The sequence below is a fragment of the Acinetobacter lwoffii genome (genome assembly GCF_024129735.1).
Lineage (GTDB): Bacteria > Pseudomonadota > Gammaproteobacteria > Pseudomonadales > Moraxellaceae > Acinetobacter > Acinetobacter lwoffii_H.
Genome location: NZ_JAMXXK010000028.1, coordinates 1 through 45,213 on the forward strand (window position 1 = coordinate 1; position 45,213 = coordinate 45,213).

Here is a 45,213-nt window from a genome sequence, read left to right on the forward strand (position 1 = left end):
AGGTTGGATGTGGAAGCATAGTGATATGTGAAGCTGACCAATACTAATTGCTCGTGAGGCTTGACTATACAACACCCAAACAGTTGTTGTACGAACTTCGAAAGAAGTGAGGATCGATTGATTCGATATTAAACAAAGTGACTTGATTTAGTTACGCTAAACGAACAAACTACTGCAACTCAGATAAATCTGTTAATGAATTCTATTTGGTAGAAAGCAAGGCATCTCAATAAGACCTAGCAAGTATCCATAAACAGTTGTGCTGGCGACCATAGCAAGAGTGAACCACCTGATCCCTTCCCGAACTCAGAAGTGAAACCTCTTAGCGCTGATGGTAGTGTGGGGTTACCCATGTGAGAGTAAGTCATCGCCAGCTCATTATTCGAAACACCCCCTCCGCTAAGGCAGGGGGTGTTTTTTTTATGCGTGGGATTTAGTGGAAAGCTTAGACACTAATTCTTTATTAAAATAAATTCTATTTATAATTTTTAAAATATATTTATTTACTTTTCTATGCTGAATTTAGACCAGAAACTCTGTATCTTGATGTTAATTTGGACAATAAATCAGTATGGAGAAGATAATGCTGTCGCAATTTAAAATAAAAATTCTACTCAGTTGTTGTGCTTTAGCATTTACTGGCTGTCATGCAGAGAATCCATCTTCTAGAAGTACTCAAGAGACATCTACATCAGCTGCCAAATCGAATGCAGTCTCTTCAAGTGTGCAAAAATATAAAGCTGAACAGGTTGCTCAATTTAATGAGCCGTGGGCGATTACTACTTTAAATGATGGCCGGCTATTGATTACTGAGCGCAAAGGAAAATTGCAGCTCTTTGATCCAAAAACCAAGAAAAAAATTGAAGTTAAAGGTATACCTCAAGTCGCATATGGAGGCCAGGGTGGTTTAGGTGAAGTGGCCTTACATCCAGATTTTGCAAAGAATCGGTGGGTATATCTGAGTTATGCCGAACAAGGCCAAGGCGGATATGGTGCAGTGGTGATCCGTGGCAAACTGGACTTAAATCAAGCCACCCCTCAACTGACACAAATTGAACGAATCTGGACGCAAGTTCCGAAATTTTCAGGCCAGGGACATTATGCCCATCGGATTATATTCGGGTCGGATGGTAAGTTATGGATCAGTTCAGGAGAGCGTCAGCAATTTGATCCTGCACAGGACATGCAATCTAATGCCGGTAAAATTATTCGCCTGAATGATGATGGCTCAATCCCTGCCGATAATCCTTTTAGGACTCAGGGTAAAATTGCCCAGCAGGTCTGGAGTCTCGGACATCGTAATCCTCTAGGCATGGCTTTTGATCCGAAAGGGCAGCTTTGGGTGATCGAAATGGGACCGAAAGGCGGCGATGAACTGAACAAGATTGTCAAAGCTAAAAATTATGGTTATCCGTTAGTGTCTAATGGCAATCATTATGATGGCAAGCCCATTCCTGATCACAGTACCCGACCTGAATTTGAAGCCCCGGCACTGGATTGGACTCCGGTAATTTCTCCTTCAGATTTAATATTTTATACGGCTAATGTCTTCCCGCAATGGAAAAATAAGGCGATTGCGACCGGTCTGTCTTCCAAGGCGATTGTGATTGTGGATACGAACCAGACCCCAGTGAAAGAAGTTCAGCGTCTGGATATGAAAGAGCGGGTTCGCGGGGTTGCTCAGGCACAGGATGGTTCACTGTGGGTGATTCAAGATGGTCCGCAAGCAGCTCTGTTAAAAATGACAGCACCTTAATCCTCTGCTTTTAGGATGCTTATCTAAATATGAAATATTGAATAAGCTGACCATCTGAATAAAAATCTTTTTAAGCTGATGCTGGCATGAAAGAAAAAGGCCTCTACATCCTGTGAAGGCCTTTTCATATTCTGTTAAAGGTATAATGTCTGTTATACCGATCAGCATCCTGCTAGGTGAATTTTTTTATTTTTCTTACAAGACTTCCTGTCTTGGTATGATCTGAATATAGCCTGAAGCGATACAACGCAATAGGGCAGTTTAACTGCATGGATTGTAGGTCAAAGCCGACAGCCGAATTTTAAAAGATAATTTTAAAAATACTGTTTCAAAATGATCATCTGACCAAATCATAAACTGCGGTGATGATTTTGCTGTATGTTAGCGAGAGAAAACTCTTTTGATATGCATCAACTGATTTAAATAAAACGTCGATAAAATAATAAAAAGGAAACTCCTATGCCTACGATTCAAATTGAAGTTCGGCAACAATATCCTCAAGCAGTTGAGGAACAATTGCTCAACAACGTATTTCATTGTGTACAAACCGCCTTTCAGCTGCCTGAATATGATCGTAATATTCGTCTGGTCGTGCATGAAGCGCATCGTTTTCAGTATATGAGCCATTTAGCTAAACCTGAATATTTCACCTTGATCAGTATTGACTGTTTTGCTGGCCGCAGTCTGGAGACCAAGTGCAATTTGTATAAGCAGATGGTCAAAAGTCTCGTGGAAATCGGTATTCCCGCAGATCATATTCTGATTCATCTGAGAGAAAGTGCATTGGAAAATTGGGGGATACGGGGAGGACAAGCAGCCTGTGATGTTGATCTCGGGTTTAAGGTTGATGTCTGATGTATCCCGATTAGTATTCACGTTACATCTAAAGTTTAAAAACAAAAAAGCCTCAACATCCTGTCGAGACTTTTCTGGATTTGCTTCTCAGATCTGACTCCTGTCTAATCTGTCAACGTCCTGTTGATTGGCGCTTTTTATTGTTGTCGTATCGCTTTGCAGACTTCCTGTCTGTCTATGTACTCACTATAGCCTCGCATAAAACGACCGCATAGCGGCTAAACTCTGCGCTGCATGTAGGCTAAAACGTACAGGACTGTCGTCCACATTAAGCACTGACATATTGAATCAGTCTATCTACCACAGCTTTTAAGTTTTTATTATCAAATTCATTGCCTTGGAAGGAATAATCTTTGTTGCGCGCAAAGATGTCCCGGATTTCAATCACGGCATTGGTATCCACCAGTCCAAGTTGAGTGCCGACTTGACGAATCTGGTCAATTGAACGTGAGCCGTTGGTCGCACCATAACCAATATAAGCTGCCGGTTTGCCTTGCCATTCCTTGCCGAGATAATCCAAGGCATTTTTCAGGGCAGGGCTATAGCCATGATTGTATTCAGGCGTGACAAAAATAAAGGCATCGCCAAGCGCAATCTTGTCGGCCCAGTCTTGCTGTTTGGGTTGATCATAAATTCCGGTCAATGGCGGATGAGCCCCAGAAAATAGCGGAAGATCCCATTCTTTTAGATCGACAATTTCAGTTTCTAAAGTGCTAAAGGCATAACTTTTAATTTCCTGCAGTACCCAGTGTGCCACTTTAATCGCGGTACGTCCCTCACGCACACTCCCAACCACAATATAAATTTTCATGTTTCATCCTTTCTTCGGGTCTGGTCATCAAATTAAATTAATCAGATTTCAGGAAGGTGACTAGAGATGATTTGTATCCGGAATATAAAAAAGCTCCCGAAGGAGCTTTTTTAAAATCAGTTAATTAGCTGATGTCTTACATCAGTTTAATGCCTTGCTGACCCGCAGGTGTCACTTTAAAGATTTCCACTTCAAAAGTGATGTTTTTGCCTGCCAATGGATGGTTAAAGTCTACTTCAGTGATGTCATCATTCACCGATCTCACCACACCATACAAGGTGGCTTTGGCCTTGTCTTCAAACTCGATCATGTGACCTTCGATCGGACGTTCTCCGAACTTCACCGTATCAAATTTCTGGATGTTTTCTGGATTCCATGGACCAAAAGCATCTTCTGGCGGCAGGCTCACCGTACGACGGTCACCGGCACGTAAACCAAACAGTGCTTTTTCAAAACCAGGCAGTAAATTGCCATCACCAATCACCAGGCTGACCGGTTCTTCACGGCTACGGGTATTGTCAATTTCCACGCCATTTTCGATTGCGACAGAAAAGTGCAGCTCGACTTTAGAACCGTCTGCAACCCGGGTTTCTTCGTTAGGATGAATAAAATCAGTCATGTTGTGCTTGCGCCCGTTGAATTCGATGTTTTTCTAAGAAAAAGGTATCAATCAGCATCAGAATAGTGCCTACAGTAATGGCACTGTCTGCGATATTGAAAGCAGGAAAGTGGCTGTTCTGGTAATACACATGAATAAAATCGACTACATAGCCGAGGCTGACCCGGTCGATTAAATTACCGATGGCACCACCCAGAATCAGGGCAATCGCCAATGGTAAAATTTTCATGTCTTTTGGCATGCGCATCAGCCAAAACACAAAGATTACAGACACTAAACCTGCCAGTGAAGTAAAGAAATAGCGTTGCCAACCACCGGCATCGGACAGGAAACTAAAGGCAGCGCCATAGTTATGTAGCAGTGTCCAATTTAAAAAGGGCAGCACAGGAACAGGATCTGCATAGTTCAGATTTGTCACTGCAATCCATTTGGTCCATTGATCCAGAATGATCGCCAGAATGGCCAGTCCAACCCACCATAAATTATGTGGATAGAACTGGAATAAGCCCTTTTTGGTGTGGGTATTAGGCATATTTTCTCTCTTCGCCTTGGCCTGTAGGAAGGTTGATGATACAACGACCGCATAGACCAGGATGTGCAGAATGTGTATTTACATCTGGTAATACATGCCAGCAACGTACGCATTTTTCGCCATCAGCTGCTGAAACTTTCACATTCAAGCCTTCAAGATCAGACGCTTCACCTTGTGCAGCATCAAACGCATTGACGATCACTTGCGATGTGATCAGTACGAAACGAAGCTCATCACTTAACTTATCTAGCACTGCTTTTAATTCAGCATTTGCCCAAAGTTCAACTTTGGCAGACAAGTTCGAACCGACAGTTTTTGCTGTACGTGCAGTTTCAATGAATTTGTTTACTGCAGATTTCACAGCAATGAGCGTTTGCCATTCAGCTTCAGATATTACATTTGCAGTTGAAGCCACAGGAATGTCATACCATTCAGCCGTGAACACGTATTTCTCTGATTGTTCAGGGATTAACGGCCAAGCTTCTTGTGCAGTGAAGCTTAAGATTGGTGACATCCAACGCACGAATGCCTGTACCAGGTGATACAATGCAGTTTGTGCAGAATGACGTGCTTGCGAATCCGCTTTCGTGGTGTATTGACGGTCTTTGATGATATCTAAGTAGAAACCACCCAAGTCATTGATACAGAAATTAGTCAGGGCAGTCGTTACGATATGGAAGTTCATATCTTCGTATGCTTTCTTAATAGTTTCTTGCACTTCAGAAGCACGTTGCAAGATGTATTGATCCAGCGCGATCAATTGATCAACAGGAAGCGCATCTGTTGATGGTTTGAAACCATTGAGGTTCGCCAATAAGAAACGAAGCGTGTTACGGATACGACGATAACCATCAGAGGCACGGCTAAAGATTTCTTTACCAGCCGTCATTTCATAACGGTAATCTGCAGATGCGATCCAGAAACGTAGGCCATCCGCGCCCATATCTTTAATGATGTCTTGCGGCGTGATCACATTACCGATCGACTTGGACATCTTGCGGCCTTTTTCATCGACCACGAAGCCATGCGTCAACAAGCCTTTGTATGGCGCACGTTCATTGATGGCAATTGAGGTCAATAACGACGACTGGAACCAGCCACGGTGCTGGTCTGAACCTTCAAGGTACAAATCAGCAGGATCAGTCAATTCTTCACGTTCACGCAGTACTGCATAATGCGTTGTACCTGAGTCGAACCAAACGTCTAGCGTGTCACGCACAGCATTGTATTGTTCAGCATCATCACCAATGAACTCACGGGCATCACGGTTGTACCAACCATCAATACCTTCTTGTTCGATCAGCTTAGCCACTTCTTCGATCAGTTCAGGCGTACGTGGGTGCAATTCATTGGTGTCTTTGTGTACGAAGAACGGAATTGGCACGCCCCAAGTACGTTGACGTGAGATACACCAATCCGGACGACCTTCAATCATCGCTTGGATACGGTTTTTACCCCAGTCCGGTACAAAGCTGATCTCGTTTTCAATCGCATTCAAGGCATTTTGACGTAGACCTTTAGCATCCATGCTGATAAACCATTGTGGTGTCGCACGGAAGATAATCGGGGTTTTATGGCGCCAGCAATGCGGGTAGCTATGCTTGATCACTACATGTGCCCAAAGCTTGGTTGCTTCAGTTAATGCTGCAATAATTTTTGGATTGGCTTTGTAGATATGCTCGCCTGGGAAGATAGGCGAAGTTGGTAAATACACACCATTACCACCGACTGGGTTTTCAACTTTGAGGTTGTACTGTAAGCCAACTTTATAGTCGTCCACACCGTGACCCGGTGCAGTATGTACAGCACCTGTACCGCTCGCATCGGTGACATGTTCACCCAAAATCACTGGCACTTGGCGTTCAGCAATTAAAGGATGTCGAAGAACTAAATTCTCAAGTTTTGCACCTGTGAATTCAGCAAGCACTTCAAACGCAGTAAAGCCATAACGCTGAGTCGCAGACTCAACCAATGATTTCGCCAAAATGAAGTTTTGTGATGCTTTGTCTTCACCAATTGCTTTCACCAGTTGGTATTCAAGTTCAGCGTGTAATGCAACCGCTTGGTTGGCAGGCATGGTCCAAGGCGTTGTTGTCCAAATCACGATATCCGTGCGATCAGCAACGTCTACGCCTAAACGTGCAGATAAATCCGCTAAATCAACAACGGTGAAACCGACGTCAATTGCATCTGATTTTTTATCCTCGTATTCAACTTCAGCTTCAGCCAATGATGAACCACAGTCCAGACACCAGTTGACTGGTTTAAGACCTGGCTCGATATGACCTGCTTTTGCGATTGCACCCAGTGAACGTACGATGTCGGCTTCTTGTTTGAAGTTCATCGTGAGGTAAGGATTGTCCCAATCACCGAATACGCCCATACGTACGAAGTCTTTCTTTTGAAGTTCAACTTGGGTGTAGGCATATTCACGGCAGGCTTTACGGAAGGTAGACGCATCTACCTTCACGCCGACTTTGCCGACTTTTTCTTCGACTTTGAGTTCGATTGGTAAACCGTGACAGTCCCAGCCTGGTACATATGGCGCATCAAAACCATCCATGACACGACTTTTGATAATGATGTCTTTGAGTACTTTGTTGACCGCATGACCCAAATGGATTTGACCATTGGCATAAGGAGGGCCGTCATGAAGCACGTATTTTTTCTTGCCAATACGCGATTCACGAATCTGCTGATAAATGTTGTCGGCATACCACTCTTCTAACCATTTCGCTTCACGTACTGCCAAATTTGCTTTCATTGCAAAGTCAGTACCTGGGAGGTTTAGCGTGGCTTTATAGTCCACTGCATTTTCAGGAGTTTGCTTATCGCTCATGCAAGTCGTCTTCCAATCTAATCAGTTATGTCACTGACACGTTTTACAATAAAAATATGGGATATTAAAAGGGAAATGTGGGGTGATTTCGACGAAACTCAAGCAGTTTCTCGACATCATCATCAATTCCGGCTTTTAGCGCTTCAAGCGAAGGATAGTCCTTTTCGCCATGTAAGTAGTTTAAGAACGTCACCCGCATCAACAGGCCATACAGATTAGCAGAAACATCTGGAAAATGTACTTCTAATCGCCACTCTGGATGTGCTTGTTTGATGGCTGGACGTGTGCCGACATGACCGGCCCCAAACAGGGCAGTCGCGTCATAACCCGCAATACCGGTTTGCGTTGCAGAGTCGGCTTTTACTTTGTCTTTTAAGGATTGGGTTTCGCAAATGACTTCCACCCCGTAAATGCCATTCAGACAGGGCTTATGACGGTTGAGCCGTACATTAATGGTGGGGAAATCAATGGTTCGACCAATCTGATCACCATATTGCACCCGCCCGGTAATGCTATAAGGACGACCCAGCAATTGTGCGGCCAGCGCCAAATCACCGGCTTGCAAGGTCTGGCGAATCCGGGTGGAACTGACGCGTTCACCATCTAGAACAATGGTATTTAAATTGGTCACTTCAAAGCCGTAATTGCGCAGGAATTCGCTATTGCCCTGGCGGTTTTTACCAAAGTGAAAATCATCGCCCAAGACCAGATGCCGGGCATTGAGTTTTTCTTTTAAAATATCAGCAAAGGCTTCTGCAGTCAGACTACGAAAAGTATGGTCAAATTTCGCCACCGCGATATAGTCCACACCCAACTCAGTCAGGTATTCAACTTTTTCACGCAAGGATGAAATACGCGGTGGGGCATCATAACCCTGAAAGTATTCAAGTGGTTGCGGTTCGAAAATCATCACCACAGATTTTAAACCCTGTGCTTCAGCCACCTGTTGCAGCTGACGGATCATCGCCTGATGGCCTAAATGCACGCCGTCAAAATTACCGATCGTCACGGCAGTTTTGGGTAATTCAGAATGAGAGGCTAAAGCATTTAGACGGAGCAGCTGCATGGGCAAATCAAGTGCTTAGAAATATCGAGAGGCTATATATTGCCATAATCTCGCGCTTTCGTCTTGCTGTTGTGTTTTTATGCAATATTTTTCTTGAAAATTCATCTTCCTTGGAATTGAGCCGACTGGTTTTTCTACGTACTAAGTTATATCTGAGTATGTCTGATCAGAGCACAGATGCTTTTCATTCAGCCGGTTTTGTTTTCTAATGTCAGGGTTTTTCTTGATATCAGGTGTTTCGAATGTCCGATCTGGCACTCATCATGGCTCTACCCAATGAATCCAAAGGCTTGTTTGAAGCAGAAGGCATTCAGGTGCATTACAGCGGGATTGGTAAAGTCAACGCGGCCTTTAAAGCTTTTGAGGTGATTCAGAACACCGGTTGCAGTACCGTGCTGAATTTGGGAAGCGCTGGGAGTTCGCATTTCAATGCGCATGAACTGGTCGAAGTCACGCAATTTGTACAGCGTGATATGGACGTTTCACCCCTCGGCTTTGAGATCGGCATGACCCCGATGGATCAGCATTTCCCGGGTGCGATTGAGCTGGAGCCTTTCTTTGACCATTTGCCGAAAGGGATTTGTGGAACAGGCGATAGCTTTGAAACCGGTATTTCAAAAGTGGCGTGTAATCTGGTGGATATGGAAGGCTATGCCTTGGCCAAAGTCTGTAAAAAGCTGGGCGTTCGGCTTATTTCAGTGAAATACATTAGTGATGGGGCCAATGAGACTGCACATCTGGATTGGGAAGAAAATCTGTTATTGGGTGCGAAAAAATTATTAGATTTATATCAAATGGTAAAATAAATAGGAAAGTTAAGTTTGCTCGGCGACCATAGCAGCTATGGTCGTGTGCCAATCAGAAGCGCTTGCTTATTTATCCGTGCGTGGAATCACGCCGTATAACATCATGTGTACCGTATGCTGGATAATGCGTTGCTGCATGCTGCGGTTACGCAAGGTTTTACCCGTGACCATTTCCATTTGAGTGGCAAAGTCTGCATAGTTCTGGGTAATCGCCCAAATATTCAGAATCAGTAACTCAGGATCAATATTTGCAGAAATTTTGCCTTGCTCCTGCCAGTTGGAAATCACTTTGGCTTTACGCTTGACCAGTTTTTTTAGCGGACCTTTTAAAATTTCCAGAATATGCGGTGCACCTTGAATCACCTCCAAAGCAAATAAACGGGATGCTTTAGGCTGGGTACGCGACACTTCAATTTTTTGCATCAAATAATTGGTGATCGCTTCTTCAGGTTCAAGTTCAGCTTCAAGGGTTTGTAAAGGCGCCAGCCATTTTTGTAGAACGGTGGTTAACACCTCAACATACAGGGCTTCTTTATTTTCATAATAATAGAAAATATTCGACTTATGCATTTCTGCAATTTGTGCGATTTCATCCAGACTTGCCCCATTAAAACCATATAGGGAAAATACGTCTAGTGCAGCATTTAGCAGCTGATTGCGTTTTTGAGTACTCTTTTTTTGTTCCATTAGCAAATATAAAAAACAATGAAAAAGGGAATCCTCAATTGTACGGCAAATCATCAGATTTGTGCACACAGTCACAGGCTAATTTTTTGAATAATGATGATTTATTCTCTAGATCAATATTTAAAACAGGCTAAATGCATTTACACTAGGAGAAAAATTCAAGTTTCTGAAAATACTTCATTTATTCATTTTTTTTCTTCATCAATGCAAGAGAGGAATAATACTGAAATGAATCTGATAAAAATGTTCTCTTATTGAGATAAATGTATTTTTATAAGAATAAGACCCAAAACCATGCGCGATTTTGGGTTGGAGTGGGTATTCAGGTCGCTAAAACTGCCTGCAAGACCTGCTGTTCTAGTTCTGCAAATGTCACACTTTTTTGCCGGGGACGTGGCAAATTGACCTTAAATTCTTTGGCAATATGGCCTTTGTCCAGCAAGATAATCCGGTCTGCCAATTGCACTGCTTCACTGACATCATGCGTGACCAGAATGGCGGTAAAGCCTTGCTCGGTCCAGAGACGTTCAATCAGGTTCTGCATTTCCAGACGTGTCAGGGCATCCAGGGCGCCGAGCGGTTCATCCAGCAGTAGAATACGCGGCTGATGCGATAATGCCCGCGCCAAGGCGGTACGTTGCCGTTGTCCTCCAGAAAGCTGTGAAGGCCACAGTCCGGCTTTTTCTTTGAGTCCGACCTTTTCCAGCATTTGCGAAGCTTTGGCATGCTGCTCCTTCGGTAAACCGAGTTGAACATTCTGTTCGATGCTACGCCAGGGCAGCAGGCGAGGGTCCTGAAACATCACCCGGATATCATCGGTAGTAATGCCTTCGCGAATATGCCGGGCTGACTTAAACTTGATTTCGCCGTAGCTTTGCTGTTCCAGATCGGCAATCAGGCGCAATAAGGTACTTTTACCACAACCACTGCGACCGACAATTGCCAGAAATTCACCCGGCTGGATATGCAGGTTCAGATCTTCCAGAACTTTGACCGAACCGTAAAACTTATGCAGCTGTTCAATGATAATTTCGGCACCGATCACTGCAGCAGGATTGATATCTGCCGCAGGTTGGTCCAGTGGCACAATCGGGTCATTGGCATGACGCCCTAAACTGAGATCAGTCATCACATGCTCCTCATTTATTCTTTATTTTTGATAGCCGGCATGCCAGCGCAGCAGGAATCGCTCTAAGGCCACGGCCAGAACATCGGCCAGTTTGCCGAGCAGGGCATACAGTAAAATACCTACCAAAACCACATCGGTTTGTAAAAATTCACGTGCATTCATGGTCATATATCCAATACCGGACTGGGCAGAAATGGTTTCGGCAACGATTAACAGTACCCAGACCAGACCCAGAGAAAAACGCAGTCCGACCAGAATTGACGGCATCGCACCCGGCAGAATAATTTCTTTATACAGTTGCCAGCGAGTTAAGCCGTAGCTTTTGCCCATCTCGATCAATTGCGGATCGACAGAACGAATCCCATGATAGGTATTGATATAAATCGGGAAAAATACCCCAATCGCCACCAGAAACAATTTGGCAGATTCATCAATCCCGAACCATAAAATCACTAGGGGAATAAGGGCCAGTGCAGGAATATTCCGAATCATCTGCAAGGTCGTATCGAGCAGGGTAGAGGCGGTTTTGGATGAACCATTTAACAGACCCAGCAATAGGCCCAAACCACCACCCACCAGTAAGCCGCTGATGGCACGCCCCGCACTGACTTGCACATGCGTCCACAGTTCACCGCTGAGCAATAAATTCCAGAAGGCTAAAACCACGGCACTCGGTGCAGGCAGAATCCGGCTTTCCAGCAGGCCTGTGCTAGAGGCAATTTGCCAAACTGCAATCAAGAAAATTGGAACCAGCCAGGGCAGCAGATGCTGCCCCAGAATTGTTCCACGTGAAACCTGCTTTGGGGTCAGGGTTTCAACGGAAACGACTTTTGACATTAAGCAGACTCCTTAATTTTCTCAGCCTGCTTGTTCTCGTCCGGTGTGTAGTTGTTCGCCACGATTTCACCAAATGGACCGGTCAAGTTTGGTTGAGTGAGTTTTTGCTGGGTTTCCAGTGGAAGTAAAGGGAATACCAGTTCTGCAAAACGGATGGATTCTTCCAGATGTGGATAGCCTGAGAAAATAAAGGTGCTGATCCCCAGATCGGCATATTCCTGGATACGTGCAGCGACAGTTTCCGGATCGCCGACCAGTGCCGTACCTGCACCACCACGAACCAGACCCACACCTGCCCAGAGGTTTGGAGAAACTTCGAGTTTGCTGCGATCGCCATTGTGCAGTTCTGCCATACGGCGCTGACCGACCGAGTCCATGGATTTGAACTTGGCTTGGGCTGCAGCGATAGTGGCATCATCCACATATTGAATCAGTTCTTCAGCCGCCGCCCAGGCCTGCTCATTGGTTTCGCGTACGATCACGTGTAAACGGATCCCGTAATTCAGTTCACGACCTTTAGCTGCAGCCTTGGCTTTTACCACTGCAATTTTTTCTTTGACTGCTGCCGGTGGCTCGCCCCAGGTCAAGTAAGTATCGACCTGATCCGTGGCCAGCTCAATGGCATCATCCGATGAGCCACCAAACCATAAAGGCGGATGCGGCTGCTGAATGGGTGGATACAGCAATTTTGCATCATCGACACTTAAGCGTTCGCCATGGAAACTAAAGCTTTCACCGGTATGTGAGCGTTTTAAAATTTCACGCCAGATGGTGGTGTATTCAGTTGCTGTTTTATAGCGGGTTTTGTGATCTTCATAGACGCCGTCACCTTTTAGTTCCTGTTCGTCACCGCCAGTGACCAGATTTAGCAACACCCGGCCATTGGACAAACGGTCAAAGGTCGCAGCCATGCGTGCAGCCAGTGCCGGCGTGGTCACACCCGGGCGCAACGCCACCAGGAATTTTAATTTTTTGGTCGCATCAATCAGGCTGGCTGCGGTTAACCATGGATCTTCACAAGAACGGCCGGTTGGAATCAGGACACCTTCATAACCTAAGTTATCTACCGCAACGGCAATCTGCTTCATGTAGGCATGATCTACAACACGTGCGCCCTTGCTGGTGCCTAAGTAACGACTGTCGCCATGAGTGGGGATAAACCAGAAAATATTCATGTGATATTCCTTAAATTAAATCATCTTGTTTGCTAATCAATGTGTGGCTGCTGGCGACCAGATATGTTTCTGAACGCTGATAGTTTTGGGAATCAGTTGAACCTGCTGGAAGAGATCGGCAATATTCTGTTGGGCTTTGATCACTTCCGTCGTTAATGGTTGTACCGGCGAAGGTTTAAGACGACGCTCAAATGCAATCTTTGCCACCTCTGGTTTCAGACCGGTACTTTTCTGATAAATATCTAGAGCTACAGCCTGGTTTTTAAGAATCCACTGGTCAGAGGCATTTAAAGCCTGAATAAACTTCCCGGGACTATCCGGATGCTTCTGAATAAATTCGGGATTGCCGATATAAAAGGAGTAGGTTTGTGGAAAGTCACTGGATTCAATCAGCACCTTAACCTTGCTGTCGAACTCGGCTGCACCCAGAAAGGGATCCCAGATTGCCCAGGCATCAATGGCTTTTTTGTCAAAAGCAGCACGTGCATCCGCAGGGGGAAGCCAAATGGCTTGAATCTCTGACCACTCCAATCCTGCTTTTTCCAGGGTTTTGGCCAGAAGTTCATGGGCACTTGAACCTTTTTGAACCGCGATCCGTTTTCCTTTCAACTGTTGAATGTTTTGAATCGCACTGTCTTTCGGCACGACCACGGCCAAAGAATTTCCCGCCACTTTTTCAAAGGCCACGTAGCTCAGGGCTTTGTCTGCCGCCTGTGCAAAAATAGGCGGAGTATTTCCCACATAGCCATAATCCACTGCACCGACCGCTAAGGCTTCCAGCATTTGTGGACCTGCCGGAAACTCTTTCCATTCAATTTTGGCACTCGGGAATTGTTGTTCTAATAGCTTTTCATCGCGTGCCACCAGCAGATTCAAGGCTGATTTCTGAAAGCCAATCGCAATGGTTTTTACCGGTTGTGTTGCTTTGGTGTCTGCAGCAGTCTTTTGCTGTGCTTCCTGTTTCTGACAGCCAGTCAGACTAAAGCTCAATAACGCTAAACTGATATAAGAAACTGTTTTTAAATGACTCATCTTTATTCTCGAATTATTCTGCTGTTATTTAATAATTGCTGCATCAATATTCAGCTTTTGTGGAATCAGCTGCTGCGCATAAAACGCATCGGCGACCTGTTGCTGTTTTTGAATCACGTCAGTCGTGAGGGGTTTAACACCGAAGCCCATGCGTGAAATAGAGGTTTTTAAGACATCGACGGCTAGACCTGTCGGTTTTTGCAGGAGCTGAGCGGCAGCGTCCTGATTTTTTGCGACCCAGTCCGTGGTCAGGTTTAGTTCATTGACAACCGCCTGTACCACCTGAGGATGGCTTTCTGCGAACTTGCGATCTGCCAGATAGAATTGGTGGTTGCTCACCACATTTTCACCGCTGGCAATGACACGCGCACCAATCTGATGTTCAGCAGCTGCAAAGAACGGATCCCAGATGACCCAGGCATCAACTGCACCACGTTCAAATGCAGCACGTGCATCGGAAGGTGGTAGATAAATCACTTCAATATCACCGAGTGTCAGCTTGTTGGCTTCCAGAACTTTTAACAGCAGGTAATGCACATTTGAACCTTTGTTCAGGGCTACCCGTTTGCCTTTCAGATCCTGAATAGACTGGATTGGTGAATCTTTCGGTACAATCAAGGCTTCGGCCTTAGGTGCTTGCGGCTGATTGGCCACATAGACCAGATTTGAGTTGGCCGCCTGGGCAAAAATCGGTGGTGCTTCACCGGCTTCACCAAAAGAGATGCTGCCGACATTCAGGCCTTCAAGCAATTGCGGGCCAGCCGGAAATTCTACCCATTTCACATTGACCCCTTGCTGTTTTAAGCTGGTTTCCAGCGTACCGCGTTCTTTTAAAATAGGTAATACGCCGTATTTTTGGAAACCGATATTCAGGGTAATGGTCTCTTCTTTTTTCGAGCAGCCTGAAAGCATCATGACACCCACCATCGCAGTACCAAGTACCACAGTCTTTGCTAAAAACTGAACATGAGATTGGCGCATGAATCAAAACTCCCGAAAATGACAAACTAGTGAATGAAAACTTAGACACACGCTAATCGTTTTTGTTTTTTCAAAAAAATAACTATTCAGGAATTTCTAATGAAGAAAAAAGATAAATAAAAAAGCGCAAAACTTATGCGAAAAAGTGATTTATATAAAAATGAATATTTACTATTTAAGTTAATCAAACTTATGAAATTTATAATTATTTCTTTAAATCTAATCTGCTGATATGTTTAGCTGAAAAGCAGCATTGCAATTTTAAAATTTAAATCGAGATTGCCAGATATCTTTATCTAAAATTAAGCTAAGGCACCAAAAGAAAAAGTCACTTTAAAGTGACTTTTTGCAAACAATGGAATTGCGTTGATAATTATAAAAAGCCTGACGGGCATCCGGCAGGTCATCGACTGAAGCCGGTTCAAAGCCTTGTTCCAGAAACCAGTGCGCGGTGCGGGTAGTTAAAATAAACAGTTGCTGAATCTGCATGCTTTTGGCTTTTTCTTCTAGATAATGCAGGATCTGGCTACCCCGATTAGACTTGCGATAACTGGGATGTACCGCAACACAGGCAATTTCTGCAGAACGCAATTCATCCCCTGTCGTCGGAATCGGGTAGAGGGCGGCACAGGCCAGAATCATGCCGTCCCGTTCGATTACGGCAAACTGGTTGATTTCATTTTCCAGACGTTCACGGGAGCGATAAACTAGAATACCTTCTTCTTCCAATGGACGCAGCAAACCGATCAGGCCACCGACATCCTGAATATCTGCCATCCGCACTTCTTCATAATGTGCATCGGTGACCAGAGTGCCGGAACCATCACGGGTAAACAGTTCTTCCAGCAGGGCACCATCATAGGCATAAGAAATCAGATGCACCCGATGTACGCCGTTCATGGAGGCTTCCTGTGCGGCTTTTAACTGTAATCCTCTTTCCAATGCATCTTGCTCGACCGGAATAAAATCATCCAGTTGTTGCGGTGTCACTTCGCGTTTGAGTTGGCCGTTACTGTCCATCAGACCATGCTGCTTACCGAGAAAAATCAGTTTATCTGCCTTGAGGCGAATCGCAGTTTTGGTAGCGACTTCTTCAGCCAGCAGATTAAAAACTTCTCCGGTAGTGGAATAACCGGTCGGGCCAAGCACCACAATATTATGACTGTCCAGATGGCGCTGAATCGCATCGGTATCAACCGCGCGCACTTCACCGGTCAACTGAAAATCGATACCATCGCGGATGCCATACGGCTTGGCGGTGACAAAATTCCCTGAAACGGTATCAATCCGGGCGCCATACATCGGCGAATTGGCCAGTCCCATAGACAGCAGTGCTTCAATTTGTAGGCGGATCGAACCGACGGCATTCATCACGCAGCTTAAAGATTCACGTGTGGTGACCCGACGCTGCTGGTAAAAAGGCGTCGTAATCTGGCTTTGAGCCAGATTCTGGTTAATTTGCGGACGTGCACCATGTACCAGAATCAGCCGAATGCCCAAAGAATGTAATAAAGCAATATCGTGAATAATATGCTGAAAGTTATCATTTAAGACGGCTTCGCCATCAAACATGATTACAAAGGTTTTATTGCGGTGCGCATTGATATAAGGCGCAGAATGGCGAAACCAGTGCACATATTGCAAAGTTGTGCTTTGTGACGTTTCTGCTGAAGTCATGCTGTGCCCATTTCAATGATTGAAGATCCAGCTTTGATTCTAATGAAAAAAAATGCAAGTGGAAGTGCAGATATAAAAAAACACCTGAAGGGGACTTCAGGTGTCTGCAAGACGAGCAGTAATGGAGAAAGCTTAGTTAATGATTCGTACAATTTTGTTGGTACGCTCATTGACCAGAACGTAGTCATTGTTGACCTTGTACCATTGCTGGAAACGACCGGTATTTGGTAAACGGCGTGCTTCGCGATCACTTACTTCAAAACGGTTGTTGTCATATTGGCGAGGTAAAGTTTGTCCTACGCGCCAGTCACGGCTTGGATTGACCATACGGTTGTTATGACGGCGGTCATCATTCCAGCGACGGTCGTCATTCCATTTCTTGCTGTCTTTGGCATTCCAGTGTGGCGCCGGTTTATGCGGATTATGGTCATAACGCGAGTCATGCTGTGGTGCTGCCATTGCAGAAGTAGCTAACAAAGCACTTAGAGATAACGCGATTGTAGTTAAGACTTTTTTCATGGCTCTCACCTTAAAATGTATATCTAATTTCGATGAGACTAAATTAGCGAACAAGTACATAGAAAGCGTGAGGGCTATTTAGTTAAATTGTTAAATTCATGAAGAAATTTAGTAGATGAATCACGTAGTCTCAAAACTGGAAAAGCAGCGAGATTTGCGAATAAAAAATTTTCAGCCAGTGAAATAAAAAAGCCCAAACATCGTTGGGCCTTAAAGAAGATTAAATTTGAATGCACTTATGAACTAGTCACCCACAATCCGGATAATGCTGTTGTTTTCAGAATCCACCAGAATATAGTCATTATTGACTTTGTACCATTGCTGCTTGCGGTCAGGTCGAGGCAGGCGATGGTCTTTATATTCAACTTTATAGCCATTGCCACGATAATGCTGCGGCATCACATAACCCGGCTGCCAGCGTAACTGTTGCAGGCGTTTCACCCCGCGTTCTTCACGCATACGGCGGTTATCCTGCTGATCTTCCTCTCGGAACTCACGGGCTTTCTTCTTGTCATGACCATGACGTGAATCCATACGGGATTCATCATTGAAATGAGGGGCAGCGATGACGACATTGCTCAGCATGAATGTACTGCAAGAAATTGCCAGTGCCACCAAAACCTTTTTCATGTTGAACCCTCATTAAATTGTTCATCTTCTACAGCACCTAATGTACGGAAAAATTGCAGAGAAACTGTGAAGAACAGGCACAATTTTTATAACAAATGCAGAGATATTATGATGATGTCATGTTTTTACATGACTATATGCGACGGCATCACTTCTATAAAGTAGCCTACCGAGCCATGTCCTTATCTCATCAAAGCAAGGGCCAACATGCAAGCGAAAATCGATGATTTAGCTCAAAAAAACAGCATTGAGTCAGCGAGAAAAAAGTTCATGATTTAATGAAACGACAAAGAATTTTGCCGGTTTAGTTTGAGATTAATTCCATTGCTCTGCCAAACCTTGTAAGGACTGAATCGCGTCAGCCACGGATTCAGCTTGAAGAGCATCATCAAGTGCCACAATCAATGCTTCAGATAACTGCAACTGTTCAATCCGGTGAATTGTTTCAATTTTACGTTTTTGATCAGCCATGCTGCGCTCCTGATTTGATCTATCTGTGATTCAAGAAAGCATAGTCCAATCAGTTTAATTTGGAAAACCGTATAATTTTATATATTTAATATGTAAATCCGATTTATTGTTATTTTTTGCAGGATTTTAAGAAAAAAAGGGCACTTTATCGAAAAGTGCCCAAGATTATTCAATGACCCGACTTTTAATAAGCGTAGTTCAGGTCAGTATAATCGTTGAGTGATTTCTGCACATGCGCCTGAATAAAGGCACGTACATCCTCGGCCGTCATGGCTTTGCCCTGATTGCTGATGACATGTTCGATTTCTGGCTGACCTTCAATTTTAATGCGATAAACAAAATGCTTGGCCAGACGATAACTGTCGTCTAATTTTTCAATACCAGTCACATAATAATAGGCATGTTCAAAATTCAGATCCTGATGTGAAAATACAAATTGCTCGAACAATTTGAGTTTCTGAGCATTTTCGAGTGCTTTGATGTCATCCACGATACTGGCTTCAAACTTGGTGCCGTATTTCTCTGAAATAGGCTGTTGATCAATCAGCAGCGACACCATGCCATCGTCTAAATGGGTCACCGTAATATTGTTTAATTCAGTCATGATGCACTCGAGTGAAATATAGTGGGGCTTAGTATGCTGTTATTTTAATGAAACTCAATGCGAGCGGGGTGAACTTACTTAAGATTTATGCGCTGAATATGACTAAAAATGAAATAAAAAGGGAGCGATTGCTCCCTGAATGACAGACAGAATAATTTAATCCTGTGCATCAATACTCTGGCCATTCATATGCAGGCTGTCATTACCCATCAAATATAGATAAGCCGGCATGATTGAATCGGGGGTAGGCAGGGTTTTCGGATCTTCATTCGGATAGGCCTTGGCGCGCATGGCAGTCCGCGTTGCCCCGGGATTGATGCAGTTATAACGGATATTCGGATGTACCTGCTCTTTGGCAAATAACTGGCTTACCGCTTCAATAGCAATTTTAGAAACCGAATACGCACCCCAGCGTTCGCGGGCTTCGCGGCCTACACCTGAGCTGGCAAAAACCACAGAAGCATGTTCGGATTTGGATAATAACGGTAACAGCGCTTGGGTCATGACAAAGGGTGCACGCAGATTGACCGCCATCACATCATCCCAGACATTGACCGGATAATCCGCCAAGGGAACCCGTTCGCCTAAAATGCCGGCATTGTGCAGAATGCCGTCCAGACGACCAAACTGACGGTCTAGCGTATCGAGCAAAAGCTCATAATCACGTTCTGACGCACTCGATAGTTGTAGCGGCAAGATGGCAGGTTGCGGCGCACCCAAACTTTCAATTTCATCATAAATGACTTCGAGTTTGTTTAAGGTACGCCCATGCAGCACCACAGTTGCGCCATGCAAGGCATAACTGATTGCTGCTGCACGTCCAATGCCATCGCCCGCACCTGTGATTAGGATGATACGATCCTTGAGCAGATCGGGGCGAGGTTGATATGCTGAATATTTCATTATCTACCTCCTCACTTCTTATTATTTAGTGTTAAGCGTTCAAGATACCGCAGTATGCTGCTTCAGTACTAGTGTCTGAATCAATTGATGTAATTCTGTCACAGTATGCACGATATGGTCGGCCTGCCAGGCGTTTAAATCGTCTTTGTATTGCAACGGCAAATAACCATAAGCAGCCAGAATGGTCAGCATCTGGGCATGACGGCCGGCATCAATATCTCGGGGATGATCTCCGACATAGATACAGTCTTCCGCGGCAAGATTCAGTTGCTTGGCTGCCAGATACATCGGTTCAGGATCGGGTTTGGTCCGAGTGACATCTTCCGGACATACCAGCACTGCGCAGCGTTCACTCAGGTTCAGCGCTTGCAGTAAAGCCTCGCTGAGCCAGCGCGGTTTATTGGTCACAATCCCCCAAGGAATGTCATTTTCCTCTAGCTGTTCAAGTAATGGATACATGCCATCAAACAGATCGGTATCGACCGCAATATCTGCGCCGTACATGTCCAGAAAGCGCTGACGGTGTTGCAGAAAGACCGGATCTTCTAGTTGCAGTTCCGGATAAACCAGTTTCACCATAGCGCGAGCGCCTTCGGAGACCTGGGTACGAATCAGCTCGGGTGCAACCAGTGGGCGGCCTTCTTCACGGCACATCTGCTGGATAATTCGGATAAAATCGGCAGCGGTATCAATCAGGGTTCCATCTAGGTCAAATAAAACGGCTTTCATGCTGTGGTCTCTGCTGCGCTATCTTTCACGGTATAAACCATGTAGTTCACATCAACATTCGGTGCCAGCCAATAACGCTTGGTCAGCGGATTATAGTGCAGACCGGTCATGTCTTTGAGCTTTAAACCAGCGTTACGAATATCATGTGCCAGTTCAGACGGCTTGATAAATTTGCTGTAATCATGGGTGCCTTTGGCCAGCATGCGCAAGACATATTCTGCCCCGATAATCGCAAATAAATAGGACTTTGGATTACGGTTAATGGTCGAGAAGAATACATGACCACCTGGCTTGACCAGCTTGTGACAGGCCTGAATAATCGATGCCGGATCTGGCACATGCTCTAGCATTTCCATGCAGGTCACGATGTCATATTGGCCAGCCTGTTCCTCTGCCAGTTGCTCAACCGGCACCTGACGATATTCAATATTGTTCACACCTTCCTGTTCGGCATGGATGCGTGCCACATTTAAAGGGGCTGCGCCCATATCAATCCCGAGTACATCGGCACCGCGTCGCGCCATGCTTTCGGCCAGAATACCGCCACCACAGCCGACATCCAGCACTTTTTTGCCGCTCAGGCCTCCGGCATGTTCATCAATCCAGTTTAAACGCAGTGGATTAATCATGTGCAAGGGGCGGAACTCGGAATGCTGATCCCACCATATAGCTGCAAATGCTTCAAACTTGGCAATTTCTTGTGGATCAACATTCAATTGCGACATCGGTGTCACCTCAATCAGTCATGATTAGCTAAAAATATATATGTGCCGAATGGCCAGAGAAACTGATTTAAAACCTTGAAAATCAGTTCGATGGTTTAGTGTAGCGATTCTGGCAGAAAAAGCGATAAAAGCAGCAAAAAAGTTCACAGAATGAAAACGAAACCGGCATAATTGATTTATAGTGAACACATAAACTAAGCATAATGATTTAGAGGACGATAATCCGAATGAAAAAATTCCTTTTAGGCACTGTTGCCGCATCTGTTTTGGCCTTTTCAGGCAATGCTATGGCCAATTTTGTGGCAGGTCAGGACTATCAGGTGGTTGCAAAACCAGTCAAAGTCGAAAAACCGGGCAGAATTGAGGTACGTGAATTCTTCTGGTACGGCTGTGGTCACTGTTTCGCGCTTGAACCACATATGCAGGGCTGGTTGAAAAAATTACCAAAAGATGTACGTTTTGTACGTACGCCGGCTGCAATGAATCCACTCTGGGAACAGGCAGCACGTGCTTATTATGTGTCTGAAGCATTGGGTGTGCGTCAAAAAGCACATTTACAATTATTCCATGATATTCATGACAAGCAACGTCCAATTTTAGAACAGGCACAACTGGCTAAGTTCTATACCCGCTATGGTATTTCTGAAGCAAAATTTAACAGCACCTATAAATCTTTCCCGATCACTTCGAAAATTGCCCAAGCCAAAAATCTGGCTGCTCAGTATCAGTTAAGTGGTGTTCCGGCAGTGACCGTGAATGGTAAATATATTGTGCAGGGTAATGATGCCAAAGTCATTCAGGTGGTGAATTACCTGATCGAGAAAGAGCGTAAAGCCAAATAAGTCTGAACTGACGATCAGTAAAAAAAACCTGCATCATGATGCAGGTTTTTTTTATTTAGACTGGAGGAATGACCGCTTCATTGAGCACAGGGCTTGCGGTTTCAACTGTTTCGGCAGGTCGCCGGTACCAGTGCAAAATGCCACGCAGCAAGAGTTGCATCTGTAGCACACTTTGGGTTTTAAAGGCATTGGATTGGGCGCGGCGCAGATCTGGATCAGCCTGATGCTGCAGATGAATCCAGCCCATGGCCCAGTTCAGAAACAGCTCAATCAGCATCTGTGCCAGAGCCTGCAAGTCCTGTGGTGCCTGAATATGTCGGGTAGATTGCATCTTGGCCAGTTCATGCATGACATCTTCAGCCAGAAAATGAATTTCCCGTTCAATTCCGGCACGTAATACGTCCGAACCGCCCCAACGTTCTGCCACAAAAAAAATCCAGGGTTCAGGATGGTATTCGACCGCCTGAAAAAAGAGTTCAAGTCCCGTGTGAGTTCGGGTATTCGGCTGATACAGATAAGCCTGTCCCAGCTGATTGAGGACACCCTTGATATGAATCGCAACCTGATCCAGCAATTCCAGGCCCAGCTGGTTCATATCCTGAAAGTGCCGATAGAACGCCGTCGGTACCAGTTCGACCGCATTCGCAACTTCACGCAGACTGATCGTACTGAAAGCACGACCCTGACTGCTGAATGCTAGTGTCGCATCGAGTAGTGCCTGATGACTTTGCTGCTTGCGATCTTCACGTAAGGACATAAATGGGTTTCCTGTCACTGGCTTCCCTCATAGGGAGTTTTAGTCTAGCAAAAATTAAATCAAATCGTATTGCCACAGATCGGCAGAATTTTGACATCTCGTAGCGAGCTGATGCATTGATTTTGTAAATGAATCACCAGGCTGCCTAATCTTGGCAAAGGCTTCTGCTATACTGAGCCGCAATTATTTTGAACCCATACAGGACTTATTATGCGTATCGACCAGCGAGCATTAGATCAATTACGTGAAGTGAAAATTACCCGTAACTATACACGTTATGCGGAAGGCTCTGTATTGGTTGAATTTGGTCATACCAAAGTACTCTGTACTGCCAGTGTGGATAGTTCTGTACCGCGTTTCCTCAAAGGTCAGGGCCAAGGCTGGGTGACTGCTGAATATGGCATGTTGCCACGTTCAACTCATACCCGTAGTGACCGTGAAGCGGCACGTGGCAAACAGAGTGGCCGTACCCAGGAGATTCAGCGTCTGATTGGTCGTAGCTTGCGCTCAATGGTCGATCTGAAAAAGCTGGGTGAAAATACCATTACCATCGACTGTGATGTAATTCAGGCCGATGGCGGTACCCGTACTGCAGCGATTACCGGTGCTGCGGTGGCCTTGGTCGATGCCATGAACGTCTTGCTGGAAAGAAAAAAAATCAAACATGATCCATTAAAAGGTTTGGTGGCTGCGGTTTCTGTTGGTATTTTCAAAGATGAAGTTTTACTGGATCTTTGCTATGAAGAAGATTCAAACTGTCAAACCGATTTGAATGTGGTGATGACTCAGGCTGGTGAATTTATTGAAATTCAAGGTACTGCAGAAGACAAACCATTTACCCGCGCACAATCGAATGCCATGCTGGAAATGGCCGAGAAAGGCATCCAGGAACTGGTGAAAAAACAGCAAGAAGCTTTAGGCTGGTAATCCATCCCATGCTGAGAAACGCATCTCCGGATGCGTTTTTTTATGCCTGAAATTTCACTCTGCAACTGTATCCAAAAAATGCATTACAAAACTTCCTGACAAAAATCCGACATGAATCGGCTATATCTGAACCGGTTTTAAACCGATATTGGATCAGGCGAGATCACAATGAGGAATGCGACATGAAACAGTGGCTTTGTGCAATTTCATTGCTGGGCGTGTTTGGATTAACTGCCTGTGACTGGGGCAATAATCGTGAAGATGACGAGCGTTCAGTATTAAATCAGGATCGTGATGAGGATAGCGGAAGATATAACGACCGTGATGGTGACGATGATGACCGCGATCGCCGAGGTAATCGGGACGACGATGATGATTAAGGTCTAAGATAGAAAATTGAGCAAAATATACGCAAAAAATTTTTCTAAAAATAAAAAAAGGGTGCTTCGCACCCTCTACGGTCATCTATCCCATTTAGGCTTAAGCATTGAAACGCATCGACAGATCAATGGCTTTGACATCTTTGGTCAATACACCCATAGAAATATAATCTACGCCGGTACTCGCGACTTCACGTAAATTATCAATCGTGATGTTGCCTGAGGCTTCCAGTTTGCAGCGACCGGCCACATGTTGCACCGCGTCGATCATCTGCTGCTGAGTGAAATTGTCTAGCATCACGATATCGGCATGGGCTTCGAGTGCCTGATTCAGCTCATCCCAAGTTTCCACTTCGACTTCAACTGGTTTGCCCGGCGCAATCTGATGGGCCTTGGCAATCGCCTGGGTAATGCCACCCGCTGCCATAATATGATTTTCTTTAATCAAAAAGGCATCGAACAGGCCCAAACGATGGTTCTGACCACCGCCAATGGCCACGGCATATTTTTGTGCAATACGCAGACCCGGAAGTGTTTTGCGGGTATCTAACAGTTTGGTATTTAAGCCTTGTAGCTCTTTGACATAGTGGGCGGTTTTAGTCGCAACCGCAGACAGCGTTTGGACAAAGTTTAGCGCAGGGCGCTCCACGGTGAGTAGGCTACGTGCAGATCCGGCCAGTTTTAAAAATGCTTGATTGGCTTGAACATGATCGCCATCATTTTTCAGCCAGATCACTTCAACGCTCGGATCATAGGCCTGAATCAAGGCATTTACCCAAGGCTGACCGGCCAAAACCATGTCTTCACGGCTAATGATGGTGGCAGTGGCCTGTTCATCTTCAGGAGTTAGCAGAGCAGTAATATCACCGTCACCGATATCTTCTGAAAGTGCTTGTTGAATATTGATCTGAATCGACTGGTCGAGCAAAGCTTGAGATATGCGCATGAGTATTTCCGTATCTTTTTTAAGCCGTGAAAATTGCGCCTTATCTTAGCACCGTTACATAAAAGATGAGCGATTTTTCATCCAGTTTGCCGGGATGAATTGAGATTTCTCCTTGAAAGTTTTAGCATGAAGTCGGCTGCAATGCTGATCTTGCAGATTTTATTTTGGGGAGAACGGTTTTATGCAACAGGCAGCTGAGTTTCAGGTCACGGACGGGCAACTAATCGGTGCACGTCAAATCCCGTCTCCCAATTTTAATCAGCGGCCAGAACAGACCGAGATTCAATTGCTGGTGATTCACAATATCAGCCTGCCACCTTCACAGTTTGGCGGCGGTTATATTGAGCAGTTTTTTCAGAATCAGCTGGACTGGTCGGTACATCCCTATTTTCAAACCATTGAAGGAATGCAGGTGTCGACCCATTTGCTGATTTTACGATCTGGCGAAGTACTGCAATTTGTCAATTTTAATGACCGTGCCTGGCATGCCGGCCGCTCGACCTATTTGGGCAAAAAAGAATGTAATGATTATTCGATCGGGATTGAGCTGGAAGGCAGTGATGACTTGCCTTTTGAAACTGAACAATATCAGGCCTTGGTGAAAGTCACGGCCTGTCTGCAACAGCATTATTCTAAGATTCAGCAGCATATTGCCGGGCATTCGGATATTGCACCGGGCCGTAAGACCGATCCGGGACCGTATTTTAACTGGGCTGATTTTCGTACACAGTTACAGCATTATAAAAACACCTCAAGCTCGCTTGAGCGATGAAATTAAGCAATGAACTTCTGACAAAAGTTTCATTACAATAGCCACAAATTTATACATTAGGTGAATAGGATGGCGCTTTGGCGTTCGACCGTCATTGTAAGTGCGATGACCATGTTGTCACGCGTACTGGGATTGGTTCGAGATATTGTTTTACTGAATGTCTTTGGTGCTGGTAAAGACTTCGATACCTTCGTAGTCGCATTTCGTATTCCAAACTTTTTCAGGCGTTTATTTGCCGAAGGCGCATTTTCACAGGCGTTTATTCCGGTACTGACCGAATATAAAACCAGTCGCACGCATACCGAAGTCCAGATCTTGATTAGCCGGGTGTTTGGCTGTCTGGCGACGGTCATGACGACGTTGACCATGGTCGCGATCATTGCTGCGCCATTGATCATGTATATCTATGCGCCCGGTTTCCATAGCGATCCTGAAAAGTTCGCTCTGGCGACCAACATGTTCCGCCTGACCATTCCTTATTTGCTGTTCATGTCACTGACGGCTTTTGCCAGCAGTATTCTGAACAGTTATGGCTCTTTTAGCACGCCAGCATTTGCACCGGTCTTGCTGAATGTGGCGATGATTGCCGGAGCGCTCTGGCTTACGCCTTATATGGCCGAGCCGATTATGGCGCTGGGCTGGGCTGTGATCATTGCTGGTATTTTACAGCTGGCCATCCAGATTCCGGAATTGTGGCGTAAAAACTTGCTGATTCCACCGAAAATTGACTTCAAGCATGAAGGCGTAGATCGCATCATGAAGTTGATGCTGCCGGCATTATTTGGTGTATCTGTCACGCAAATTAACCTGCTATTAAATACCATTTGGGCCTCATTCATGCAGGATGGTTCGGTGTCTTGGTTGTATAGTGCCGAGCGTATGACTGAATTGCCACTAGGACTCATTGGTGTTGCAATTGGTACTGTGATTCTGCCGTCCTTATCAGCACGACATACTGAACAGAATCCGGAAAAATTCCGTGGCATGATGGACTGGGCAGCCAAAGTCATTGTGATGGCTGGTCTACCCGCCAGTATTGCGCTGTTTATGCTGTCGACTCCGATTATTCAGGCCCTGTTTGAACGTGGTCAGTTCACCTTTGAAGATACCCAGATGACGGCATTGGCACTGCAATGTATGAGCGGTGGTGTGATTGCCTTTATGTTGATTAAAGTCTTTGCACCCGGTTTTTATGCAAAGCAGGATACCAGAACCCCGGTGCGGGTCGGTCTGATGGCTGTGGCGGCCAATGCGATTCTGAACGTGATCTTTATCGGTTTCTTCAAGCTGATTGACTGGGAAGCAGAGCATATGGCCCTTGCGTTGGCATCGACGGGTTCAGCCATGGTCAATGCCGGTTTGCTTTATTATTATCTGCATAAGCGTGATATTTTCCGTTTTGGTTCGCACTGGAAAAAAATCTTCCTGCAATTCATGTTTGCCAATGTGGTGATGATTGCGGCTCTGGCCTATGCCCTAAGCTGGTATAACGCAGATGTATCACAATGGATGCGTGTTTTAGAAGTATTGATCTTATGTGTTGTGGGTGTGGTGGCGTACGTTGCAGCCTTGCTGGTAGCGGGTTTTAGACCACGTCATTTAAAACCTTAAGTTCATATTGAAAGAAGTATTTTTGATCAAAATAGATCATTAAAATACCCATAAAAAAACAAGAGCCAGAAGGCTCTTGTTTTTTGAAAGCTAACACTTGCTTTGAACAGGTCTAGCGTAAATCTAGACCTTGCCGCGCGAAAGAAAACCAACGATCGCAAGAATCACCGCAATTACCAACAAGATAATTGCAAAATCCTTAGACAAGCCTGCGACGCCACCGAAACCAAGTAGACTCGCAATTAATGCAATAACAGCAAAAATAATAGCCCAGCGAAACATATATATTCTCCATGTGTTTTTATTTTCAAATTTAGTATAGAAATAAACGATTCCAGCGACTGTTAGTGTTTTGTTGATGAACTGTCTATGATTTAACAATAGTTTACGTGATAGTAATAAGAATTTGAGGCGGTAGGTCTGCAGGGTTCTGGCTGCTATAATAAGCTGATTTTTGAATGTGCCGACCTGATCATGAGCGATACTTTACGTCCCGAATTCTGGAAAAACTATTCACTTGCTGAACTGACGCAAGTCGAGTGGGAGGCCTTGTGTGATGGTTGCGGATTATGTTGTCTGATTAAGCTGGAAGATGAAGATACTCAGGAAGTCGCATATACCAAAGTGGCCTGCAAATTACTGGATTGTAGCACTGCGCGTTGTTCCAATTATTCGGATCGTTTGCAATATGTGCCGGACTGTATTCAGCTCACGCCAGAGAAGCTGGAAACGATTCACTGGTTGCCTTCGAGTTGTGCCTATCGCCGGGTAGAGCAGGGCAAAAGCCTGCCATCCTGGCATTATCTGATCAGCGGTTCACGGGAAAGTGTGATTCAGGCACGTAAGTCGGCAGCAGGGCGCTGCCTGAGTGAAAGCGACATTCATGAAGATGACATCGAAGACTATATCGTACGTTGGGTGCGTTAAATCGGCCTGCGTGATGCGTTTATTGATCTGCTGGATGGAGTAGAGCCTGAGCCGAAGCACCGGCCATCGGGCGATAGAAATAGAATCCTTGTCCTATCTGACAGTCACAATGGATCAGGGTATCCAGCTGTTCTGTATTCTCGATTCCTTCCACCAGAACATCCAGTGCAATACTAGAGCCTATCTGAGTAATGGCTTTGACAATAGCCAGGGCAGACGGGTCACTGTTCATGCGTTCTACAAAGTTGCGGTCAATCTTGATGCAATCGACCGGATAGTCCTGCAAGCGAGTCAGCGAAGAATGTCCAGTGCCGAAATCATCCAGCGAAATCTGGATTCCAGCCTGTTTCAGCAGGTTGAGGGCGCGAACCACATAATTGGCACCATGCTCGGACAGGCTCTGTTCGGTAATTTCCAGTTCAACTTTGTGGGCCGGAATATCGAAATTGGACAGGCGTGCCAACAGTTTTTCGGCATAGTCATCGCGCAGGAATTCGACCGGTGCAGCATTGATGGAAATCGGTAACAGATCCAGACCTTGTGCCTGCCAGCGACTCATATCTGCAAAGACTTTCAGTTGCATGGTCTCACTGATGCGTGAGGCCAGCTCATAGTCCTGAAAGGCAGCAAAAATTTCGGAAGGTAACTGAATGTTCTGATTCTGATCTTGCCAGCGTAATAGTGCTTCGAAACCAATCACTGCACCATCAGAAAGACGTACTTTAGGTTGGTAATAGGGAATGATCTGATCGGCCAGAATAATCTTGCGAGCCAGAGTCAGCTGCTTGGTTATATTTTCCAGTGACCCACACATTTCCTGATTGAACATGCGGATGCCACCACGACCACTATTTTTCAGGTCGTTTAAGGCGATATCAGCACATTTCAGCAAATTAGAAGTATTTAAGGCATCACGTGGATAGATGGCACAGCCAATACTCATGGCACTGCTGATGCTATTGCCGACATAATTGATGGGCTGATCCAGCTGGGCATAGGCCATTTGCGCCGTTGCCAGCAGCTGTTCTTCACTTTCCAGATTTTTCACCAGCACAGCAAATTCATCGCCACCCAAACGGGCGATGATGGTATTCGGACCGAAACAGGTCTGGAAGCGTTTGCCTAAGACATGTAGCAGATGATCACCAGCAATATGGCCCAAGGTGTCATTAATATGCCGGAAATAGTCCAGATCGATCAGCAGTAAACCCGCTATGGTCTGTTGTTGTTTGGCCTTTAACAGTACCTGTTTAAAGGTTTTATAGAAGGTACTGCGATTATACAGGCCGGTGAGTTCATCCCGTTTAATCACTTCTTTTAAACGGGTTTCTGCAATTTTTTGCTGACTAATATTGCGTGATACACAGAGAATATTTTGGGTAATATTGTGCTGATCCAGAATCGGGGTGAGCAGATGATCCCAATATTGGATTGGTTGATCTTTAATCTGAACTTTGCTGGAAAAACGACTGTTTAAGCCTTGGGCAGCCTGTTTCAGAGCACGTTGCCCAGATTTTCGGGCTTCAGGGCTTAAACGATTTAACCAGCACAATGAACGGTCTTGATTTTGTCCTGCGGTCTCACTTGCTTGTGCCAGACAGCCAGACTGGTTACTATGCCGAATCTCGCCTTCAGGACTGATAATGTTAATGCAGTCTGCACTGGCATCCAGCATATTTTCCTGAGTGGAAACAATCTGAGAAAGTTGCTGCTGGATTTCAAAATAATCATGCACATCGGTCAGGGAAACGGCCCATTGCAGCAAATGTTCAGGTTCATGATGAAATTTTACGGCTAGGGTACACATGCGATAATGGGTATCACTGCGTTTAATCCGGCACTGGGTTTCAAAATTCTGATGCTGATCCAGTGCAGCATGCCACTGCGCTAAAAACAGCTGTAGGTCCTCGGCATGAATAAAACTCTGCCATTGCGGATGACCCTGTTCATTCAGGTTCACGCCAAGATAATCAGTCAAGGCATCGTTAAAATATTGCAGATGTTTTTTGTTGCTGACCCACAAGGGTTGCGGTAAGGCATCGATCAGATTTTTTAACAAAACCGATTCAGACAAGTGAACGTGGGGTGCAATCAGTGATGATGACGTCAGTGGCTTAGACCGACTCACAGCTCCCTGTTCAAATTTATCATGCTTCATGCATTCACCACTACAACCCAAAAGTGCCCAAGGGGCGAGATAAGTTTCTTTTAATTAGAATAAACAATATGAAAATTACACTGTAATTAATTCACAATTAATCATGTTCAAATTATTCGCTTTTATAGAGATTAATTCATTCAGAATTAAAAAAATAGAGGATATCTCCATAAATTAATTTTTTATGCTTGATGTTTGTATTCTTGGAATCAAAACTGCTGGTGTTAGAATGAGATCAGAATTTAGTTTGAGCCAATAATAATATGTCAGATAGTCATATCCCGCTTCCAGAACGCTTACGGCCACGCGACCTTACACAGATTATCGGGCAGGAACATTTGCTGGGAGAACATGCGCCCTTACGTCAGATGATTGATCAGGGGCATCTGCCTTCGATCATTTTCTGGGGACCTCCCGGAGTCGGAAAAACTACCATTGCCTTACTGCTAGCTCAAGCGGTAGACCGGCCTTTTATCAGCCTGTCTGCCCTGAATACCGGCGTGAAAGAACTGCGTGAAATCATTGCCGAAGGTGGTGATTTGCTGACGCCAGTGGTATTTATTGATGAAATTCACCGTTTTAATAAATCCCAGCAGGACGCGCTGTTAAATGCGGTCGAGAAAGGGAAAATTACCTTAATTGGCGCCACCACCGAAAACCCGTCTTTTGAAGTGAATAGTGCCTTATTATCACGTTGTCAGGTGTATAGCCTGAATGTATTGAGTGCTGAATCGATTCAGACCTTGTTGATGCAAGCCTTACAAAATGACTCTTTCTTACAGGAAAGACATATCCTGATTGAAGAATTTGATGCCCTGATCCAGTTCGCGGCAGGAGATGCCCGCAAGGCGCTAAATTTACTGGATCTGATTGCCAGTACCTTTGAAGCAGATATGGAAAATATCATCACCAATGCGGTAGTGGTGAAAGTCGCACAGCAGAATATCGCCCGTTATGACAAGTCCGGTGAGCAGCACTATGATCTGGTGTCGGCCTTCATCAAGTCGATTCGCGGCAGTGATCCGGATGCAGCCTTGTACTGGATGGCACGCATGCTCAAAGGCGGCGAAGATCCGGTGTTTATTGCACGGCGCATGTTGATTGCCGCATCCGAAGATATCGGCAACTCGAATCCGAATGCTTTGCTGTTGGCAGGGGAATGTTTCCGTTCGGTGCAGGCCGTGGGAATGCCAGAATGCCGGATTATTTTGGGGCAATGTGCAGTTTATCTGGCGACCAGTGCCAAAAGTAACAGTACCTATCTGGCGATTAACAAGGCGATGGAACTCGCAGATAAAACTTCAAATTTGCCAGTGCCTTTGCATTTAAGAAATGCGCCAACCAAGCTGATGAAAGAGCAGGGCTATGGCGTGGATTATCTGTATCCGCATAATTATCCTGAGCATTTTGTGCTACAGGAATATATGCCGCCAGAACTGAAGGATACCAAACTGTATGAATCAGCACGTAATAAACGTGAAGTTGAAGGGGAGCGTTTACAGCAACGCCGTTGGCAACAGCAACAACAGCAGCAATAAAGCTGGGTAGCCCAACTAATTGAACAGATTAAAAAAAAGCCCAATTCAAGGCGAATTGGGCTGAAAGTAGGATGTTTTTGAGGGAGATAACATCCTAGAGGGTAGAGGAGAAATTTGGTCGGAAAATATGGAGTAAAGTGCGTCAACTCACTGATTTGCCTGGTATGTGATAATATTAATGCATGTAGTTTTTGATGTAAAAACGATCATTTTAATAATAAAAATTTATTTTTCCGATTAAAAGCCGGAAATAAAAAACCGAGCTAAAAAGCTCGGTTTTTTCGAATCTGCGCATTTACAGATTAGATGTTGTCTAGATTGATACCTAAACGGCCAGCTACTTCTTCATAGGCTTCAACTACGCCGCCTAAACCTTGACGGAAACGGTCTTTATCTAGTTTTTTCTTGGTGTCTTTGTCCCATAGACGGCAACCGTCTGGAGAAAATTCATCACCAAGTACGATACGGTCGTGGAACACGCCGAATTCAAGCTTAAAATCAACCAGAATCATATTCCCTGCGTCAAACAATGCTTTAAGCACGTCGTTCACTTGGTAAGTCAATTCTTTCATTTTCGCCAATTGTTCAGCCGTTGCCCAACCTAAAGCAATGGCTTGTGACTCATTGACCATTGGATCACCAAGCGCATCATCTTTAAAGAACAATTCAAATGTTGGAGGAGTCAGTTCCTTGCCTTCTTCCACACCCAGGCGGCGGCATAAAGAACCTGCTGCATAGTTACGGATCACACATTCAACCGGGATCATATCCAGTTTTTTTACCAGCACTTCATTTGGAGTCAATAGCTTTTCAAAGTGGGTCTCAATTCCCGCTTCTGCCAGTTTTTCCATAATGAAGGCGTTAAAACGGTTGTTCACCTTGCCTTTACGATCTAGTTGCTCAATTTTTTCGCCATTGAATGCTGAGGCATCATCGCGAAAGACTAAAATCAGATGGTCTGAACTGTCTGTGGTGTAGACAGATTTCGCTTTACCAGTATAGAGCAAGGTTTGTTTTAACATGAGGGAACCTTTTACAAAAAAAATGCCTAGAAATGTCTAGGCTGGCCAATTTTGGTAAATCTGGTTGAGCAGTTCTGCAGCTTTTTCACGGTCGGCAAAACTGTTATCGGCATTGAACACAGCGAGGTTATTACTTGAACCGACAGAAGATAATCTTAATACATAGATCTGCTGATCAACCTTAATCGTGACTTCATAACGATTTTTGCTCTGCGCAACGATGCTATGATTCAGACTGCTGAGGGTGGCAAGTGTATATTGCCAAATTGTAGCAGAATTTCCCTCAATTTTAAGCAGCGGATTAAGATTTCCGTCAGTGACCAACTGTGGTCGACCCACCGTATTGGTTTCGGTTAGATCAGCTGTATTTGAGTTTTCAGTCTGGGCTTGTGGGCGTGGCAAGGCAAAACGGTTGCCACGCTGGTTTTCAAGCTTCGGTGCATGTTCAATTGCAAGCGGATCAACTGTTGGAGCAGGATACAATGGCGTTGCAGGACGAACCATGGCGCCTTCAGGATATTGTAAAGCTTCCAGGGTAGTAGTCTCTTTATAGTCTAAAGTGCCGTTATTAAAGGCCATTGAACTACAACCTGCCAAACTGAATACTGAAAGTGTAAGGCTAAGTCCTAAACGTAATTGCATAATCTTGTGCTCTTTTATTTAATAACGCCCGCTTCGACCAGTGCTTCATGAAGCGGAGCGCGATATTGTTCTGCAAGTGGTGTTAATGGAAGGCGAATACCCGTACCAATTAAGCCCATGTCATGGAGTGCCCATTTCACAGGAATTGGGTTCGATTCGCAAAATAAAATATTGTGTAAATTTGCAACCTGAGCATTTAACTGTTCAGCTGTGGCTGCATCACCGGCAATCGCAGCTGCACACACTTCGCTCATGGCTTTCGGAGCCACGTTCGCCGTGACCGAGATATTACCTTTGGCGCCATGACCGATCAGTTGATACGCAGTTGCATCATCACCCGAATAAACAGTCATATCTTTACCGACAAGGCCTTGCAGCAGTTCAGCACCGCGCGGTACATCGCCAGTCGCATCTTTAATACCGATAATTTGTGGAATATCCGCCAGGCGAATCACGGTTTCATTGGCCATATCCACACCGGTACGGCCCGGAACATTATAAAGAATCTGTGGAAGATCAACGGCTTCAGCAATAGCTTTATAGTGCTGATACAAGCCTTCCTGAGTCGGTTTATTATAATATGGCGTCACCAGTAAAGCGGCATCTGCCCCCAGCTCTTTGGCTTCGCGGGTCAGTTCGATCGCTTCACGGGTCGAGTTTGCACCTGTGCCGGCAATAATAGGAATACGTTTGTTGGCCACACGAATGATTTCTTTGATCACCTGGGTGTGTTCACTCATGCTGAGAGTAGAGGCTTCGCCTGTTGTTCCAACGGCGACAATACTGTTGGTGCCCTCTGCAATGTGCCATTCAACCAGCTTCTCGAGACCCTTCCAATCTACACTGCCATCTTCAAACATAGGGGTGACGATTGCGACTATGGAACCTTGAATGGTCTGTGCTTGCTGAGTCATTTTAAAAAACTATCCTATTTGTCCATCCGAAAGGAATGAGAAAACATAAATTGGGATGGATTTGTATTTTGATTTATAGCAAATTCAATAGATTTGCATTGAATTGAATATTGCTTATGCAAATTATGACTGATCAAACGCATAAGAACAATATGCTTTAGTAAAAGCTACTGAATTCTTTATACAAAGCCTTTTGGAAACAATCAAGTAATAAATAAGATGATTTATAAAGCAAAATCCTGAGACCAAAGTTATGTCTCTAGTCTAGACAAAAGAAGATATTGCCCCAAATGAACCCAATAATGATAAGGCTTGTGCAAAAAGATCAGCTGAAAACTGCGATTTTTATGCCTTTTGATTTTGGAATAATAGTTATATTGGATAAATTGAGATCTCGTACATCTTGATCGCACTCTTGTACCCAGACAAATAAAGACAAAAACTATTAAGACTAATCTTTTTTAAATATCAATAAATTGAGAATTTTTTTTCTTATCGGTTAATTTTTTAACTTGATGTATAAGCCTTAAAGTCTAAGTCTTGAACTTTATGATGTTCTGATTAAGTGTTTTTGCGACTTTATCAGTCAGCATCTTCAATTGATTTACTTCAGCCCCTTTTGGAATATCCAAGCAAAACGTTCAACTTATTGATAGTTATTTCTGCAATCAGGCTCATAGATGATGGCTGTCTTTTGTAACGCTGATTGAACAAGGATAATCCAATGGAAAAATCAGACAATAAGCATGCTATCGTCACGGTCGCCATCTGTTTTCTGATTGCGGTGATTGAAGGCTTAGATATTCAGGCAGCCGGAATTGCTGCTGCAGGTATTCGTGAGCATTTTGGTCTCGATAGTTCCCAGTTGGGTGTGTTTTTTAGTGCAGGGATTCTGGGTTTATTACCGGGTGCACTGGTTGGTGGCCGATTTGCGGACCGCATTGGCCGTAAGAAAGTCTTGATCTGGTCGACAGCAATATTTGCTGTATTTACCTTATGTACCGTCTGGGTCAATAGCTTTAACAGCTTGCTGGCAGTGCGTTTCCTGGCTGGAGCAGGTCTGGGCGGCGCGATGCCGATTCTGATTACACTTGCTTCTGAAGCAGTCTCTCCACAAAATCGTGGCCGTGCAGTAGGTTTGATGTACTGCGGTATGCCAGTCGGTGCAGCGATTTTATCTTTGGTTGCTGCGACTGAATTTGGTGCCAACTGGAAAAATGTTTTCTATCTTGGTGGCCTGTTACCGATTTTTGCCATTCCGCTGATGATGCTATTTTTGCCTGAATCGAAGGAATACCTGAAAGCACAGAACAAAACGGCTGCAGAACTTGCTGTTGCACCGCAGGGTTCATTCAAGGACTTGTTTAATTCGGACAACCTGTTACGTACGCTATGTATCTGGGTAAGCTACTTCTTTACCTTGATGGTGGTTTACATCATGTTGAGCTGGTTGCCATCATTGTTTATGGAACTCGGCTTCACACGTAAAGATGGCTCAACCGCACAATTCTACTTCATGGTTACAGCGACCCTGGGTACGATTATTCTGGGTATGCTGACCGACCGCTGGAAGAAAGCCTATGTGATCCTGTTGATGTACGGGGGCATTCTGGCAGGTCTACTGGCGCTGAATGGTGCAAGCTCGCTGAACCAGATGTATATGGCCGCCGCATTGGCCGGTGCCTTCGTGATTGGTTGTCAGGGTGTACTGTATGCCTTCGGTAGTATCGTTTATCCGACTGAAGTGCGTGGTACTGGTGTTGGTGTTGCGTCTGCAGTTGGCCGTATCGGTGCCATGCTGGGTCCAGTCATCGCCGGTCAGTTACTGACGGCAGGTTTTGGCGCTGCGGGGGTCATTACTGCTGCGATCCCATGTATCATCATCTCTGCATTATGTATGCTGTTCCTGGTGAACCGCACTAAAGTGTAATGTTCCAAGATTTTAAAAAGCCTGCTTTTGCAGGCTTTTTTATTTTCAGAATTTAAGAATTAAATATACTGTTTTCTAATTAGAAAGGCTCATCACTTTATATCTTAAAACTTATTTTTTGTAGAGATCTAGCTTGATACAAGCCCGGAACTCATCTCATATTTGTCAAAAACAATGAATCTATTGATTTGCTCATATACACATGCCGAGAATACACAGTCATGCCATTTTTAGCAGCAGGGCTAAAAATCCTCGAGTATTTTGCGCTATGCTTGGGCATAAATCGAAATTTCAATGGATGAAAACAGATGCAGAATAATGTCGCTTTACTGGTCGTAGACGTACAAAGAGGATTTACCCCGGGAGGCAATCTGGCTGTAGCCAATGCTGACCAGATTATTCCAAATATTAATCTATTGGGGCAGCATTTTAAGCATATTATCCTGACCCAAGACTGGCATCCGGACAACCATATCTCTTTTGCAGACAACCATCCCGGCAAAGCAGCCTATAACAGCATTCAGCTGGATTATGGCAGTCAGGTTTTATGGCCAAAGCATTGCGTGCAAGGGACACGCGATGCCGAACTGCATCCGGATTTAAATTTACCGCAAGCACAACTCATCATTCGCAAGGGCTTTCATTCCCAGATCGACAGTTACTCGGCCTTTATGGAAGCCGACCAGAAAACCACTACCGGTCTTGCTGGTTATCTGCGTGAACGTGGGATTGATACCGTATTTGTGGTCGGGATTGCTACGGACTTTTGTGTGGCCTGGACTGCAATCGATGCCTGCGAACTGGGCTTTAAGACCTATGTGATTGCCGATGCCACCAAGGGCATTGACCTGAATGGTTCCTTGCAACATGCCTGGCAGGATATGCTGTCGCATGGCGTAAAACGTATCTATGTGAAAGATATTGTTCAAGCTGCTTAAAAAGCTGGATAGGGATAGAATTTAAATATTCCTTTGATCTTATTTATATTTAAATATAAAAAATCAGGCATCAACGTGTGCCTGTTTTATCTTGCTTTTTCTCCCTTAATGTCACCTGGATGAAACCCATGTCAGCCTTGCTCCAGTTTAGCCAATTTGTCCAAAAAACCTTTGCTTTATGGGTGGTCCTTTTTTCCGGCATTGCCTTGATGATCCCCGAGGCTTTTGTGTGGTTACGGGCTTATATTCCGTGGATGTTGGGCATCATTATGTTCGGCATGGGTATGACCATGACGATAGGTGATTTTAAAAGTGTCTTGCAAAGTCCGAAGGCAGTAGCGATTGGCGTCGTCGCCCAGTTTATGGTGATGCCGAGCTTGGCCTTTTTGCTGTGCAAGCTGTTCCAGCTGCCACCAGAGATTGCGATCGGGGTAATCTTGGTGGGTTGCTGTCCGGGCGGAACTGCATCCAATGTGATTACCTATATGGCCAAGGGCAATACTGCCTTGTCGGTCGCCTGTACCTCGGTTTCGACTTTACTGGCGCCCATTTTAACTCCGGCCATTTTCTATATGTTGGCCAGTCAGTGGATTGAGATCAATGCCTGGTCGATGCTGGTGTCGATCTTACAGGTGGTGTTATTCCCAATTATTCTGGGCTTAATCGTACGGGCGCTACTCAAGCAAAAAGTCACGGCCTATATTCAGGTCATGCCGTTGATTTCTGTGATTGCGATTGTGGCAATTGTCGCGGCGATTATTGCCGGCAGTAAAGCCCAGATTCTGGAGTCTGGGTTAATGATTTTAGGAATCGTGGCCTTACACAATGGTATGGGCTATTTACTGGGTTATTGGGCCAGTCGTATATTTCACTTGGCAGAAATAGACTGTCGTGCAGTATCCATTGAAGTCGGTATGCAGAATTCTGGTCTGGGTGTGGCTTTGGCGGCGACCCATTTTGCTGCATCTCCAATGACAGCTTTGCCAAGCGCCATTTTTAGCCTGTGGCATAATATTTCAGGGCCAGCTTTAGCCACTTATTGGGCTGCCAGACAAACTGAAAAAACAGACACCTAATTGCAGTTTGATGACAGCGCGCAACAAGCCAGAGGATGATTTTTTATAATGTGAAGAAATTAAAATATTAATCTATATAGATTTATCAAGCTTTGTAACATAAGTGTCATAAAGTCTGCCTAAGATCGCCCCTCAATGATGTGAAACAACAGACTGTAATCAGCAGCATTGAGAGGGCATGGAACAATTTCAGCATTCGTCAGCGACCTATTTTAATCGGGAACTTTCCTTATTTGAATTTCAGCGTCGTGTCTTGGCACAAGCACTCGATCCGAATTTACCGATTTTAGAGCGCTTAAACTTCCTGATTATTTTTTCCCGTAACCTGGATGAGTTCTTTGAAATCAGGATTGCCGGGCTGATGAAACAGCAAGACCTGAATGCGACTACCCGGACGCCTGATGCTGTACCTACCGAGCTGATTCTACAAGAACTGTCCCAGTCCATTCATGCCACAGTTAACAAACAGTATGAGGTTCTGAATCATGCAATTTTGCCTGAACTTCAGGCGCAGGGTATTCAGTTTCTTCAATATCAGGATCTTCTGGAAAAACACAAGGCCTGGATTGCAGCCTTTTTTGCCAAAGAAGTGCAACCGGTACTGACCCCGATCAGTCTGGATCCTTCACATCCTTTTCCACGTTTGGTGAATAAAAGTCTGAACTTTATTATCAGCTTGGAAGGTAAAGATGCCTTTGGCCGTGAAATCGAGATGGCAATTGTGCCGGCACCCCGTTCTTTACCGTGCCTGATTAAAATTCCGGAAGACGTTGCCGGAAATAATACCACCCAGATTTTTCTGACTGCGATCATCCAGCAGCATATCAGTGATTTGTTTCCCGGCATGAAAGCGACCGGATGTTATGCCTTTCGGGTCACCCGCAATGCCGATCTGGTACTGTCGGAAGATGTCGATGATCTGGCCGTGGCCTTAAAAGACGAACTGTGTTCGCGCCGCTTTGGTCGTGCAGTACGTCTGGAAATTGAAAATGACTCTCCACAGAACATCATCGACTATTTGCTGGATGAATTTGATCTAACGGAACAGGAGTTGTACCGGATAGATGGACCGATCAATTTGTCCCGTCTGAGTACCAGCTTTGAGCGTCCAGAATTAAAGTATCCGCATTTCAGTCCGGTCATTCCGAAAATTTTCCGTAAACAGAAAAGCATTTTTGAAATTTTAAAGGCACAGGATGTGCTGCTGCATCATCCTTTTGATTCATTCCAGCCGGTGATTACTTTACTGCGCGAAGCGGCTAAGGATCCGGCGGTGCTGGCGATCAAGCAGACGCTGTACCGTAGTGGGCCGGACTCGGAAATAGTCCAGGTGCTGGCAGAAGCCGCACGTAATGGCAAGGAAGTCACGGCCGTGATTGAATTGCGGGCGCGTTTCGATGAAGAATCCAATATTATGGTGGCCAATATCCTGCAAGAAGCCGGGGCAGTGGTGGTCTATGGCATCGTCGGTTATAAGACCCATGCCAAAATGATTCTGATCGTCCGGCGTGAAAATCAGGAATTACTGCGTTATGCGCATTTGGGCACCGGAAACTATCATGCCGGTAATGCCCGAATGTACACCGATTACGGCCTGATGACCACACAGCCGGATATCTGTGAAGATGTGCACCGCATGTTCCAGGAATTGACCGGCATGGGGAAAATGGCCAAACTGAAAGCCTTGCTGCATGCACCGTTTACCCTGCATAGCGAACTGCTGAAACTGATTGACCAGGAAAAGGCATTTGCTCTGGCTGGCAAAGCCGCCCATATCATCATCAAAGTGAATGCGCTTACCGAACCGCAATTGATTGCTGCCTTATATCAGGCTTCGCAGGCTGGGGTAAAAATTGACCTGATTGTGCGTTCAATCTGCTGTCTGATTCCACAAGTTACCGGTATGTCTGAAAATATCCAGGTCCGTTCAATCGTAGGACGTTTCCTGGAACATACCCGGGTCTATTATTTTGAGCATGGCGGCGCCAAGAAACTGTATTGTGCCAGTGCCGACTGGATGGGGCGCAACCTGTTTTCCCGGGTGGAAACCTGTTTCCCGGTGCTGGATCCAGAGCTGAAAAAACGGATTTATAAAGATGGCCTGATTAGCTATTTAAAAGATTGTCAAAATGCATGGGAGTTAGATGCCGATGGTCAGTGGCATAAAGTCCCTTGTCAGTATCCGGCCCAGCCTTATAATGCCCAGCAATATCTGCTGGAACAAAAACAGTTAAAAATTTAAAGGGTAGGCCAAGATACGCTGGCGTATTTGTTTTGTACCCATCAAAAAGCCGGATATTGAATCCGGCTTTTTTAATTGCAATATTCAGTGATATTTATGAGGCTTTGGACTGTTTGGATTTTAGAATTTCGGTTCTAAAAGTCTGTGCCAGCTCGGCGCTTTCAGCATCCATCCCATTCACCACAAAAGCATGACGGGTCAGGACATTGGTTGGATTCGGCATGCTGACCAGCTGGAAGTGATCACTCACATCTTTCAGCAAGGTGTTCGGTACATGTAAGGCACTTTCTTTCGCGACCAGATGCTGAGTCAGGCGCTCAGCGGCCTGTACCGAGCTGAGCTGCATCTCCTCGACTTTAGAAGCAATCGCGCTGCGGGTTTGTAGCACAAAACGTTTTTCTTCACGATAGCGTTTATACAGGACTTCCGAAAGCAGCTGGAACACAGCATTGATCATAGTCAGGCAAGCCAAGGCATTCGGTTTGTCTGCCGCGATACTGATGGTGGCACCTTTTTCATCAAATTTATGTACGGTACAAATATCAGAACTATTCAACTTATAGCGTTGCACACAGAGTTCGGTGGCTTTATTCAGAAAAATCTGGCAAAGATTGAAATAAGGCACCGAAACGGTTTTATTCACGCTATCCAGTAACTGTTTTGGATCGTAGAACTGGATGTTTAAGCTCAGGCTATCGCTCTCCAGTACCGCCGGCTTATGTTCTTTTTCTTTGGCTTTGTTTTTCACTGCCTGTTGGGCTTGGGCAATCGCCAGTGCCGCATTATGCTTTTCCTGTTCCAATGCCTGGGTCAGGGTCTGAATCTCGAATTTCAGCCGCGATTCGTTATTGATGCGCGCCAGATATTCGGTGCGGCTTGGACGTGCCACAGCACGATAAGCGACCCAGAGCAGACCATGAATGATGAACGAGAACAGAATTGCCAGCCATTGTGTCCGCAGAATTTCACCAATACTTGGTTCAATCAGAGTGATTTCAATCACACCGACTTTTTTCTCATTTTGCAGCGCATCACGGACAAAAACTTCACCCTCGCGGGTTTTGGTCAGTCCGCCAGTGGCTAAAACCTGAGCTTTCGCATCTAGAATCCGGATGGAAGCGACACTTGGATTGGTGGCATAACGATTTGCCAGCAACGCCAGAGAAACGCGGTTGGGTGGTTCAAGCTCAGACAGGCTGTCTGTCACCAGTTGACTGGTGATCAGCTGTCCCTGATTGGCACGGTTTTCATTCAGTTGGTGAGTGGTTGCCAATACCAGTAAAAAGGTATGCAGAGCAAAACTTACAATCAATAGGCTAGCAAATAGCCCTTGTCTAGGCGCATTCAACGTAAACTTCCAAGGCAATTCTGTTCAATTTCGATTATGATTCTAACAATAGTTGTAGCTCAGACCCGAGTCAATTCATGCGAGAAATCATTCTTATATCATTCTTAGGACCTGACCAGCCTAATCAATTTACACGATTAATGCAGGTTTTGTCCGCCCATTCCTTACAGATTTTAGATGTAGGGCAAGCGGTTATTCATAATCAGTTAACCTTAGGTATTGTTGTAGCCTCTGAAGACCAGACAGCGACAGCATTAGCCATGAAGGAGATCCTGATTCTAGCACATGATATCGGGTTAACTGTGCGCTTTAAACCGATCTCTGCGACTGAATATGATCAGTGGGTCAAAGAGGGTGGACGCACACGTTATATCGTAACGGCATTGGCCCCTGAATTAAATGCCTCTCATCTGCAAGCCGTGACCCAGATTGTCTCGGGTCAGGGCTTTAATATTGAAACCGTGACCCGTCTGTCTGGCCGCCCCATTTTAGATGGCCAGAGCGCAGGGCCAAAACGTGCCTGTGTCCAGTTCGGTTTAAGTGGACAAATGCTAGATGCAGCTGCCATGCGTGAGGCCTGTTTGCGTTTATCCACTGAACTTAATGTCGATGTCGCGGTACAGGAAGATAATGCCTATCGCCGTAACCGCCGTCTGGTTTGCTTTGATATGGACTCGACCCTGATCGAGCAGGAAGTCATTGACGAACTGGCAATTGAAGCCGGTGTTGGTGAGCAGGTCGCAGAAATTACCGAACGTGCCATGCAAGGCGAGTTGGACTTCCAGCAAAGCTTCCGTGCGCGTGTCGCCTTGTTAAAAGGCATGGACGCATCGGTACTTCCGAAAATTGCCGAGCGCCTGACCATTACCGAAGGGGCTGAACGCCTGATTTCGACTTTAAAAGCATTGGGTTACCGTACCGCAATCCTTTCAGGTGGTTTTCAGTATTTTGCGGAATATCTGCAAACTAAACTGGATATTGATGAAGTGCATGCCAACGCGCTCGATGTGCAGGATGGGGTCGTTACCGGTGAAGTCAAAGGCCATATCGTCGATGGCGCACGCAAAGCCTTCTTGCTCGGTGAAATCGCGCAAGAGATGGGAATTTCCCTGGAACAAACCATCGCAGTCGGTGATGGCGCCAATGACTTGCCAATGTTATCCATTGCAGGACTCGGTGTGGCTTTCCGTGCCAAACCATTGGTACGCCAAAATGCCAATCAGGCGATTTCTAGCGTCGGTCTGGATGGGGTGCTGTATCTGCTCGGCGTACATGATAAAGACCTGAACCGTGCATAAGTACAGGCTTTGATTGATTTTAAATGCGACCTTTGGGTCGCGTTTTTTATTGCTTATGATGTGAGTGATATAAGGAATAGCTGAAATATGGCTACAAAAACATCGATCATCTTAAACGGAAAAATAATTTTTTCACTTAAAAAAACTACTGATAATTTTGTAATGACACGCCAACATTGGCGCAGTCATTGATCCACAAAAATGTGAAAAGCAAAAAATGTAATGACAATATAATATCGCGACAAAGTATGTCGTTAGGCTGGATGACAGGACTTTTTTTATGCAAAAAACTCAGCATAATGCAGGCATAGAGATACAAATCAACAGATTCCACTTTATTGATTTAACGAAATTCAATAGATAGAAGCGTTGCAATATCAAGCGGAAACTATCTATCTGGATGGAGGGGGTTATATGGTAACAGCGAATTTAGCAACGATTGTGGGCTTCAGTTTAGTCGCTGTAGCTGTGCTTGCTGTGTTCTTCTCGCCTTATCGTCGCTGGTTAAGCTTTATGGCGGCCGGGATGCTGGTATGGGGCCTGATCGAGGTGATTCGTGTAGGAACTCAAACCTGGTTTGAGCTACCAATGACGTATAGTTACCTGAGCGCGTTAACTGCGGTCATGATGGTCGTGACTGGCCTGTTGTTGCGTGAAGATCGTCGTGCTGAGCGTGCTTTGGCAAAACGCCGTTGCATCGAACATACGCCGGTGTATGAAGACGACCAGCAGCAGCTTTCAAGCCGTTAATTCTACAAGTTGCAATGAAAAAAATGCACCCATGGGTGCATTTTTCAATTTGGAAATATGATACAAACTGCATAATCCACCTAGCCCAGAACTATGCTAGGATATTTGTCAATTTTCGTACAATTAGAATAGGCATTCTCCATGAAACTGTCGTCCATTCCTGTGTTAAAACTTCCTCTGGTTGACCTCAGTACTGATCCACTTGATTTGCTGGTCGCAGGTCTTGCGTTACGTATGAAGCAGTTAGCACGTACTAGCCCGAAATTTATTGAATTGGTACATGAACGCCAGTTCCGTATCCAAATCGGAACAGATGAGGGAATGGCACGTCAGATCGTTGTGAATAATGGTCATATCGATACTGTTTCAGGTGATGCAGAAAAAGCTGATTTTGTACTGCAATTTGCTGACAGTGAACAGGGTGTAAAAACATTGCTTAAAGGTGATCCAACTGCATTCATGACTGGTATGCAAAGTGGCACGATTAAAATGGAAGGCGATTTTGGTCTGCTGGTCTGGTTTAACCAGGTCGCGAAAATGATTCCGCCTAAACTGCCAAAACCGGTCAAAGAAAAAGTGAAAATGGCACGTCAGTTTATTAAAGAGAAAACTGGTAAATAAGTTAAAAATCTTTCATCCAACCTTTTCTTTCTCCCTTTGGGAGAAACACAAAGAGGGGGGTGAAAGGATGAAAGATTTTTAAAAGAAAAAGCCCTCATTAGAGTAATGCCAGTCAGTTAAGCAGACATTAGAAAAATGTAGTAAAAATGAGTGTATGCCAATACGCTCATTTTTTTTATGACTTTATCTGA

At 45.0% G+C, this 45,213-nt stretch carries 44 protein-coding genes and 1 rRNA gene; 18 read left to right on the forward strand and 27 right to left on the reverse strand.

The window, feature by feature from the left end; all coding sequences use genetic code 11:
* Positions 1-261 precede the first annotated feature (261 nt).
* The 3 genes from rrf (at position 262) to NI469_RS09290 (ending at position 2,611) form a co-directional block, all read left to right on the forward strand.
* Positions 262-376 (forward strand): 5S ribosomal RNA (gene rrf, locus NI469_RS09280).
* Positions 377-583: 207 nt separating this feature from the next.
* Positions 584-1,756, forward strand: coding sequence for a PQQ-dependent sugar dehydrogenase (locus NI469_RS09285; RefSeq protein WP_253174950.1), 1,173 nt, complete (start codon positions 584-586; stop codon positions 1,754-1,756).
* Between the two features lie 459 nt (positions 1,757-2,215).
* Positions 2,216-2,611, forward strand: coding sequence for a tautomerase family protein (locus NI469_RS09290; protein WP_005261480.1), 396 nt, complete (start codon positions 2,216-2,218; stop codon positions 2,609-2,611).
* Positions 2,612-2,879: 268 nt separating this feature from the next.
* Here NI469_RS09290 and NI469_RS09295 read toward each other — a convergent pair whose 3' ends face one another.
* From NI469_RS09295 to ribF, 5 genes are all read right to left on the reverse strand, one after another.
* Positions 2,880-3,422, reverse strand: a complete 543-nt coding sequence (locus tag NI469_RS09295) for an NADPH-dependent FMN reductase (protein ID WP_004281216.1) — start codon at positions 3,420-3,422, stop codon at positions 2,880-2,882.
* Positions 3,423-3,558: 136 nt separating this feature from the next.
* Positions 3,559-4,041 (reverse strand): FKBP-type peptidyl-prolyl cis-trans isomerase, encoded by a 483-nt coding sequence (locus NI469_RS09300; protein WP_004281217.1) that lies wholly within the window; start codon positions 4,039-4,041, stop codon positions 3,559-3,561.
* Complete coding sequence (lspA, locus tag NI469_RS09305; protein ID WP_004281218.1) at positions 4,034-4,573, reverse strand: signal peptidase II; 540 nt, start codon at positions 4,571-4,573, stop codon at positions 4,034-4,036. The genes NI469_RS09300 and lspA overlap by 8 nt, the downstream gene beginning before the upstream one ends.
* Positions 4,566-7,412 carry an isoleucine--tRNA ligase gene (gene ileS, locus NI469_RS09310; protein ID WP_253174951.1) on the reverse strand — a complete coding sequence of 949 codons (2,847 nt, stop codon included), beginning with the start codon at positions 7,410-7,412 and terminating at the stop codon, positions 4,566-4,568. The genes lspA and ileS overlap by 8 nt, the downstream gene beginning before the upstream one ends.
* Before the next feature lie 64 nt (positions 7,413-7,476).
* The gene (gene ribF / locus NI469_RS09315; RefSeq protein ID WP_253174953.1) at positions 7,477-8,478 is read right to left on the reverse strand and encodes a bifunctional riboflavin kinase/FAD synthetase; all 1,002 of its coding nucleotides are present in this window, start codon (positions 8,476-8,478) and stop codon (positions 7,477-7,479) included.
* A gap of 242 nt (positions 8,479-8,720) precedes the next feature.
* Between ribF and NI469_RS09320 the strand changes: the two genes are divergently transcribed.
* Positions 8,721-9,284 (forward strand): 5'-methylthioadenosine/S-adenosylhomocysteine nucleosidase family protein, encoded by a 564-nt coding sequence (locus NI469_RS09320; RefSeq protein ID WP_044108772.1) that lies wholly within the window; start codon positions 8,721-8,723, stop codon positions 9,282-9,284.
* A 66-nt stretch (positions 9,285-9,350) separates the two neighbouring features.
* On the opposite strand, the gene NI469_RS09325 is transcribed toward NI469_RS09320, so the two are convergent.
* The 14 genes from NI469_RS09325 to ubiG form a co-directional block, all read right to left on the reverse strand.
* The gene (locus NI469_RS09325) at positions 9,351-9,971 is read right to left on the reverse strand and encodes a TetR family transcriptional regulator C-terminal domain-containing protein (protein ID WP_044108773.1); all 621 of its coding nucleotides are present in this window, start codon (positions 9,969-9,971) and stop codon (positions 9,351-9,353) included.
* Between the two features lie 322 nt (positions 9,972-10,293).
* Positions 10,294-11,100, reverse strand: a complete 807-nt coding sequence (locus tag NI469_RS09330) for an ABC transporter ATP-binding protein (protein ID WP_253174955.1) — start codon at positions 11,098-11,100, stop codon at positions 10,294-10,296.
* A 21-nt stretch (positions 11,101-11,121) separates the two neighbouring features.
* Entirely contained in the window at positions 11,122-11,937 is an 816-nt protein-coding gene (ssuC, locus tag NI469_RS09335) for an aliphatic sulfonate ABC transporter permease SsuC (RefSeq protein ID WP_004647159.1), read from the reverse strand.
* Positions 11,937-13,112 (reverse strand): FMNH2-dependent alkanesulfonate monooxygenase, encoded by a 1,176-nt coding sequence (gene ssuD / locus NI469_RS09340; RefSeq protein ID WP_253174957.1) that lies wholly within the window; start codon positions 13,110-13,112, stop codon positions 11,937-11,939. The genes ssuC and ssuD overlap by 1 nt, the downstream gene beginning before the upstream one ends.
* A 36-nt stretch (positions 13,113-13,148) precedes the next feature.
* Positions 13,149-14,144 carry an aliphatic sulfonate ABC transporter substrate-binding protein gene (locus NI469_RS09345; protein ID WP_253174959.1) on the reverse strand — a complete coding sequence of 332 codons (996 nt, stop codon included), beginning with the start codon at positions 14,142-14,144 and terminating at the stop codon, positions 13,149-13,151.
* Between the two features lie 24 nt (positions 14,145-14,168).
* The gene (locus tag NI469_RS09350) at positions 14,169-15,125 is read right to left on the reverse strand and encodes a sulfonate ABC transporter substrate-binding protein (protein ID WP_219307928.1); all 957 of its coding nucleotides are present in this window, start codon (positions 15,123-15,125) and stop codon (positions 14,169-14,171) included.
* Positions 15,126-15,458: 333 nt separating this feature from the next.
* Positions 15,459-16,802: an amino-acid N-acetyltransferase gene (gene argA, locus NI469_RS09355; RefSeq protein WP_004729045.1), complete on the reverse strand. Its 1,344-nt coding sequence runs from the start codon at positions 16,800-16,802 to the stop codon at positions 15,459-15,461.
* Positions 16,803-16,934: 132 nt separating this feature from the next.
* Positions 16,935-17,321, reverse strand: a complete 387-nt coding sequence (locus NI469_RS09360) for an RcnB family protein (protein WP_005261495.1) — start codon at positions 17,319-17,321, stop codon at positions 16,935-16,937.
* Between the two features lie 243 nt (positions 17,322-17,564).
* Positions 17,565-17,951, reverse strand: coding sequence for an RcnB family protein (locus NI469_RS09365; RefSeq protein WP_004281230.1), 387 nt, complete (start codon positions 17,949-17,951; stop codon positions 17,565-17,567).
* A 315-nt stretch (positions 17,952-18,266) separates the two neighbouring features.
* Positions 18,267-18,422 carry a hypothetical protein gene (locus NI469_RS09370; RefSeq protein WP_004281231.1) on the reverse strand — a complete coding sequence of 52 codons (156 nt, stop codon included), beginning with the start codon at positions 18,420-18,422 and terminating at the stop codon, positions 18,267-18,269.
* Between the two features lie 184 nt (positions 18,423-18,606).
* Positions 18,607-19,026 (reverse strand): hypothetical protein, encoded by a 420-nt coding sequence (locus tag NI469_RS09375; protein ID WP_004281232.1) that lies wholly within the window; start codon positions 19,024-19,026, stop codon positions 18,607-18,609.
* Positions 19,027-19,182: 156 nt separating this feature from the next.
* Positions 19,183-19,929 carry a YciK family oxidoreductase gene (locus tag NI469_RS09380; RefSeq protein WP_005094903.1) on the reverse strand — a complete coding sequence of 249 codons (747 nt, stop codon included), beginning with the start codon at positions 19,927-19,929 and terminating at the stop codon, positions 19,183-19,185.
* Between the two features lie 39 nt (positions 19,930-19,968).
* Positions 19,969-20,658, reverse strand: coding sequence for an HAD family hydrolase (locus NI469_RS09385; RefSeq protein ID WP_004281234.1), 690 nt, complete (start codon positions 20,656-20,658; stop codon positions 19,969-19,971).
* Positions 20,655-21,383 (reverse strand): bifunctional 2-polyprenyl-6-hydroxyphenol methylase/3-demethylubiquinol 3-O-methyltransferase UbiG, encoded by a 729-nt coding sequence (ubiG, locus tag NI469_RS09390; protein ID WP_004729050.1) that lies wholly within the window; start codon positions 21,381-21,383, stop codon positions 20,655-20,657. Before ubiG ends, NI469_RS09385 begins: the two co-directional genes overlap by 4 nt.
* Before the next feature lie 227 nt (positions 21,384-21,610).
* Between ubiG and NI469_RS09395 the strand changes: the two genes are divergently transcribed.
* The gene (locus NI469_RS09395; RefSeq protein WP_121979808.1) at positions 21,611-22,225 is read left to right on the forward strand and encodes a thiol:disulfide interchange protein DsbA/DsbL; all 615 of its coding nucleotides are present in this window, start codon (positions 21,611-21,613) and stop codon (positions 22,223-22,225) included.
* 55 nt (positions 22,226-22,280) lie between these two features.
* Here the strand turns inward: NI469_RS09395 and NI469_RS09400 are convergent, their stop codons facing one another.
* Complete coding sequence (locus NI469_RS09400) at positions 22,281-22,982, reverse strand: TetR family transcriptional regulator (protein WP_044108781.1); 702 nt, start codon at positions 22,980-22,982, stop codon at positions 22,281-22,283.
* 210 nt (positions 22,983-23,192) lie between these two features.
* Between NI469_RS09400 and rph the strand changes: the two genes are divergently transcribed.
* Together rph and NI469_RS09410 are read left to right on the forward strand one after the other, a co-directional pair.
* The gene (gene rph, locus NI469_RS09405) at positions 23,193-23,909 is read left to right on the forward strand and encodes a ribonuclease PH (RefSeq protein WP_004281238.1); all 717 of its coding nucleotides are present in this window, start codon (positions 23,193-23,195) and stop codon (positions 23,907-23,909) included.
* Between the two features lie 182 nt (positions 23,910-24,091).
* Complete coding sequence (locus NI469_RS09410; protein ID WP_005261504.1) at positions 24,092-24,289, forward strand: hypothetical protein; 198 nt, start codon at positions 24,092-24,094, stop codon at positions 24,287-24,289.
* 100 nt (positions 24,290-24,389) lie between these two features.
* On the opposite strand, the gene nadC is transcribed toward NI469_RS09410, so the two are convergent.
* Positions 24,390-25,235: a carboxylating nicotinate-nucleotide diphosphorylase gene (nadC, locus tag NI469_RS09415; protein WP_005261505.1), complete on the reverse strand. Its 846-nt coding sequence runs from the start codon at positions 25,233-25,235 to the stop codon at positions 24,390-24,392.
* Positions 25,236-25,416: 181 nt separating this feature from the next.
* Here nadC and ampD point away from each other — a divergent pair, with 181 nt between their 5' ends.
* Together ampD and murJ are read left to right on the forward strand one after the other, a co-directional pair.
* Positions 25,417-26,007, forward strand: coding sequence for a 1,6-anhydro-N-acetylmuramyl-L-alanine amidase AmpD (ampD, locus tag NI469_RS09420; protein WP_180180779.1), 591 nt, complete (start codon positions 25,417-25,419; stop codon positions 26,005-26,007).
* Between the two features lie 60 nt (positions 26,008-26,067).
* The gene (gene murJ / locus NI469_RS09425; protein WP_171248494.1) at positions 26,068-27,618 is read left to right on the forward strand and encodes a murein biosynthesis integral membrane protein MurJ; all 1,551 of its coding nucleotides are present in this window, start codon (positions 26,068-26,070) and stop codon (positions 27,616-27,618) included.
* A gap of 123 nt (positions 27,619-27,741) precedes the next feature.
* Here murJ and NI469_RS09430 read toward each other — a convergent pair whose 3' ends face one another.
* On the reverse strand, positions 27,742-27,900 hold the full coding sequence (locus NI469_RS09430; protein WP_004647174.1) for a DUF1328 domain-containing protein: 159 nt from the start codon (positions 27,898-27,900) through the stop codon (positions 27,742-27,744).
* 192 nt (positions 27,901-28,092) lie between these two features.
* Here NI469_RS09430 and NI469_RS09435 point away from each other — a divergent pair, with 192 nt between their 5' ends.
* The gene (locus NI469_RS09435; protein ID WP_004647175.1) at positions 28,093-28,545 is read left to right on the forward strand and encodes a YcgN family cysteine cluster protein; all 453 of its coding nucleotides are present in this window, start codon (positions 28,093-28,095) and stop codon (positions 28,543-28,545) included.
* 19 nt (positions 28,546-28,564) lie between these two features.
* Here NI469_RS09435 and NI469_RS09440 read toward each other — a convergent pair whose 3' ends face one another.
* Positions 28,565-30,703, reverse strand: a complete 2,139-nt coding sequence (locus NI469_RS09440; protein WP_253174961.1) for a putative bifunctional diguanylate cyclase/phosphodiesterase — start codon at positions 30,701-30,703, stop codon at positions 28,565-28,567.
* A gap of 263 nt (positions 30,704-30,966) precedes the next feature.
* Here NI469_RS09440 and NI469_RS09445 point away from each other — a divergent pair, with 263 nt between their 5' ends.
* Complete coding sequence (locus NI469_RS09445) at positions 30,967-32,241, forward strand: replication-associated recombination protein A (protein ID WP_005094922.1); 1,275 nt, start codon at positions 30,967-30,969, stop codon at positions 32,239-32,241.
* Positions 32,242-32,543: 302 nt separating this feature from the next.
* Here NI469_RS09445 and purC read toward each other — a convergent pair whose 3' ends face one another.
* The 3 genes from purC to dapA are packed head-to-tail and all read right to left on the reverse strand — an operon-like array spanning position 32,544 to position 34,819.
* Positions 32,544-33,263 (reverse strand): phosphoribosylaminoimidazolesuccinocarboxamide synthase, encoded by a 720-nt coding sequence (purC, locus tag NI469_RS09450; protein WP_004281247.1) that lies wholly within the window; start codon positions 33,261-33,263, stop codon positions 32,544-32,546.
* A 36-nt stretch (positions 33,264-33,299) separates the two neighbouring features.
* Positions 33,300-33,905: a hypothetical protein gene (locus tag NI469_RS09455; RefSeq protein WP_004281248.1), complete on the reverse strand. Its 606-nt coding sequence runs from the start codon at positions 33,903-33,905 to the stop codon at positions 33,300-33,302.
* 14 nt (positions 33,906-33,919) lie between these two features.
* Complete coding sequence (gene dapA / locus NI469_RS09460; RefSeq protein ID WP_004281249.1) at positions 33,920-34,819, reverse strand: 4-hydroxy-tetrahydrodipicolinate synthase; 900 nt, start codon at positions 34,817-34,819, stop codon at positions 33,920-33,922.
* A 724-nt stretch (positions 34,820-35,543) separates the two neighbouring features.
* Between dapA and mhpT the strand changes: the two genes are divergently transcribed.
* The 4 genes from mhpT (at position 35,544) to ppk1 (ending at position 41,005) form a co-directional block, all read left to right on the forward strand.
* Positions 35,544-36,749 (forward strand): 3-(3-hydroxy-phenyl)propionate transporter MhpT, encoded by a 1,206-nt coding sequence (gene mhpT / locus NI469_RS09465; protein WP_071850313.1) that lies wholly within the window; start codon positions 35,544-35,546, stop codon positions 36,747-36,749.
* 308 nt (positions 36,750-37,057) lie between these two features.
* Positions 37,058-37,687, forward strand: a complete 630-nt coding sequence (gene pncA, locus NI469_RS09470; protein ID WP_253174967.1) for a bifunctional nicotinamidase/pyrazinamidase — start codon at positions 37,058-37,060, stop codon at positions 37,685-37,687.
* 128 nt (positions 37,688-37,815) lie between these two features.
* Positions 37,816-38,763, forward strand: a complete 948-nt coding sequence (locus tag NI469_RS09475; protein ID WP_004729071.1) for a bile acid:sodium symporter family protein — start codon at positions 37,816-37,818, stop codon at positions 38,761-38,763.
* 178 nt (positions 38,764-38,941) lie between these two features.
* Positions 38,942-41,005, forward strand: a complete 2,064-nt coding sequence (ppk1, locus tag NI469_RS09480; protein WP_253174968.1) for a polyphosphate kinase 1 — start codon at positions 38,942-38,944, stop codon at positions 41,003-41,005.
* A 94-nt stretch (positions 41,006-41,099) separates the two neighbouring features.
* Here ppk1 and NI469_RS09485 read toward each other — a convergent pair whose 3' ends face one another.
* Positions 41,100-42,353: a hypothetical protein gene (locus tag NI469_RS09485; protein ID WP_044108788.1), complete on the reverse strand. Its 1,254-nt coding sequence runs from the start codon at positions 42,351-42,353 to the stop codon at positions 41,100-41,102.
* A 77-nt stretch (positions 42,354-42,430) separates the two neighbouring features.
* Here NI469_RS09485 and serB point away from each other — a divergent pair, with 77 nt between their 5' ends.
* From serB to NI469_RS09500, 3 genes are all read left to right on the forward strand, one after another.
* Positions 42,431-43,651, forward strand: a complete 1,221-nt coding sequence (gene serB / locus NI469_RS09490; protein ID WP_044108789.1) for a phosphoserine phosphatase SerB — start codon at positions 42,431-42,433, stop codon at positions 43,649-43,651.
* A gap of 414 nt (positions 43,652-44,065) precedes the next feature.
* The gene (gene aciT, locus NI469_RS09495; protein ID WP_004647188.1) at positions 44,066-44,401 is read left to right on the forward strand and encodes a ciprofloxacin tolerance protein AciT; all 336 of its coding nucleotides are present in this window, start codon (positions 44,066-44,068) and stop codon (positions 44,399-44,401) included.
* Between the two features lie 141 nt (positions 44,402-44,542).
* A complete protein-coding gene (locus NI469_RS09500; protein WP_004281258.1) occupies positions 44,543-45,022 on the forward strand; it encodes an SCP2 sterol-binding domain-containing protein in 480 nt (159 codons plus the stop codon).
* The last annotated feature ends 191 nt before the right edge of the window (positions 45,023-45,213 follow it).

Bases quoted from the DNA above. Each gene is read 5' to 3' on its own strand.
- NI469_RS09285 (WP_253174950.1), top strand. From the start codon at position 584: ATGCTGTCGCAATTTAAAATAAAAATTCTACTCAGTTGTTGTGCTTTA.
- NI469_RS09290 (WP_005261480.1), top strand. From the start codon at position 2,216: ATGCCTACGATTCAAATTGAAGTTCGGCAACAATATCCTCAAGCAGTT.
- NI469_RS09295 (WP_004281216.1), bottom strand. From the start codon at position 3,422: ATGAAAATTTATATTGTGGTTGGGAGTGTGCGTGAGGGACGTACCGCG.
- NI469_RS09300 (WP_004281217.1), bottom strand. From the start codon at position 4,041: ATGACTGATTTTATTCATCCTAACGAAGAAACCCGGGTTGCAGACGGT.
- lspA (WP_004281218.1), bottom strand. From the start codon at position 4,573: ATGCCTAATACCCACACCAAAAAGGGCTTATTCCAGTTCTATCCACAT.
- ileS (WP_253174951.1), bottom strand. From the start codon at position 7,412: ATGAGCGATAAGCAAACTCCTGAAAATGCAGTGGACTATAAAGCCACG.
- ribF (WP_253174953.1), bottom strand. From the start codon at position 8,478: ATGCAGCTGCTCCGTCTAAATGCTTTAGCCTCTCATTCTGAATTACCC.
- NI469_RS09320 (WP_044108772.1), top strand. From the start codon at position 8,721: ATGTCCGATCTGGCACTCATCATGGCTCTACCCAATGAATCCAAAGGC.
- NI469_RS09325 (WP_044108773.1), bottom strand. From the start codon at position 9,971: ATGGAACAAAAAAAGAGTACTCAAAAACGCAATCAGCTGCTAAATGCT.
- NI469_RS09330 (WP_253174955.1), bottom strand. From the start codon at position 11,100: ATGACTGATCTCAGTTTAGGGCGTCATGCCAATGACCCGATTGTGCCA.
- ssuC (WP_004647159.1), bottom strand. From the start codon at position 11,937: ATGTCAAAAGTCGTTTCCGTTGAAACCCTGACCCCAAAGCAGGTTTCA.
- ssuD (WP_253174957.1), bottom strand. From the start codon at position 13,112: ATGAATATTTTCTGGTTTATCCCCACTCATGGCGACAGTCGTTACTTA.
- NI469_RS09345 (WP_253174959.1), bottom strand. From the start codon at position 14,144: ATGAGTCATTTAAAAACAGTTTCTTATATCAGTTTAGCGTTATTGAGC.
- NI469_RS09350 (WP_219307928.1), bottom strand. From the start codon at position 15,125: ATGCGCCAATCTCATGTTCAGTTTTTAGCAAAGACTGTGGTACTTGGT.
- argA (WP_004729045.1), bottom strand. From the start codon at position 16,802: ATGACTTCAGCAGAAACGTCACAAAGCACAACTTTGCAATATGTGCAC.
- NI469_RS09360 (WP_005261495.1), bottom strand. From the start codon at position 17,321: ATGAAAAAAGTCTTAACTACAATCGCGTTATCTCTAAGTGCTTTGTTA.
- NI469_RS09365 (WP_004281230.1), bottom strand. From the start codon at position 17,951: ATGAAAAAGGTTTTGGTGGCACTGGCAATTTCTTGCAGTACATTCATG.
- NI469_RS09370 (WP_004281231.1), bottom strand. From the start codon at position 18,422: ATGGCTGATCAAAAACGTAAAATTGAAACAATTCACCGGATTGAACAG.
- NI469_RS09375 (WP_004281232.1), bottom strand. From the start codon at position 19,026: ATGACTGAATTAAACAATATTACGGTGACCCATTTAGACGATGGCATG.
- NI469_RS09380 (WP_005094903.1), bottom strand. From the start codon at position 19,929: ATGAAATATTCAGCATATCAACCTCGCCCCGATCTGCTCAAGGATCGT.
- NI469_RS09385 (WP_004281234.1), bottom strand. From the start codon at position 20,658: ATGAAAGCCGTTTTATTTGACCTAGATGGAACCCTGATTGATACCGCT.
- ubiG (WP_004729050.1), bottom strand. From the start codon at position 21,383: ATGTCGCAATTGAATGTTGATCCACAAGAAATTGCCAAGTTTGAAGCA.
- NI469_RS09395 (WP_121979808.1), top strand. From the start codon at position 21,611: ATGAAAAAATTCCTTTTAGGCACTGTTGCCGCATCTGTTTTGGCCTTT.
- NI469_RS09400 (WP_044108781.1), bottom strand. From the start codon at position 22,982: ATGTCCTTACGTGAAGATCGCAAGCAGCAAAGTCATCAGGCACTACTC.
- rph (WP_004281238.1), top strand. From the start codon at position 23,193: ATGCGTATCGACCAGCGAGCATTAGATCAATTACGTGAAGTGAAAATT.
- NI469_RS09410 (WP_005261504.1), top strand. From the start codon at position 24,092: ATGAAACAGTGGCTTTGTGCAATTTCATTGCTGGGCGTGTTTGGATTA.
- nadC (WP_005261505.1), bottom strand. From the start codon at position 25,235: ATGCGCATATCTCAAGCTTTGCTCGACCAGTCGATTCAGATCAATATT.
- ampD (WP_180180779.1), top strand. From the start codon at position 25,417: ATGCAACAGGCAGCTGAGTTTCAGGTCACGGACGGGCAACTAATCGGT.
- NI469_RS09430 (WP_004647174.1), bottom strand. From the start codon at position 27,900: ATGTTTCGCTGGGCTATTATTTTTGCTGTTATTGCATTAATTGCGAGT.
- NI469_RS09435 (WP_004647175.1), top strand. From the start codon at position 28,093: ATGAGCGATACTTTACGTCCCGAATTCTGGAAAAACTATTCACTTGCT.
- NI469_RS09440 (WP_253174961.1), bottom strand. From the start codon at position 30,703: ATGAAGCATGATAAATTTGAACAGGGAGCTGTGAGTCGGTCTAAGCCA.
- NI469_RS09445 (WP_005094922.1), top strand. From the start codon at position 30,967: ATGTCAGATAGTCATATCCCGCTTCCAGAACGCTTACGGCCACGCGAC.
- purC (WP_004281247.1), bottom strand. From the start codon at position 33,263: ATGTTAAAACAAACCTTGCTCTATACTGGTAAAGCGAAATCTGTCTAC.
- NI469_RS09455 (WP_004281248.1), bottom strand. From the start codon at position 33,905: ATGCAATTACGTTTAGGACTTAGCCTTACACTTTCAGTATTCAGTTTG.
- dapA (WP_004281249.1), bottom strand. From the start codon at position 34,819: ATGACTCAGCAAGCACAGACCATTCAAGGTTCCATAGTCGCAATCGTC.
- mhpT (WP_071850313.1), top strand. From the start codon at position 35,544: ATGGAAAAATCAGACAATAAGCATGCTATCGTCACGGTCGCCATCTGT.
- pncA (WP_253174967.1), top strand. From the start codon at position 37,058: ATGCAGAATAATGTCGCTTTACTGGTCGTAGACGTACAAAGAGGATTT.
- NI469_RS09475 (WP_004729071.1), top strand. From the start codon at position 37,816: ATGTCAGCCTTGCTCCAGTTTAGCCAATTTGTCCAAAAAACCTTTGCT.
- ppk1 (WP_253174968.1), top strand. From the start codon at position 38,942: ATGGAACAATTTCAGCATTCGTCAGCGACCTATTTTAATCGGGAACTT.
- serB (WP_044108789.1), top strand. From the start codon at position 42,431: ATGCGAGAAATCATTCTTATATCATTCTTAGGACCTGACCAGCCTAAT.
- aciT (WP_004647188.1), top strand. From the start codon at position 44,066: ATGGTAACAGCGAATTTAGCAACGATTGTGGGCTTCAGTTTAGTCGCT.
- NI469_RS09500 (WP_004281258.1), top strand. From the start codon at position 44,543: ATGAAACTGTCGTCCATTCCTGTGTTAAAACTTCCTCTGGTTGACCTC.